The 56608-nt window shown below is 65.4% G+C and carries 53 protein-coding genes (2 of these 53 only partly in view); 25 read left to right on the top strand and 28 right to left on the bottom strand.

Translation table 11 applies throughout. From position 1 onward, the window contains the following. From BFD71_RS24290 to BFD71_RS24255, 8 genes are all read left to right on the top strand, one after another. Positions 1-59: the 3' portion of a DNA-binding protein gene (locus BFD71_RS24290; protein WP_069266857.1), read on the top strand. The gene continues 1375 nt to the left of window position 1, outside the view; the window shows 59 of its 1434 coding nt (coding positions 1376-1434); its start codon lies off the left edge, out of view; the stop codon is at positions 57-59. A gap of 311 nt (positions 60-370) precedes the next feature. Next, positions 371-1600, top strand: a complete 1230-nt coding sequence (locus BFD71_RS24285; protein ID WP_083245439.1) for an ABC transporter substrate-binding protein — start codon at positions 371-373, stop codon at positions 1598-1600. Positions 1601-1685: 85 nt separating this feature from the next. Further along, entirely contained in the window at positions 1686-2897 is a 1212-nt protein-coding gene (locus BFD71_RS24280) for an ABC transporter substrate-binding protein (RefSeq protein WP_083245438.1), read from the top strand. 28 nt (positions 2898-2925) lie between these two features. Continuing rightward, positions 2926-3798, top strand: a complete 873-nt coding sequence (locus BFD71_RS24275) for a branched-chain amino acid ABC transporter permease (RefSeq protein WP_069266856.1) — start codon at positions 2926-2928, stop codon at positions 3796-3798. Between the two features lie 5 nt (positions 3799-3803). Next, positions 3804-4793 carry a branched-chain amino acid ABC transporter permease gene (locus tag BFD71_RS24270; protein ID WP_069266855.1) on the top strand — a complete coding sequence of 330 codons (990 nt, stop codon included), beginning with the start codon at positions 3804-3806 and terminating at the stop codon, positions 4791-4793. Further along, positions 4780-5520, top strand: a complete 741-nt coding sequence (locus BFD71_RS24265; protein WP_069266854.1) for an ABC transporter ATP-binding protein — start codon at positions 4780-4782, stop codon at positions 5518-5520. Before BFD71_RS24270 ends, BFD71_RS24265 begins: the two co-directional genes overlap by 14 nt. Beyond that, on the top strand, positions 5513-6214 hold the full coding sequence (locus tag BFD71_RS24260) for an ABC transporter ATP-binding protein (protein WP_069266853.1): 702 nt from the start codon (positions 5513-5515) through the stop codon (positions 6212-6214). Before BFD71_RS24265 ends, BFD71_RS24260 begins: the two co-directional genes overlap by 8 nt. Positions 6215-6335: 121 nt before the next feature. Then, positions 6336-7343, top strand: a complete 1008-nt coding sequence (locus tag BFD71_RS24255) for an aldo/keto reductase (RefSeq protein WP_069266852.1) — start codon at positions 6336-6338, stop codon at positions 7341-7343. 26 nt (positions 7344-7369) lie between these two features. On the opposite strand, the gene BFD71_RS24250 is transcribed toward BFD71_RS24255, so the two are convergent. The 7 genes from BFD71_RS24250 to BFD71_RS24215 all read right to left on the bottom strand — a co-directional run bounded on the left by BFD71_RS24250 (position 7370) and on the right by BFD71_RS24215 (position 15702). Beyond that, positions 7370-8263 (bottom strand): LysR family transcriptional regulator, encoded by an 894-nt coding sequence (locus BFD71_RS24250; RefSeq protein WP_069266851.1) that lies wholly within the window; start codon positions 8261-8263, stop codon positions 7370-7372. A 252-nt stretch (positions 8264-8515) separates the two neighbouring features. Further along, positions 8516-9001: an energy transducer TonB gene (locus BFD71_RS41545; protein ID WP_176732952.1), complete on the bottom strand. Its 486-nt coding sequence runs from the start codon at positions 8999-9001 to the stop codon at positions 8516-8518. Between the two features lie 244 nt (positions 9002-9245). Next, the gene (locus BFD71_RS24235; protein WP_069266848.1) at positions 9246-9644 is read right to left on the bottom strand and encodes an ExbD/TolR family protein; all 399 of its coding nucleotides are present in this window, start codon (positions 9642-9644) and stop codon (positions 9246-9248) included. Further along, positions 9641-10234, bottom strand: coding sequence for a MotA/TolQ/ExbB proton channel family protein (locus BFD71_RS24230; protein WP_069266847.1), 594 nt, complete (start codon positions 10232-10234; stop codon positions 9641-9643). The genes BFD71_RS24235 and BFD71_RS24230 overlap by 4 nt, the downstream gene beginning before the upstream one ends. A 27-nt stretch (positions 10235-10261) precedes the next feature. Continuing rightward, entirely contained in the window at positions 10262-12613 is a 2352-nt protein-coding gene (locus tag BFD71_RS24225) for a TonB-dependent receptor (RefSeq protein ID WP_069266846.1), read from the bottom strand. 343 nt (positions 12614-12956) lie between these two features. Further along, the gene (locus BFD71_RS24220; protein ID WP_141710783.1) at positions 12957-14045 is read right to left on the bottom strand and encodes a hypothetical protein; all 1089 of its coding nucleotides are present in this window, start codon (positions 14043-14045) and stop codon (positions 12957-12959) included. A gap of 682 nt (positions 14046-14727) precedes the next feature. Beyond that, positions 14728-15702, bottom strand: a complete 975-nt coding sequence (locus BFD71_RS24215; RefSeq protein WP_141710782.1) for a hypothetical protein — start codon at positions 15700-15702, stop codon at positions 14728-14730. A 367-nt stretch (positions 15703-16069) separates the two neighbouring features. On the opposite strand from BFD71_RS24215, the gene BFD71_RS24210 reads away from it, so the two are divergent. After that, positions 16070-16981, top strand: a complete 912-nt coding sequence (locus BFD71_RS24210) for a YihY/virulence factor BrkB family protein (protein ID WP_069266844.1) — start codon at positions 16070-16072, stop codon at positions 16979-16981. A gap of 183 nt (positions 16982-17164) precedes the next feature. Continuing rightward, positions 17165-18418, top strand: coding sequence for an arsenic transporter (locus tag BFD71_RS24205; RefSeq protein ID WP_069266898.1), 1254 nt, complete (start codon positions 17165-17167; stop codon positions 18416-18418). A gap of 241 nt (positions 18419-18659) precedes the next feature. On the opposite strand, the gene BFD71_RS24195 is transcribed toward BFD71_RS24205, so the two are convergent. The 3 genes from BFD71_RS24195 to BFD71_RS24185 all read right to left on the bottom strand — a co-directional run bounded on the left by BFD71_RS24195 (position 18660) and on the right by BFD71_RS24185 (position 22036). Then, the gene (locus BFD71_RS24195; protein ID WP_069266842.1) at positions 18660-20267 is read right to left on the bottom strand and encodes a rhodanese-related sulfurtransferase; all 1608 of its coding nucleotides are present in this window, start codon (positions 20265-20267) and stop codon (positions 18660-18662) included. Next, complete coding sequence (locus tag BFD71_RS24190; RefSeq protein ID WP_069266841.1) at positions 20264-20860, bottom strand: cysteine dioxygenase; 597 nt, start codon at positions 20858-20860, stop codon at positions 20264-20266. The genes BFD71_RS24195 and BFD71_RS24190 overlap by 4 nt, the downstream gene beginning before the upstream one ends. A gap of 99 nt (positions 20861-20959) precedes the next feature. Beyond that, positions 20960-22036 (bottom strand): LLM class flavin-dependent oxidoreductase, encoded by a 1077-nt coding sequence (locus BFD71_RS24185; RefSeq protein WP_069266840.1) that lies wholly within the window; start codon positions 22034-22036, stop codon positions 20960-20962. 226 nt (positions 22037-22262) lie between these two features. On the opposite strand from BFD71_RS24185, the gene BFD71_RS24180 reads away from it, so the two are divergent. Next, on the top strand, positions 22263-23720 hold the full coding sequence (locus BFD71_RS24180) for an NAD(P)-binding domain-containing protein (protein WP_069266839.1): 1458 nt from the start codon (positions 22263-22265) through the stop codon (positions 23718-23720). A gap of 9 nt (positions 23721-23729) precedes the next feature. Here BFD71_RS24180 and BFD71_RS24175 read toward each other — a convergent pair whose 3' ends face one another. Further along, a complete protein-coding gene (locus tag BFD71_RS24175; protein WP_069266838.1) occupies positions 23730-24716 on the bottom strand; it encodes an aliphatic sulfonate ABC transporter substrate-binding protein in 987 nt (328 codons plus the stop codon). A 246-nt stretch (positions 24717-24962) separates the two neighbouring features. Here BFD71_RS24175 and BFD71_RS24170 point away from each other — a divergent pair, with 246 nt between their 5' ends. Then, the gene (locus tag BFD71_RS24170) at positions 24963-26024 is read left to right on the top strand and encodes an LLM class flavin-dependent oxidoreductase (RefSeq protein ID WP_069266837.1); all 1062 of its coding nucleotides are present in this window, start codon (positions 24963-24965) and stop codon (positions 26022-26024) included. 21 nt (positions 26025-26045) lie between these two features. Here BFD71_RS24170 and BFD71_RS24165 read toward each other — a convergent pair whose 3' ends face one another. Genes BFD71_RS24165 through BFD71_RS24145 form a run of 5 tightly spaced genes read right to left on the bottom strand, consistent with a single transcriptional unit; the run spans position 26046 to position 30908 of the window. Next, entirely contained in the window at positions 26046-27287 is a 1242-nt protein-coding gene (locus BFD71_RS24165; protein WP_069266897.1) for an acyl-CoA dehydrogenase family protein, read from the bottom strand. A 22-nt stretch (positions 27288-27309) separates the two neighbouring features. Continuing rightward, a complete protein-coding gene (locus BFD71_RS24160; protein ID WP_069266836.1) occupies positions 27310-28317 on the bottom strand; it encodes an NrtA/SsuA/CpmA family ABC transporter substrate-binding protein in 1008 nt (335 codons plus the stop codon). Between the two features lie 34 nt (positions 28318-28351). Then, a complete protein-coding gene (locus BFD71_RS24155; protein WP_069266835.1) occupies positions 28352-29095 on the bottom strand; it encodes an ABC transporter ATP-binding protein in 744 nt (247 codons plus the stop codon). Next, entirely contained in the window at positions 29095-29934 is an 840-nt protein-coding gene (locus tag BFD71_RS24150; RefSeq protein WP_069266834.1) for an ABC transporter permease subunit, read from the bottom strand. The genes BFD71_RS24155 and BFD71_RS24150 overlap by 1 nt, the downstream gene beginning before the upstream one ends. Before the next feature lie 44 nt (positions 29935-29978). Then, a complete protein-coding gene (locus tag BFD71_RS24145; RefSeq protein WP_069266833.1) occupies positions 29979-30908 on the bottom strand; it encodes an ABC transporter substrate-binding protein in 930 nt (309 codons plus the stop codon). A gap of 168 nt (positions 30909-31076) precedes the next feature. Here BFD71_RS24145 and BFD71_RS24140 point away from each other — a divergent pair, with 168 nt between their 5' ends. Beyond that, a complete protein-coding gene (locus BFD71_RS24140; RefSeq protein WP_069266832.1) occupies positions 31077-31988 on the top strand; it encodes a LysR family transcriptional regulator in 912 nt (303 codons plus the stop codon). 60 nt (positions 31989-32048) lie between these two features. On the opposite strand, the gene BFD71_RS24135 is transcribed toward BFD71_RS24140, so the two are convergent. The 6 genes from BFD71_RS24135 to BFD71_RS24110 all read right to left on the bottom strand — a co-directional run bounded on the left by BFD71_RS24135 (position 32049) and on the right by BFD71_RS24110 (position 38486). After that, positions 32049-32699 carry a peroxidase-related enzyme gene (locus BFD71_RS24135; RefSeq protein WP_083245434.1) on the bottom strand — a complete coding sequence of 217 codons (651 nt, stop codon included), beginning with the start codon at positions 32697-32699 and terminating at the stop codon, positions 32049-32051. A gap of 64 nt (positions 32700-32763) precedes the next feature. Next, entirely contained in the window at positions 32764-33975 is a 1212-nt protein-coding gene (locus BFD71_RS24130) for an acyl-CoA dehydrogenase family protein (RefSeq protein ID WP_069266831.1), read from the bottom strand. Between the two features lie 309 nt (positions 33976-34284). Continuing rightward, positions 34285-35496, bottom strand: coding sequence for a c-type cytochrome (locus tag BFD71_RS24125; protein WP_069266830.1), 1212 nt, complete (start codon positions 35494-35496; stop codon positions 34285-34287). 41 nt (positions 35497-35537) lie between these two features. Next, positions 35538-36350: an ABC transporter ATP-binding protein gene (locus tag BFD71_RS24120; RefSeq protein ID WP_069266829.1), complete on the bottom strand. Its 813-nt coding sequence runs from the start codon at positions 36348-36350 to the stop codon at positions 35538-35540. Next, positions 36344-37444: an ABC transporter permease gene (locus BFD71_RS24115; protein WP_083245433.1), complete on the bottom strand. Its 1101-nt coding sequence runs from the start codon at positions 37442-37444 to the stop codon at positions 36344-36346. Before BFD71_RS24115 ends, BFD71_RS24120 begins: the two co-directional genes overlap by 7 nt. A 4-nt stretch (positions 37445-37448) precedes the next feature. Further along, complete coding sequence (locus BFD71_RS24110) at positions 37449-38486, bottom strand: ABC transporter substrate-binding protein (RefSeq protein ID WP_069266828.1); 1038 nt, start codon at positions 38484-38486, stop codon at positions 37449-37451. Between the two features lie 381 nt (positions 38487-38867). On the opposite strand from BFD71_RS24110, the gene BFD71_RS24105 reads away from it, so the two are divergent. From BFD71_RS24105 to groL, 8 genes are all read left to right on the top strand, one after another. Continuing rightward, on the top strand, positions 38868-39086 hold the full coding sequence (locus tag BFD71_RS24105) for a hypothetical protein (protein WP_069266827.1): 219 nt from the start codon (positions 38868-38870) through the stop codon (positions 39084-39086). Positions 39087-39259: 173 nt separating this feature from the next. Further along, on the top strand, positions 39260-39727 hold the full coding sequence (locus tag BFD71_RS24100) for a rhodanese-like domain-containing protein (protein ID WP_069266826.1): 468 nt from the start codon (positions 39260-39262) through the stop codon (positions 39725-39727). 47 nt (positions 39728-39774) lie between these two features. After that, positions 39775-40737: a serine O-acetyltransferase EpsC gene (gene epsC / locus BFD71_RS24095; protein WP_069266825.1), complete on the top strand. Its 963-nt coding sequence runs from the start codon at positions 39775-39777 to the stop codon at positions 40735-40737. Beyond that, positions 40737-41000, top strand: coding sequence for a helix-turn-helix domain-containing protein (locus BFD71_RS24090; RefSeq protein WP_069266894.1), 264 nt, complete (start codon positions 40737-40739; stop codon positions 40998-41000). Before epsC ends, BFD71_RS24090 begins: the two co-directional genes overlap by 1 nt. 114 nt (positions 41001-41114) lie before the next feature. Further along, complete coding sequence (locus BFD71_RS24085) at positions 41115-42047, top strand: family 2A encapsulin nanocompartment shell protein (protein WP_069266824.1); 933 nt, start codon at positions 41115-41117, stop codon at positions 42045-42047. Further along, the gene (locus BFD71_RS24080; protein ID WP_069266823.1) at positions 42022-44016 is read left to right on the top strand and encodes a family 2A encapsulin nanocompartment cargo protein cysteine desulfurase; all 1995 of its coding nucleotides are present in this window, start codon (positions 42022-42024) and stop codon (positions 44014-44016) included. The genes BFD71_RS24085 and BFD71_RS24080 overlap by 26 nt, the downstream gene beginning before the upstream one ends. A 234-nt stretch (positions 44017-44250) precedes the next feature. Next, positions 44251-44541 (top strand): co-chaperone GroES, encoded by a 291-nt coding sequence (locus BFD71_RS24075; RefSeq protein WP_069266822.1) that lies wholly within the window; start codon positions 44251-44253, stop codon positions 44539-44541. A 26-nt stretch (positions 44542-44567) separates the two neighbouring features. Then, positions 44568-46202 carry a chaperonin GroEL gene (gene groL, locus BFD71_RS24070; protein ID WP_069266821.1) on the top strand — a complete coding sequence of 545 codons (1635 nt, stop codon included), beginning with the start codon at positions 44568-44570 and terminating at the stop codon, positions 46200-46202. A gap of 87 nt (positions 46203-46289) precedes the next feature. Here the strand turns inward: groL and BFD71_RS24065 are convergent, their stop codons facing one another. Beyond that, entirely contained in the window at positions 46290-47324 is a 1035-nt protein-coding gene (locus BFD71_RS24065) for a sulfonate ABC transporter substrate-binding protein (RefSeq protein ID WP_069266820.1), read from the bottom strand. Positions 47325-47512: 188 nt separating this feature from the next. On the opposite strand from BFD71_RS24065, the gene BFD71_RS24060 reads away from it, so the two are divergent. Next, positions 47513-48856: an LLM class flavin-dependent oxidoreductase gene (locus BFD71_RS24060; RefSeq protein ID WP_069266819.1), complete on the top strand. Its 1344-nt coding sequence runs from the start codon at positions 47513-47515 to the stop codon at positions 48854-48856. A 104-nt stretch (positions 48857-48960) separates the two neighbouring features. Beyond that, complete coding sequence (locus BFD71_RS24055) at positions 48961-49305, top strand: DUF3088 domain-containing protein (RefSeq protein ID WP_069266818.1); 345 nt, start codon at positions 48961-48963, stop codon at positions 49303-49305. Between the two features lie 44 nt (positions 49306-49349). Here the strand turns inward: BFD71_RS24055 and BFD71_RS24050 are convergent, their stop codons facing one another. The 5 genes from BFD71_RS24050 to BFD71_RS24030 all read right to left on the bottom strand — a co-directional run bounded on the left by BFD71_RS24050 (position 49350) and on the right by BFD71_RS24030 (position 54425). Beyond that, positions 49350-50108 (bottom strand): amino acid ABC transporter ATP-binding protein, encoded by a 759-nt coding sequence (locus BFD71_RS24050; protein ID WP_069266817.1) that lies wholly within the window; start codon positions 50106-50108, stop codon positions 49350-49352. Next, positions 50108-50785 carry an amino acid ABC transporter permease gene (locus BFD71_RS24045; protein WP_069266816.1) on the bottom strand — a complete coding sequence of 226 codons (678 nt, stop codon included), beginning with the start codon at positions 50783-50785 and terminating at the stop codon, positions 50108-50110. Before BFD71_RS24045 ends, BFD71_RS24050 begins: the two co-directional genes overlap by 1 nt. A 13-nt stretch (positions 50786-50798) precedes the next feature. Then, a complete protein-coding gene (locus tag BFD71_RS24040; protein ID WP_069266815.1) occupies positions 50799-51578 on the bottom strand; it encodes an amino acid ABC transporter substrate-binding protein in 780 nt (259 codons plus the stop codon). A gap of 178 nt (positions 51579-51756) precedes the next feature. Beyond that, positions 51757-53175, bottom strand: coding sequence for an LLM class flavin-dependent oxidoreductase (locus tag BFD71_RS24035; protein ID WP_069266893.1), 1419 nt, complete (start codon positions 53173-53175; stop codon positions 51757-51759). A 5-nt stretch (positions 53176-53180) separates the two neighbouring features. After that, positions 53181-54425: an acyl-CoA dehydrogenase family protein gene (locus BFD71_RS24030; RefSeq protein WP_069266814.1), complete on the bottom strand. Its 1245-nt coding sequence runs from the start codon at positions 54423-54425 to the stop codon at positions 53181-53183. Positions 54426-54748: 323 nt separating this feature from the next. Between BFD71_RS24030 and BFD71_RS24025 the strand changes: the two genes are divergently transcribed. Beyond that, positions 54749-56236, top strand: a complete 1488-nt coding sequence (locus BFD71_RS24025; protein WP_069266813.1) for a sugar ABC transporter ATP-binding protein — start codon at positions 54749-54751, stop codon at positions 56234-56236. After that, positions 56233-56608, top strand: the 5' portion of a protein-coding gene (locus BFD71_RS24020; RefSeq protein ID WP_069266812.1) for an ABC transporter permease. Its footprint extends 683 nt past the window's final position; the window shows 376 of its 1059 coding nt (coding positions 1-376); the start codon lies at positions 56233-56235; its stop codon lies beyond the right edge, outside the window. The genes BFD71_RS24025 and BFD71_RS24020 overlap by 4 nt, the downstream gene beginning before the upstream one ends.

Here is a 56608-nt window from a genome sequence, read left to right as displayed (position 1 = left end):
CCTACGACGCCAAGACCGGCATGGTGTCGAAGCTGAGCACCGAAAACGCGCCGGCCTGAGCGCACCGTAGACCGTACGTTTGACGGCGCATCGCGAGTGCGTGCGCCGACCTGGTTCCCAATGACCGCTGCCTGAGTGCAGCGGTTTTTTTTGCCCCGCCTCGATGGATCCGCTGACTGCACGCACGCAGGCATCGGGACAAATGCCGACTTCCAGCCAGCCGAACGCCCGCTTTCCCGAAAACGAATTGTTGGCTTTGCGCGCCTGAACCACACTGGCACCTGTCCAGTGGCGCGCATATGCGAATCAGGCGGCCGCCGCGCAGCAGACTCCAAAGCAGACAAAAGCCCCCAAAGGCAAAGGAGGAGACATGACGCGACCCAAGACGCAGCACGGGAGCATCGGCAAACCGGGACGCGAACGGCCCGCACAGACGAACCTGCGCGGCGCGCTGGCGGCGGCGCTCGCCATCGCACTCGCGCCGTCGTTCGCGCACGCCACGGAATGGCGCGTGGGCGTCGAACTGCCGCTCACCGGCGCGCTCGCGCAGGCGGGCACCGAAATGTACCGCGGCATTCAGGTGGCGGCCGACATCTACAACCGGCGCCATCCGCAGGACAAGATCACGCTGGTGGCCGTCGACGACGAATCGAACCCGGCCAAGGCCGTCGCTGCTGTCGAGCAACTCGCCTCGCAGCACGTGGTCGCGATTGCGGGCGCAGCCAATTCGAACTGCGCCGGCCCGGCGTCGGAAGCTGCGAACAAGGCCGGGCTCGTCTACGTGACGTCGGGCGGCACGAGCGATGACATGGTCACGCGCGGCCTGAAGAACTTCTTTCGCGTGAGCAACACGCCTGGCTACACGAAGGGCATGGTGGGCCTCTTCAACACGCTGGGCGTGAAGTCGGTGGCGATCGTCTACTCGACGAAGGACGCGACGAGCGACCTCGCGAAGCAGCTCGACACGGCGCTCAAGGCGCAAGGCATGAAGACCTTCCTGCATGCCTACGATCCCTCGATCGGCGACTTCAAGCCACTCGTCAACAAGGTCAAGCTGCAGGACAAGCCCGACGCCATGGCGATGCTCGGCTACGAGAACGACTACGTGGGCATTCTGCGCGCCTCGCGCGTGCTCAAGCCCGACCTGAAGGCGATCGCGGCGCCATGGGCGTTCGCGAGCCCGAAGATGGCGCAGTCGTTCCCAGACCTCGTGCCGAACGTGTATGGCGCGACCGTGCTCTCTTCGCCGGCCGACTACCGCTCGGCGGACCAGCGCGACTTCTCCGACACGTACCAGCGGCTCTTCAAGACCACCTCGAACTATCAGTCGCAGACGTCGTTCGTCTACGCGCAGCTGTTGTTCGACGCGATCGCGAACGCGCAGAAAGCGGGCACGCTCGACAAGGGCGGTCTCGCCGACACGCTGCGCGCGACCCAGCGCGACGACACGTTCCTCGGCAAGGTGGCGTTCGACGCACGCGGCGACAACACGAACTACGTGGCGCATATGGGCCAGTTCGCGCACGACGGCAAGCTCTCGCTCGTCTGGCCCGCGACCTACGCGACGGCGAAGCCGGTGTATCCCGGCGTGCCGTGGTAACGAAAACATAGAAAAACGAAACAGGGCGAGCACTGCAATTGAACGGTGCCGCTTCCTATTACCGAGACTCAGGTTTGGAGGTTCGATGGACCGCTTCGCGACTCGCAGCAAGCCGCGCGCCCTCGTGCGCGCACTCTTTCGCATCGGCGCGGGCGCCGCAAGCGCCTGCGCGCTGCTCGCCCACACGCCCGCCGCATTTGCCGACACACTGCCCGTGGGGGTGGAGTTGCCGCTTACCGGTTCGATGGCGCGTGCAGGCAACGCGCAGCTCGAGGGCATCCGGCTCGCCGCCGATCTCTTCAACAACGGTAGCGGTAAACACAAGGTCGCACTCACCGTGATCGACGACGAGGCGCAGCCCGCCAAGGCCGTATCGGCGGTGGAGAAGCTCGCGTCGCAAGGCGTGCTCGCCATTACCGGCGGCTATGGCTCCAATTCGGTGAGCCCGGCTTCCGAAGCGGCCGACAAGGCGGGCATCGTCTATATCACCTCGGGGGCCGTGGACAGCGCGATGACCTCGCGCGGCCTCAAGCACTTTTTCCGCATCGGCCCCGCATCGGGCTATTCGAAGGCCGTGGTGGGGCAGTTGAACGCCATGGGCGTGAAGTCGGTTTCGATTCTCGCCTCGACGAAGCAGGCCACCACCGACCTCAGCAACGAAGTCTCGACGCAACTGCGCGCGCAGGGCGTGGCGGTGACGGTGCATGCGTTCGACCCGGCGATGACGGACTTCAAGCCGCTCGTGAACAAGGTGCGCTTGCAGGACAAACCCGAAGTTCTGCTGATGATCGCTTACGAGAACGACTATATCGGCATTCTGCGCGCGGCCAAGGTGCTGCGCCCGCAACTAAAGGCCGTGATGGGCGCGTGGTCCATCGTGACGCCGAAAATGACCACCGACTATCCCGATCTCGTGAACAACGTGATCGGCTGCGCGATGCTGCCATATCCCGCGGACTTCGGCACGGCCGACGGCAAGGCCTTCGTGCAGGCATATCAGGCTGCATATCACAAGGAGCCCGACTATCTGGCCGAATTCGCCTACGTGCAGTCGCGGCTGCTGTTCGACGCCATGGCGCGCGCTGCCGACGCGGGCACGCTCAAGCAGGACGGCATTGCCGCCGAACTGCGCGCGAAGCCGCACGACACGCTGATCGGCAAGGTGAGCTTCGCGCCGAACGGCGACAACCCCGTGTTCCTGAACAACATGGCGCAGATCCAGGGCAATCGCATCGTGCTCGTGTGGCCGAAGGAGCGCGCCACGGGCAAGCTGAACTACCCCGCGCTGCCGTGGTAATTGCGCGCGCAACGAAGGAGGAGCCGCGATGACGGACCTGTTGCTGCAATCGCTGTATTCGGGCGTGCTGGTGGGCGGCGCCTACGCGCTCGTCGCGCTGGGGCTCGCGCTGGTGTTCGGCTCGATGCGCATCATCAATCTCGCCCACGGCGAACTGGTGCTGCTTGCCGCCTATATCGCCTACACGTTCGAGACGAAGCTGGGCCTGAACCCCGTGTTCGCAATTCCGGTGGCGATTCCGGTGGTTTGCGCCGCGGCGGCCGCCGCGTGGTATCTGGTTAGCCGCATCAAGCGCGACCGCGAGCTGAACTCGCTGATTCTGACCTACGGAATCGGCATCGTGTTGACCAATGCCGTGCTGCTGGGCTGGGGCGCCGACGTGCGCTCGACCGGCAGCGCATGGCTGCAGGACAGCGTGATGCTCGGCAACCTGCTTTCCATGCGCAGCGAAGTGCTCTCGTTCGGTATCAGCGTCGTGCTGATGCTCGCGCTCTGGTGGTGGCTCTCGCGTTCGTGGTATGGGCGCGCCGTGCGCGCGATTTCCAGCAACCGCGATGCGGCGCGCCTGATGGGCATCGACCCGCGCAAGACCGAACTGATCTCGTTCGTCGTAGCGGGGCTGCTCGCTTCGTGCGCGGGCGTGTCGATCTACGCGTCGAGCGCGATCCAGCCATCCATCGGCGAAGCGCTCACCGTCAAGGCGTTCATCATCACGGTGCTCGCGGGCGTGGGCTCGATTCCGGGCGTGCTGGCGGGCGCGATGCTGCTCGGCATTACCGAGGCGCTCACCGTCACGCTCGCCAGTTCGGCGTTGCAGGAACTCGCGGGCATGCTGCTGTTTCTGCTCGTGCTCTACGTGCTGCCGAACGGCTTGTTCGGTGTGGCGAAACGAAGGGGATGAGATCGATGTCGACTTTGAAAATCACATCGGCCTGGTCCGGCCCGCGCCTGGCCGGGCTCGCGGTGGCGCTGGCCGTGCTGTATGCGGGCGTGCCGCTCGTGTTCGGGCAGAACCTGTATCTGATGAGCCTGGCGGTGGCCTCGCTCACGATCGCGGGCGTGGCGCTCGCGTGGGCGCTGCTCGGCAACCTCGGCGGCATGGTGAGCTTTGGCCACGCGGCATTTTTCGGCGTGGGCTCGTATATTTCCGCGCTCCTCACGCTCAAGGCCGGCTGGCCCGTGTTTCCCGCGATGCTCGCGGGCGGCGTGGGGGCGGCAGTTGCCTCGCTTGCGATGGCGCCCGCGCTGCGTCTGAAGGGGCCGTACTTCGCGCTTGCCATCCTCGCCTATGCGCAGATCTTCCGCATCATCGCGACCGAATGGTCCGATCTCACGGGCGGCGCGAGCGGCCTTTCGAGCATCCCGGGGCTGCCGAAGGTCGCGGGCTTCGACTTCGGCAGCAAGAGCGGCGGCTACCTCGTCGTGCTCACGCTCGTACTGGTGTTCGCCGCGATCTATGCGCGGCTGCGCGGCAGCCATGTGGGACTCGCGCTGCGGGCGATGCACGAGTCGGAGGACGCCACGCGCGTGGTGGGCGTGAACAGCGTGATGCTCAAGCTCGCCATGCTGATGCTTTCCGCGCTGATGACAGGGCTCGTCGGCGCATTCAACGCGCACTACATCAACTTTCTCGAACCCGACTACGCGTTCAACGCGAGCTGGGCCGTCGTGCCGATCATCGCGGCGATCTGCGGCGGCTATCGCACCATCCTCGGACCGCTCGTGGGCGCGGTGACGGTCTATCTGGTCGACCAGCTCGTGCTCAAAAGCCTGCTGCCGACGGGGCACCAGATCGTGCTGGGCATGCTGCTCGTGGCGATGATCATCGTGAGCCCCGCGGGTCTGACCGCGCTGCGCTTCAAACGTACCCGGCGAGGTGTCTATGCAGCAAGCTGAACAGGCGGCGGAACTGCGCCTGCAGGATGTGTCGATCCGCTTTGGCGGCATCACGGCGGTCAACGGTGTAAAGCTCTCGCTCGGCACGCGCGATGTGGTGGGGCTGGTCGGCCCGAACGGCGCGGGCAAGACGACGCTTTTCAACGCGATTTCGGGGCTCGTGCGGCCCACGAGCGGCTCGATCCGTTTCGGCGATGTGGATTTGTTGAAAGCGCCGCTCTATCGGCGCGCGCGCCTTGGCATCGGACGCACGTTCCAGGTGCCGCAGCCCATGCACGAGCTCACGGTGCGCGAGAACCTGATCGTCGCGCAACGCTTCGGCACTGGGCGAGTGGACGAGGCGCGCATCGACGAGATCCTCGCGTTCCTGGGACTCGACGGCAAGGCGCAGCGCGACGCGGCGACCGAACTTGCGCTCACCGAACTGAAGGCGCTGGAGGTCGCGAAGGCGCTCGCGACGGGGCCGAAGCTGCTGTTGCTCGACGAAGTGCTGGGCGGTCTCGAGACGGCCACCAAGCGCCGCTTCATGCAAACGCTGCTGGCGGCGCATGAGCGATACAACGTAGGCATCCTCATCATCGAGCACGATATCGAAACCGTGATGAACCTGTGCCGGCGCGTGTGCGTGCTCAATTTCGGCAAGCTGATCGCCGATGGGCCGCCCGCCGAAGTGTTCCGCGATCCCGAGGTCGTGCGCAGCTATACGGGGGAGGCCGCCCATGCTTGAGGTCAGCAGCGCCCGCGCCGGCTATGGCGCGATCAATGTGTTGTGGGACGTTACGCTCAATATCGCGAGCGGCGAGGTCACGACGATCGTGGGCCCGAACGGGGCGGGCAAGACCACGCTGCTACGGGCGATCATGGGGCTCGTGCCGCTGGAGCGCGGTCAGATCACCTTCGACGGCGCGCCGCTCGCGGGCGTGCCTACATGGGACATGGCGCAGCGCGGTGTCGCGATGGTGCCCGAGGGGCGCATGATTTTCCGCGACATGTCGATCGAGGAGAATCTGATGCTGGGCGCGTTTGCGAAAACGCGGCGCGCGGGGGCGAAAACGCAGCTCGAGGAAGTCTATGCGCTGTTTCCGCTGCTCAAGGAGCGGCGCGCGCTGCCTGCGGGCACGCTATCAGGCGGGCAGGCGCAGATGCTGGCGCTGGGGCGCGGGCTCATGTCTTCGCCGCAACTGATGCTGATCGATGAGCCTTCGCTTGGGCTTGCGCCTGTGATGGTGCAGGAAGTTTTTGCGATCCTGGAGCGGCTTAAGGGGGCGGGGCGTACTATCGTGCTGGTGGAGCAGAATACCAATATGGCGCTGCGGCTTGCGGATCAGGTTTATCTCATGCAGGGCGGGAAGGTTACGTTTGCTGCGCGTGCCAGGGAGGTGAACGTGGAGGTGCTTCACGATATGTATTTTGCGCGGTAGCTTTTTTGTCAATAGCGTTTCATGAATCGTATTCATGAAAGCATGCGCGATCCAGGCCTTTATCGAAAAGCCACTCCGTATTTAAATCTCCACTTTGGCAACGAGCTCGAAGTGAGAGGATATGGACTATCGCAATCTGGGCCGCAGTGCACTCAAAGTTTCGCCGCTGTGCCTCGGCGCGATGATGTTTGGCGGCGAGACCGACGAAGCCGCGTCGAAACGCATCATCGACAAGGCCTTCGAACAGGGAATCAACTTCATCGATACGGCGGACGTCTATCGCGGAGGCCGCTCGGAAGAAATCGTGGGCCGCGCCATCGCGGCGCAGCGCGACAACTGGGTCGTTGCGACAAAATTCGGTTTCCCGTTCGCACAGGGGCCGAATGAGCAGGGGCAGTCGCGCAAGTGGATCTACCAGTCGGTGGAGGCGAGCCTGAAGCGCCTCGGAACCGACTATATCGACATCCTCTACTTTCACCGCGCGCTGCCCAACGTGCCACTCGACGAAGCCGTGCGCGCCGTCGGCGATCTGATCCGCCAGGGCAAGGTGCGCTATTTCGGCGTGTCGAATTTCCGTGGCTGGCGCATCGCCGAGATCGTGCGCCTCGCGGACCAGATGGGCATGGACCGGCCCGTGGCGAGCGAGCCGCTCTATAACATCGTCGATCGTACGGCCGAGGTCGAGCAGTTGCCCGCGGCCGCGCATTACGGGCTAGGCGTAGTGCCCTACAGTCCGCTCGCGCGTGGCGTGCTGACCGGCAAATACGCCGTCGATGCGCCACCGCCCGGCGACAGCCGAGCGGGCCGCGGCGACCGGCGCATCCACCAGACGGAGTGGCGCGCCGAGTCGTTGCGGATTGCGACCGAGATCGCGAATTACGCCGTAGAGCGCGGCACGACGCCTGTTGCGTTCGCGCTCGCATGGGTGCTCAAGAATCGTCACGTCAGTTCGACGATCGCGGGCCCGCGCACCGAAGCGCATTGGGACAGCTATATCGACGCGCTGAACCTTCAGCTCGGCCCCGACGACGAAACGTTCGTCGACAGCCTCGTGGCGCCGGGGCATGCCTCTACGCCGGGATATACGGACCCGGGCTATCCGGTCGAAGGGCGCAAGACGCGTACGTAATCCGCACCGGCAGGCGCTGCGCTACGCTAAGCGCGATAGCGCAGCGCGTCGATCACTAGCGCGAGCGCGCGCGACGACTGTCGCCGGCTCGGATAAAACGCGTGATAGCCCGGAAATACCGGGCACCAGTCCTTGAGCACGCTTTTCAGGCGGCCTGCGCGGATGAACGACAACGCGGCGTTCTCGGGAACGAACGCGAGGCCGCGACCGTCCAGCGCCGCGTTGAGCATTTGCGGCATGGCGTTGAACGTGAGCTGGCCGTCCACGCGCACTTGCAGCGCATGCTCGTCCTTCTTGAGTTCCCACGCGTACAGGCCGCCCGACGACGTGAGCCGCAGCGTAATGCAATTGTGCTTGAGCAGATCCTGCGGCGCGCGCGGCGCCTTGTGCGCCGCGAAATAATCGGGAGAACCGACGATTGCCATCTTGACGTCCGGCCCGATGCGCACCGCGATCATGTCCTTCTCGACCTGATCGCCCAGGCGCACGCCGATGTCGTAACGATCGGCGACGATGTCGCGCAGGCCGTAGTCCACAGTGATCTCGACCTTGATGTCGGGGTAGTCTGCGAGGAGCGGGCGCAGCTTCGGCCAGATCACGGTGTCGATGGGATGATCGATCGCGGTGATGCGGATGGTGCCCGCGGGCTTGTCGCGCAGTTCGGTGAGCGCGGCAAGCTCGGCGTCGATCTGCTCGAAGCGCGGCGAGAGCGCCTGAAAGAGCCGCTCGCCGGCTTCCGTGGTGGCGACGCTACGCGTGGTGCGCGTGAGCAGACGCAGGCCGAGACGCGTTTCGAGGCTGCGGATGGTGTGGCTCAGCGCCGACTGCGAGACGCCGAGCTGCGCGGCCGCACGCGTAAAGCTGCGCTCGCGCGCGACGGCGAGAAACGCAATGAGATCGCTGAAGTTTTCGCGCGCCATGATGGGGTTCGCTGTGGGGGCGGGTGAAGCGAATCGTATCAAACACGCGAACGGCAGGCGTGCGTCTCGCCTCCTGCCGTTCGACCTCACGACGCTCAGGATCGTCCTGCCCTACGCCGCTTTGATGACGATGGTCGGGCTGCCCGAGACGCTCCTCACGCTCAAACCTCACCGACGACGTGACGGCCACGCGCGGCCGCCCCAACGATAAGGAGCGGCCGCGCGTGCACGCCTGGCTCATCGTTCAGTGTGTCAATTGACATTGAAGTGGACGCGAACGTCCTGATGGCTCTCGACGGGCCGACCGTTCTCAATTGCCGGGAAGAAGCGCCACTGCCGCAGCGTGACAAGCAGAATCTGGTTCAGCCGCGGACTTTGCGTGGGCTTCACCAGTTCGATATCGAACGTACCGTCCGCATGGACGGCGAAGCGTACAACGGCGACGGCCTGAAATGCCTGCTCTCGAAGATCGTCGGGGACTTCCGGCAGGGGTTGCGAGAGCAGCCGGGCCTGCTGGCTGACGGGCCCGGTCGAACCGTCGGCGTTCGATGGGGCGCCGGACTGCAGCGTGTCGGCGCCCGGGGCAGACGCAGTTTTTGACGCGGGCGTTGCGGATGCGTCTTGCTGTGTGGCTGTCGCGCCTCGAGGAGCGTCGGGTGCGGGGCGGGGCGGCGTAAGCTCGCGAGGGGCATGGTGCGCCGCGCTGCTGCGCGCCACCTGCAGCTGCTGCCGTTGCATGCGGGGCGCGCTGTGAGGCGCGGTTGGCGCAGCGAGCCGGACGTTGTCGTGTGGCGTTTCGCTTGCACGTTGCGCGCGCGGTAGTTCCACGACCTGCAGCTCTATCGCCTGCGGGGGCGCCGCGGGTCGCCCGGAGCCCATGAGCCAGCGCAGATGCGCAAGGAAGAACCACCACGCTATCGCTGCCACCGACGCGGCAACGATAAAGCGACGCACATTGTGGTTGCGGCGTGATAGCGATTCGCTATTCACGATGCACGGCAACGAGAAAATGTTCGGCGCCCGCCTTGCGCGCTTCGAGTATTGCTTCCACGACCACGCCATGCGAAGCGCCGTCGTCTGCGGCTACGACAATACGCCCGTCCTTTCGGAGCAGGTTCGCCACCACCGCGCGCACTTCATCGAGGCGAACGGGCTGCTGGTTCACGAAGATGTGGTTGGCGCGATTCACGGAGATGGTGAGCGGCCGGTCCATCTGCATCGGCTGTGCCTCTCCTCGGGGCAGATCGATATGGACCGCGTCGAGCCGCTGCATCGCCAGTGTCGTCAGCATGAACGTGGCGAGCAGAAAGAACATCACATCAATCATCGGGATGATCTCGATGCGGCCACGTCTCGACGTGCGTGCACGTCTGAGCTTCATGACGCCGCACCGGAGCGTTCGCGCGCGAGGCGCAGGTCGCCGATGCGGCCGTTCGCGAAGGTCTCGACGTCATCCATGAGCCGGTCGACGCGACGCGAAAAATAGTTGAACGCAAAGAGTGCGATCAGTGCGATCACGAGACCGATGGCGGTGGCAACCAGGGCCTGGGCCACACCCCCCGACACGCCCGAAGGGCTGACGAGGCCATCGCCGCCGATCAGTCGGAACGAATGCATCATGCCGACGATCGTGCCAAGCAATCCCAGCAGCGGCGCAGCGGTCACGATCGTTTCGAGCAGCCACAGACCGCGGCCCATCTCGCGCTCGATCTGCGAAGCGGCCGTTTCGACCTGCCCCTCGATACGCCAGATGGGCATGCTGCTGTCATCGAACAGCATGTCCACGCGTCGCAGCACATGTTCGTCCGGCAGTGCGCGTACGGCGCCATCACGCGGCATTCGGGCGTAGCGCCACCAGACGTACATCCGGTCGAACGTGATGGCGAGTGCGAAGATCGCCAGCAGGCTCAACGGGTAAATGACCCAGCCGCCGAGCCGCAACGCTTCGGCAATACCGTTCCATTCGTTCATGATTGGACTCCTTTACGCGTGAAATGATCAGAAGTGCTTGGTAATGCCGGCGTAGATCGCTCGCTGCGGGCCATACTGTGGCGCACCCACGCCGATGCCGGATCCGTCACGCAGTTGGTAGACGCGGCCGAAGGCATTGACCAGCACGAGCCGCGCATCGAAGCGGCCGATCAACGGTTCGCTGAAATGCTGGATCACACCGACGTTGACCTGCGCATACCAGGGCAGACGCCCGGTATTCGCAAAGCCGCTGCGCAGGCCGCTACCTACGATCGCATCTGTGGTGAGAGTCGTCTGGCCCAGGGAGTAGGTGCCGCCGAACGACGCGGTAATGCGCTGATCGTGATCGAGGTAGACCCAATGGTTTGCAATGTAGGCCAGTTCGTCGGCGCCGAAATTGAACTGCGCCGATTCGATGTTCTTGCCCTGCGCGCGGCTGAATGCGACATTCAGATAGGCCGTCACATTGTCCTGGTGGTAGCTCGACGTGAACTCCACGCCGTAGACTCGCCCATACTGGTAATTGAATGGCGTGAAGATGAGCGCGGTGCCGAATTGCCCCTCGTCGAGCAGATTGCTGGCGCGCTTGTAGTACGCGTCGAGTCCAACGGTCAGGCTGGAGGTGAGGCGCTGCGTAATGCCGATGTCGAAGTAATCGGCGCGTTCGGGCTTCACGGGATCGTTCTGCGCGTTCGGGCTCTGGTTGGTCGTGCCGTTGAACTTGCTGACCGTGGAGTCGGAAACGAGTTCGAAAGCCGGCGGCGTGAAGTAGCGCGCGTAGCCGGCGTGCAGCGTCGTCGCGTTGGTCGGCTGCCAGACGAGTCCGACGCGCGGGCTCAGTTGTCCGGCCTGCACATACTCGTCCATGCGGTCGTAACGCAGACCATAGTTGAGTGTCAGCTTCGGCGTGATCTTCCACTCATCCTGCAGGTAGAGGCTGTACAGATAGCCTGTTTTGCTGTTGGCATCCTGAATCGTGAGTGGCTGGTCGGAGGTCTGATTGCCGTTCGCGTCGACGGGAAACACGGCCACGCTGTTGTCGAACACGGCATGCTCCTGCTGGAACATGAGACCCGCGCGCAGCGTGTGTTGATCATTGAGCCGGTAAGTGAAATCGGCCTGAACGCCATTCGCCTGGTTGCTGTGGAAGTCCTCCGATGCGACGCCATTGAAAATGAGGTCGCCGACCGGGTCCGGATTGAACTTGGTGCGCGTGTAGCGCGTGAAGAGCGCCACCTGGTAGTCGAGTGCGCCACCGTTGGTGCCCTGCAATGCCACCACCGCGAAGTTGTTCAGCTCCGACTGGGTCTCGTTGAGGTTCGCCGAGTCGAACGTGGACTGGCCGTTCAGCGTGTAGACGGGGGCGAGCCCCGGCGTATTCGGAATCTGGAACTGGTTGCTTGCGGTGCCGAACATCACACTCACGCGCGTGAGCGGGTTGAGCAGGTACGACATGTAGCCGAAACCGTTGCCCTGGCGCGTGTGGTCGTGCAGGGGGCTGCCGTCCGAGGTGGGCGCCTCGATGCCGAGATTGTTCTGGCCGAGCGAACCGGCGAAGTAATAGCTGAACGGGCCGCTGGAGCCGAACACATCGGCGCTCGTCTGGATTGTCTGGTGACTGCCGCCGTAAACGTCAATCGTGCCGCCGTTGCCGGTGTCGCCGGACTTGGTGCGGATGTCGACGATGCCCGCCGTGCGATAGCCGTACTGAGCCGGCAGCGCACCCGTCACGAGATTCACCTGGTCGATGATCCGCGTATCGAGCGATTGCCCGAAGCCGCTGATCGGCTCCGGAATGATGATGCCGTTGAGGCGGTACTGCAGGTTGGCATGGTCACCGCGCACGTGGAGCTGACCGTAGGAATCGTTGGCGACGCCGGGCGCCTGCAGCAGAACCTGGTTGAGCGGCGTGTTCGCGCCTTGCGGCGACGAGTCGATGTCGGCCTGCGTGATGCGGTAGACGCTCGCACCCACTTCGGGCTGGAGACCGTTGCGAGCGCGGTCAAGGCGCTGGGCGTTGACGGTGATGTCGAGCGTGGAGTCTTTCTGGAGCACGACGGCGACCGGCTCGGGCGCCTGTCCCTGTGTCACCGTCGCGACGCGTGTGACGGTGTTGTAGCCAGTCGCCTCCACGTTGACGGCGTAAGTGCCGGGCGCGATGTCCTCGAGCCGGAAGCGCCCGTTGGCGTCGGCCGTCGTCTGGGCGACTTTTTTGCCGCCGGCGTCCTGGAGCGAGATCTGGACATGGGCGGGCGCGTGGCCCTGCGCGTCCGCTACCGTGCCGGCAAGCGTGGCTTCGCCACTGGCAGCGATCGAGCGGGTGCAAAACGTACAGGCGAGCAGCACCATACCGGCCTGCGATTTCAGCGAGCGGTTCATTGTTTTGTTGTGATTTCGGGGTGGACGCGCCTTTTGTCAGGCAACGACGCGCCATCGATCAATCGAGCGTTGGCGCGCAGGATTGGTAATGTTATAACGTAACATAAAGAATTGGCAATCCCCCGTATCGCGCCGATCCAGGGCGTCAGGAACGGGCATGCTCACGCTTGATTGATTTCCCGTGGCGCTCGCTTTCGAAAATCGCTCGACCGGGTCTTGGAAGGAGAGGGGAAGGCTTCAGGGGCGCGGCGTCTTCGAGCCGAGGGGGCGCACTTGCCGGATGACGCAATCGCCGCGAACCGGCTTGCTGCGATCACGTCATCCGGCAATCGATACGCGGCCGTTATTGCTGGGCGCCTGTCGATACAAAGGCCATGCCATGCGGACTGGCCAAATTGGTTACCAGCGGCAGAAGTGCTCCGCTGCGCAAGTCAAGTTGGCCAACGTAAGCCGGCACTGCCGGCGTGCTACCGGAAGCGGCCACACCCGTCGAGGCGGAGAAAGCCGCGTCACGCTGCCAGACATTGGCGCTGATCTTGTACACCGTGTTGGCTTTCGTATCGGATACCAGCAAGTACCCCTGTCGCGCCGCGGCGAATACCGTGTCATCAACCTGCACGTTGCCGAGAAGTGGCAGATATTGCACGCGCGGCTCATCGCCCGACGAGCGCAACAGGACAAGCTGACCGTCTCCCTGATCATCGAGCAGTACATCCCCCGACGGCGTGAGCGTCATTGAATCCGGATCGGTCAGGTTGAGGGTTGCCACGGTGCCAAACGGAATGTTGCTGGCGTCGAGCGAGCCGCTCATGACAGGCGTAACGTCGATCCTGTAGCTGTTTGCATCAAGGTGCACGACGCGGACGATCGCGGGCCCCGTATTCTTGCCGCTAGCGCTAAGGGTGGGATTGGACGCACTGAAGTAGGCCTGGCCGTCCTTGAACACGATGTCGTCATAGCCGCCACCGTGCAGCGTTTTGGCGAAGGAATACGGCCTGGAGGCCTGGCCGGTCGCGGGATTGATGATGACGAGGTTCGGATTCGCATCCTCGTTCTGCATCGCCCAGATCTCGCGCGTGTACGGATTGACCTTCAGGCCATCGTTGTGTCCCGCGACTTGATACGACTTCACGATGCTGCCGTCCAACGTGTATTCGACAATCACGCTCATCGCGCCATTCGTGCCATCCGGTGCGCCGGTGTTTGCATAGCCGACCCAAACGTGATCATCAAGCACGGCAAGTGAGTCCGGTGCGCTCATCAGCCCGCCTGAACCCGTCGCGAAGACGGACAGGCTGAATCCCGGAGTGACTATCGGTTTTGCCGCGGTCTGGGCGTCGGCGGCACCGGCCGCGAAGCAGAGTACGGTGAACGCGAGCGCGGTGCGGCTAAAAATGCGGCTTGCTGCGTGAAGAGTTTGAATGCTTCGCATGTTCATCTCCTGAAGCAGGTACGCGGGCAGAAAAGTCGGGGCGCCATCGTTTTTGAGGCGACCGGTAGGAAACCGAAATAGATGGAAACACGCGGAAGTGACTTGATCGTGACGGTGCATGAGACGCCGCACTTGTTGAGGTGCGGCGAGCGGCGTCTCGCCATACCTCAACTGACCGGTAGCGCAAAATTGCCGCTATACGATGGGGAATCTCCCGCCAGGCGAGAGCTTTGGTACGGTCGGCCACCTGGTCATCGCGCTGCCTGCTGCAAACTGGCCGCGCGATGACTAGTCACCGCTTACGAGCAGCGTCGGTTCAGCCGTTCCTCTGCAAATTTTTTACGTCTCGTCGATTCGCCATGCTTGACCGCCACCGTCAGAAGATCGGGGCCTGGCTCGGGATGCTTGCCATCCTGCTGGCAAAGCCGCGGCCAGCCACGCGGCGGACGCGTGCGACTTCCCGGCGCGCGAAGCCATTCGTCTCGTGCATCTGAGCGCGACCGCGCTATGGGCCGGGAGGCACCGGCAGCCGCCATGTCCGGGTGCAGGCGTGATTGTTCGGGTCAATGCCAAAGGAGCGCGATAAGAATGATGATCGGAATCGGAACGCCAAGCAGAAAAAGAAGAATTGAGCGCATGTTTGCCTCCTCTCAGATCGAAAGTAGTGGGATTTGCCGAGCCGTCACCATTCACGCATCCTGCCGCCGATCGTCGCCATGAGACTGGCGGAGAAGGCCCCTATGAGCAGCGAAATGAAGAGCCACAACGTGACGCGGACGGTGGCCCTGCGGACCGCTTCTGCGGCTGCGCGCGCGGCGCGTTCCTCGGCATCGACCTTTTCCTGCAAGCGCGACCAGGTGGTCGTGACGCGCGCGCGGGCATCTGCCGGTGCGAGCCCGGTTCTCTCGGCTACGATGCGCGCTACGTACGCGGTGTCCTCGGCCGAAAGCGCCCCGCCCGCGGGCAGACTGTTGAGGAAAATTCGCGCGATCTCCTGCTTCTGCTGCGCGGTCTCGAAGACCTGTTCGGCATGCAAGGTACTCGGTGAACTCGAAGCAACCGAGGTAGACAACGCACCGGATGCGGCGGCGCCCGCAACCGGACGCAGCATGCCGTCGATCAGATAGCCCATGGGCCAGGTGCTGTATGCGGCCTGGGCGTTGCCGCGATTGAGGGCGGCAACGCCGCTTGCGACGTGCGCTGCGCTCCGTGCGCCTGCGCTCACGCCCTCTCGGGCCAGCCCGGACATGGCCGCGGTGAACAGGACGGCGGAAAGGAGCGTGGCGAGCGCCCAGGCGAGAAAGCCATGTGCGGTGTCGCGGAAGTGGGTCTCGTCTGTACCGATACCGGGCCAGTGCCGACGCAACCGCCCCGCGAGATAGCCGCCGAGACCGGCAGACATCACCTGCGTCACGCAGATCCAGATGACGGCCGCCACGCCGAAAGTCTCTGCGTGCGCGCCGCTTCCGGACCAGGGCGAAAGCGACGAAAGCCCGAGGCCCGTGCCGAGCATGAGAAGAATGAGGGCGAAGGCCGCCATGCCCACGGCTCCCGCCACGACAGCGCTCCAGGAAACGGCGGAGCGTGGGCGTCCATTGCGGGACTCCGCGACCCGCGCTGCTGCGACGTCATTCCCGAGTCGATCGATCTCATCCATGGCTAACTCTCTTTCCGGTCGTGAGCCTGCATGCGAAGCCACGCATCGGCAGGCGGGTCAAGAGCGCAACAGCACGAAACGTGCCGCGCGCGCGAACGCAGCGGACCGCGGAAGAGGGTGGGAACATGGGCGACGTGCCAGGTATTGCGCAAGCAGGTCCGCTGCTTGCTGCCAGGAAGGCGTCAGACTGCGCACCGCCAGGTAGCGATTTCCCCGCGCCAATGTTCGCTGACCGGTGACGTCGCACTTCGCTGTGCTTCAGGACGTCACCTGCACAATGAGCCCAGGCGGTGCGGCCTTGGGCGCAACGCCTCGCGCCGGGTGCAGGCGAACGCTGCCCGGAGCGGACGAAACAGGACAGCTTCACGTGAGCAACGCCGATCATCCACACGGACAGGCTCTGCGCTTCGTTACCCGGCATCCCCTCCGGTTCGTCTTCCAGGTGTGCACGGCGTTCCGCAGGAACCAGGGGTTGCTGCTCGCAGGTGCGATCGCTTACTACGCATTGCTGTCTATCGTGCCGCTCCTGATACTCGTCGCGATCGCGTTTAGTCATTTCGTTGGGGAGCAGCTTCTGCTCGATACGCTCGCGCATTTGCTCGAATGGCTCGTACCGGGGCAGTCGAAAGCGATTGTGGCGGAGCTTGCCAGCTTTCTCGCCCATCGCTCCGTGATTGGCTGGTTTCTCGTTGTCACGATGATCTTTTTCAGCTCGCTTGCCTTCACCGTGCTCGAGAACGCGCTTTCAATCATTTTCGTGCACCGGGTCGCGATCCGGCGCAGACACTTCCTGCTGTCGGCAATCGTGCCGTATCTGTTCAGCCTGTCTTTGGGTATCGGCGTGCTGGTGGTGACGCTCGTCTCCAGCGGCCTGCATGCCGTAGCGAGCGACAGCATTGTGCTGTTCGGTCATGCGGTGCCGCTAACAGGCGCGACCCGGGTCGTGCTGTATCTGTGCGGTTTCGCGGGTGAGATTCTGGTGTTGACGGCGATTTATCTGGTGATACCGGCGGGGCGCACGACGCTGCGCCATGCGTTCGTCGGCGCGGTCACCGCCGGCGTGTTGTGGGAGATCACGCGACGCGTGCTGGTGTGGTATTTCGCGACGCTCTCCGAGGTGAGCGTCGTCTACGGGACGCTGACGACGGCGATCGTCGTGCTATTCAGCCTCGAAACCCTTGCGACCCTGATGCTGTTCGGTGCGCAACTCATTGCCGAGTACGAGCGCCTCGATACAGGCAATGGCGAGCCGGCATCGCGGCCGGTAGTGACTGGTTGACCACAGGAGGCAGCCGAAAGCCTGCTCGCCACGTCGGATTCGAGCGCCGGACGGTCTTCGGCCCCGGGATTGTTGATCAAATTGCCGTCGGCTGCGCGAGCGCCGACCGGTCAGGGCAGGTACGACGGGTGCTCGAGGGGCTGCTGTCCCGATCTGTCAGGCTTGGTACAGTTGCAAGCACCCTTGAATCCAGCGGTCTTTTCCTGGACCATCGCAGCGGTCGCGACTGCGGGTGTCATCCTGCGGCCGCTTGGATGGCCGGAAGCCATCTGGGCGGTCGGAGGGGCGCTGTTGCTAACGCTGTCCGGATTGCTGCCGTTGAGCGCGGCATTGCAGGCTATCGGCAAGGGGACGGACGTCTATCTCTTTCTCGGCGGCATGATGCTGCTTTCGGAAGTCGCCAGACAGGAAGGACTATTCGACTGGATCGCCGCGCTCGCCGTGCAACATGCGCGTGGTTCTCCACTGCGGCTGCTGGTGCTCGTCTACGTGGCAGGAGTCGTCACGACCACTTTTCTCTCGAACGATGCGACCGCGGTCGTCATGACGCCGGCCGTCTACGCCGCCGCCAAAGAGGCCAAGGCTGAGCCGTTGCCCCTCCTGCTCTCGTGTGCGTTCGTCGCCAATGCGGCCAGTTTCGTGCTGCCGATCTCGAACCCGGCCAACCTGGTTCTATATGGAAATCACACGCCGCCCCTCGGAGCCTGGCTCTCGAGATTCGCGCTGGCGTCGGTGTTGTCATTGTTCGCGACCTTTGCGCTCCTATGGTGGACGCAGCGTCGCGCGTTGCAAGGCACCTTGGCCAACGATGAGCCTGAGTCCGGTCTTGGCGCCGGTGGTCGCCTGACGCTTTGCGGCCTCGCGCTGACGTCAGTTGCGCTTCTGGCCGCGTCGTTGCGTGGCCTGCAGCTCGGTGCGCCGACCGCAGTGTTGGGTTCGCTCACTACCGGCGTCGTGCTATGGCGCGAGCGCGCGTCGCCGTGGCCGTTGCTCAAGCGCATCTCCTGGAGCGTGCTGCCACTTGTCGCCGGGCTGTTCGTGATGGTTGCGTCGCTCGATCATACCGGCGTGATCGACGCGCTGGCCGGTCTGCTGAAGCACGCGACTTCGGCGAACGAGACACTGACAGGATTGGGCGCGGGCGCGGCGGCGGCGTTCGTCAGCAACGTCGTCAACAACCTGCCTGCGGGACTGGTTGCTAGCGCAGCAACGATCAAGGCGCAGAGTCCCCAGCCAGTAATCGACGCGTTATTGATCGGCGTCGATCTCGGGCCTAACCTCTCGGTGACTGGATCGCTCGCGACGATCCTGTGGCTCGCCGCGCTTCGCCGCGAAGGTGAGTCCATTACCTTTGGCCGCTTTCTGAGCGTGGGCGCCGTCGTGATGCCGCCGGCCCTGATTTGCGCATTGGCCGCAAGGCTTCTGGCGGGAAGCTAGCCGAGTCGCTTTCACGTAATAACCCGGAGGCGGGGCTCTCAAGTGCTACGAACTGTTGCTCGAGAGGCTTGTCGAGTTCCTCGCGCTCACATCGATTTCGTCAGGCGATTCCGGCGTAGCCCAGTTAGGCTATCAGGCCGCGGCAATCGTCATCGCGCTGCATCACGTCACTTTCGACTGTCTGCAGATTGCCGGGCTGAACGCATCCTGTTTTACGCGACCCGCGCTCTCGGCGTCGCCTTCAGATCACGAAGAATCCATGTGTGCCGTCGCGCTCTAGCTGCGCCACGAGCCCGTACTCCCATTCGAGGTACGCGTTCATCGCCTCGCGGGCGTTGTCGGTACCTTCGTAAGGGCGCCGGTAGCGGTCGATACGCGGCGACGCCAGATGCGCATCGCCGCTTTGCACCGGCAGGCCGGCGCCTATCCATGCCGCCGTGCCGCCTTCCAGCACTTCGACGGGCTTGCCCGTGAGCGAGGCAATCTCGGACGCGGCGAACGGTGCGAGCGCGTTGGTCATGCACACGGCCACATAGCGGCGCGCATCGGGCAGCGCGCGCAGATCGTCGAAGCCTGGCGCGAGATGCGACCGCAGCGCCCACCACGCGCCGGGAATATGTGCCTTCACGTGATTGGCGCTCGATGTGAAATCGAGCACGACAGTGCCATGATCGCTCGCGGCAAGACGCGTGGCGAGCGCTTCGGGCGTGATCGTCGAGACGCTGGCGGCGGCGGGCTTCGGCGCGCGCCATGCGCCCGCTTCGGTGAGGTGCCCGCTGCGGGCTTCGTCGATCACATGCACGTCGACGTTCATCTGTGCGAGCCAGGAAGCGGTCATGTTGGCACGCACGCCGTCGTCGTCGAACAGGACCACGCGCGCGCCACGCACCGGCGCGAACATTTCGGTTTCCTGAACGAGCTGCCCGCCCGGCGCACCCTGAAACCCTCGAGCATGCGCGTGTTCATACTCGGCAGGCGTGCGCACGTCGAAGCGATACGTCGTACGCGACGTGTCGGCGGCCCACTGTTCGGCTTGCGCGAGCGTCGTGCGCTGCACGCCCGCGCGGCTGGCGAGCGCGGCGGCCGCTGCGCGCGATTGCGCGAGCGTGGCCGCGTCGCGTCCCGCCTGCGGTTCGAACTGGCGTGCGCTGCCATGCTCGAGCGTCTGCCCGGCCAGCGTCCAGCCGATCGTGCCGTTGCGCAGCGCCGCCACCGGGTTCGGCAGCCCCGCATTCACGAGCGATTGCGTGCCGATGATGCTGCGCGTGCGCCCCGCGCAGTTCACGATGACGCGCGTAGCGGGATTGGGCGCCAGCGCGCGGGCGCGCAGCGCGAGTTCCGCACCTGGCACGCTGATGCTGCCGGGAATGTTCATCGTCTGGTACTCGTCGAAGCGGCGCGCGTCGAGCACGACCACGTCTTCGCCGCCCGAGAGCAGCGCATTCACGGCCTCGGCCGTCAGCGAAGGCGTATGGCGCTCCGCTTCGACGAATTCACCGAATGCCTTGCTCGGCACGTTCACGTCGCGGAACACCTCGCCGCCCGCATCGATCCAGCCCGCGAGTCCGCCTTCCAGCAGCGCGATATCGGTGTAGCCGAGCGCGTCGAGCTTCGTGGCCGCGCGCTGTGCGAAGCCTTCGCCGTTATCGAGCAGCACGATTGGCACGCTGCGGCGCGGCAGCTTCGTCCAGGCGTCGAGTTCGAGCTTCGAGAGCGGCAGGTTGGCGGCAAAAAGCGGATGGCATTGCGCATGCGGATCTTCCTCGCGCACGTCGAGCAGCGCGATCTCGCGGCGGGCGAGCAGGGCGTCGCGCACGTCCTGATGCGTGCGTACGGGAAATGGCTTCATGAGGCGTTGGGTTCCTTGCTGAGATCCCAGAAGTTCGGGAGGACGTCGTTCGAGTAACCGGAGATGAAGGGCTTGGGCGAGGCGTCGGCCGGATAGGTAAACCGGCGCACCGCGCCGATGTTCGCCCCATACACGTGAATGCTGACCGAAACGCGATCGTCGTAGGCATTGCGCACGCGGTGGATGTCGCCGAGCGTCGGCGAGACGGCCTCCACCTCGCCGCGCTGAAGCAACACCTCGCGGCCCAGCGGATGCAACGCACCCGCCGCGTCGTGCGCGTAGGGCTGCGCATATTCGGCGCCGCGCAGCACGCCTATCAGGCCCCACACCGTGTGGTCGTGAACGGGCGTTTGCTGGCCCGGTCCCCAGACAAAGCTGACCACCGAAAAGCGCTGGCGCGCGTCGGCGTAGAGCAGGTATTGCTGATAGCGCTCAGGCGAGGGCGCGGCGTAGGCGTCGGGCAACCAGTCGTCGTCGCGCACGAGTTCGCGCAGCGCATCGAGGCCGCGATCGATCAATCTGGACTCGCGCGGCGCGTGGTCCACGAGTTCCGCAATCGTGCCGACGAAGCGGCGAAGCTTGTGAATGCCCATCAGAACTTGCGGATGGGCGCATGCCGGAGGACGGCGCGCGGTGCAGCGGTGCCGATATCTGCGGCGTCGGTATGGCTCATGGCGGTCTCTCCAGCCGTATCAGGCGGCGGCGCGTACGCGCGAGGCCAGTTCGCGCGTGGCCGGAATCAGCGCGCGGCCGTAATCGATGGCGTCCTCGAGCGGGTCGAAGCCGCGAATCAGGAACGTCGTCACGCCCAGTGCGTGATATTCGGCGAGCGTCTGCGCCACCTGGCCAGGCGTGCCCACGAGCGCCGTCGAGTTCGAGCGCCCGCCAATTTCCTTCGCGACGGCGGTCCACAGGCGGTCGTCGGCGCGCACGCCGTCGCCCGCTGCGCCGAGCAGGCGACGCGCGCCTTCGCTCTGAAGCGGGGCGCCCGTGTCGAGACCCTGTTCGGCGCGCAGGCGACGCGTCTCGTTGAGGATATGTTCGGCGCGCTCCCACGCCGCCTTCTCGGTGTCGGCGAGGATCGGCCGGAACGACACGGAGAAGCGCACCTGGCGTCCGTGTTTCGCGGCTTCGGCACGCACGCGAGCAATGAGGTCGGCCACGCCTTGCTTCGATTCGCCCCACAGCGCGTACACATCCGCGTGCTTGCCGGCCACCGCGAGCGCGGCTTCGGAAGCGCCGCCGAAGTAGATCGGCACGTGCGGCTGCTGACGCGGCTTGACCTCCGACCACGCCTGTTCGAAGCGATAGAAGCGGCCTTCGTGGTCGAACGGTTTGCTTTCGGTCCATACACGTTTGAGCACCTGCAGATACTCGTCGGTGCGCGCGTAGCGCTCGTCGTGGCTCAGGTAGTCGCCGTCGCGCCGCTGGTCGGCGTCGCTGCCGCCCGAGATGAAGTGCACGGCGAGCCGGCCGCCGGAAAAGTGATCGAGCGTTGCGAGCTGGCGTGCGGCGAGCGTCGGCGAGACAAAGCCGGGGCGGTGCGCCAGCATGAAATGCACGCGCGACGTCACGCTTGCCGCATAGGCGATCGTCAGCGTGGCGTCGGGGCTGACCGAGCTGTGCGGCACGAGAATGCGGTCGAAGCCTGCGTGCTCGTGCGCCTGCGCAAAGTCGCGAACGTAGTCGACGTCGATGGCCGGACCTTCGGCGAGATGCGTCTCCGACACCTTGCGCTGCTGGATCATGCCGATGAATTCGATGCTCATGCGGGCTCCCTGGGTGGACGAACGATCCAAAGAGGCTACCACCCGGGCATGCGAGGTTTAAATATTGAATGCTGATAAACATTCCATTCGCACATGACATGCAGCGGCATGCCGCGCGCCGAAAAAGGAAAGTCCGAATCGTTCTTTGCCGGCGCGCGAGCGCTCACCGATACTCGGATTTCCGGCGCGCGGTTGCGCCCCACGTGCCCCTTCGCAGGACATTCCCATGAGCGATCCCACACTGCACGACCGTCTAGCGCACAGCACACTGCGCCTCATCGGCCCCGATCCGGAAGATTGGGTCGTCAACCGTGACGGCATCGATCACAACGTGGTCGTCGTGGGCGGCGGCCAGAGCGGCACGGCCTTCGCGTTCGGCTTGCGGCGCGCGGGGATCGGCAAGGTCAGCGTGATCGACGGCGCGCCTGGCGCGCCGCACGCGGGTGTCTGGACCACACGCGCTCGCATGCAGCGCTTGCGCACGCCCAAGACACTGGCAGGGCCGGAAGCAGGGTTGCCCGCGCTGAGCTTCCAGGCGTGGTACGAAGCGCGTCACGGCGAGGCCGCGTACGCCGAATTCGAACGCATTGGCCGCGAGGATTGGGCCGAGTATCTTGCGTGGTATCGGGAATTCCTCGGCATCGCGGTTCGTTACGGCACGACGCTCACGCGCATCGAACCCGTTGGAACGCACTTCAGGCTACATCTGGACGTTCGTCACGGTGACGATGTCGTGCGGCGTGTGGAAACGGCGCGCAAGGTGATACTCGCAAACGGCGTGGCGGGCAATGGCAAGCCCAACCTCGCCGCGGCGCTGGCCGTGCTGCCGCGCACGCACCTCGCGCATACGTCCGATGCGATCGATTTCGCCGCATTGCGCGGCAAGTCCGTCGCGGTGGTGGGGGGCGCGGCCTCGGCGTTCGACGCGGCGGCGACGGCGCTCGAAGCGGGCGCTGCCGATGTGCACCTCTTCGTGCGTCGCGCGCTGTTGCCAAGCCTTCCTGTGACGCGCGCCCGTGCGTATCCTGGCGCGTACGACAACTATCCCGCGCTGCCCGACGCGCTGCGCTGGCGCCTGGCACTGCGCTTTCGCCGCGCGGGATCGACGCCGCCCGCCGACGCCGTCTCACGCGCCACGCGCTTCCCGAACTTCCATCTGCATCTGGACGCCGTGTGGCAGCGCGCGACGGTGGAGGGCACGCGCGTAGCGGCGCGGGTGAACGACGCGACGTTCGCATTCGATTTCGCGATTGCCGGAACCGGTTACGCCGTCGACCTGCACGCGCGGCCCGAACTTGCCGACCTGGCCGATCACGTGCTGCTCTGGCGCGATCATTACACGCCGGCGCCGCACGAGCAGGACGAGGCGCTCGGCGCGCATCCTTACCTCGGCGCGGCGCTCGAATACCTGGAGAAGACGCCGGGCACGGCACCGTTCCTGCGCAATGTTCACGTCTTCAATCCGGCCGCGTTCGTGAGCCGCGGGCTGCCCGTTGGCGACGTGCCGAGCATGAAGCGCGATATCCCCGCCGTGATCCGGCGCATCAGCGAGGATCTGTTTCTCGACGATATCGAGGCGCATGAGGCGCGGATGAGCGCCGTGGTGGCCGCCGATTTCGAGCCGTCGCTGTATGTGGACAGCGTGTACAGTGAAGAGCGCGTCGAGCCGGCGCCGTCGCGATAACGGAGCGGCTTACACGCCGATCGCAATCGCACGCTTTTGCGCGAAGTCCCAGCGCTCGGCGTGCGCCGTCTCCACCGGGGCCGGCAGCAGATGCGCGTTGAAGAACGTATCGGCGATTTTCTGCTGCTCGCCGAAAACCGGGGCGCTCACCTCGCGCACGAGATAGCTTCGGCGTGCGTTGGCGCGCTCGATGGTGGGCGCATCGAGCCCCCAGACCGGCGCGAGCAGCCGCGCGGCGTCCTGCGGCGCGCTGCGCACCCATTGGCCGGCGTCGCGCAACTGCGCATAGACCACGGCGATCACGTCGGGCCGCGCCTGCGCGAAACGCGTGGAGGCGAGATAGTAGCGCTGGTAGGTGGCGAGCCCCTTGCCGTCGGCGAGCACGCGCACGTCGGGCTGCTGGTCGACCGAGGCCACATAGGGGTCCCACGTCACCCACGCGTCGACGCTGCCGTTCTCGAAAGCGGCGCGCCCGTCTGCAGGCGTGAGGTAGTGGATGCGCACCGCTTCGGCGGGCACGTTCGCCTGCGCGAGTGCAGCCAGTAGCAGATAGTGGCTGCCGGCCGCCTTCGTCACGGCGATGTCCTTGTCGCGCAGGTCGGCGAGCGTGCGCAGCGCACCCGCGCGCTTGACGATGATGGCCTGCGCACCGGGCGAGGGCGCTTCCTGGGCGACGTAGACGAAGCGCGCATGTGCAGCCTGCGCGAAGATCGGCACGGTGTCGGCAACATCGGCGCTGAAATCCACGGCTTGCGCATTGAGCGCTTCGGTGAGCGGCAGCCCGCTCGCGAACTCGCTCCAGGTCACGCTCACGCCGAGCGGCGCGAGCGCGGATTCTAGCTTGCCTTGCGCCTTGAGCACGGTGATCAGCGTAGACGACTTCTGATAGCCGATTCGCAGCGTGGAAGCGGGAGCGCCAAAAGCGAGGCCCGTGGTCGCCGCGACGCCGAGAATCGATCCATGAATGAGCAGGCGTCGGCGGGAGGGAGAGAACATGGCGGACCCAGCGGATTCAGTTGACGAATCGAAAATGCTGGATGACCTTCGCGCACAAGGCAACGAAGCGATTCTGCTAAGGATTCGCGCGGGAGCGCTTTGGCCGGGTGAGCGCGCCATATCGGCGGCGTGATTCGCCTTAATGCGTTTTCACGGCTTTGATATCAGCAGATATTGGATTGGCCGTGACGCACGTGGCGTTAGTATGGATGCCCGACCATTGCCGTCCTTTGATGTTCTCACGCGATGTCCCCTTCTTTCCCACGTTTTGGCATCTGGGCGCTCGTGCACGGAAGCCGCGCGGCGCTGCAAGACCCCGCTGAACCCTACGATGCCTCGTGGGCCCGCAACAAGGCGCTCGTGCTCGAAGCCGAGCGGCTTGGCTACGACTCGGTGCTCGTGGCGCAGCATACGGTCAATCCGCACGATCCCGCACTCGACCAGCTTGAGGCGTGGACCGCTTCGGCGGCGCTCGCGGCGCTTACCTCGCGCATCGAGATCATCGCCGCGATCAAGCCGTTTCTCTACCATCCGGTCGTGCTCGCGAAAATGGCGCAGCAGATCGAGCACATCAGCGGCGGCCGCTTTGCGATCAACCTCGTGAACGCATGGAACCGGCCTGAACTCGAACGCGCCGGCATCCCGTTTCCGGAACACGACGATCGCTACCGCTATGGCCGCGAATGGATCTCGGTGGTTGACGCGCTGCTGCGCGGCGAGCGTGTGACCCATCACGGCGACCATTTCCACATCGACGATTACCGGCTGCTTCCGGCCGATCCGTTTCGTGCGCGTCCGCGCATCTATGTGGGCGGCGAGTCTGAACCGGCGCGCTCGCTTGTTGCGGCGCACGGGGATACGTGGTTCATCAACGGGCAGCCGCTCGACGACGTGGCGGGCCTGATCGCCGACGTGTCTTCACGCACGCGTCCGGCTGGCCACGAAGCGTTGCGTTTTGGCCTGTCCGCGTTTGTGATCGCGCGTGAAACGCAAGCGCAGGCCGAAGCCCATCTCGAGCATCTCTTCGCACTGGCCGAACTCGACAAGTCGTTACGCGAGCGCCAGAAAGCCAACATCGACCCGAACGCCGAAATGTTCAAGACCTTCGCCCGCTCGGCGCGCGTCGGTTCCAATGGCGGCACGGCCGCCGGACTCGTAGGCGATTACGATACGGTCGCGCGGCGCATCGCGGCCTTTCACCGGGCGGGCGTCGAGTTATTCATGCTCCAGTTCCAGCCGTTCGAAGACGATATGCGGCGCTTCGCGCAGGAGATCGTCCCGCGCGTGCGCCGCGAACTCGCAGCGTGAAGCGGGTAGCGGCGGGCGCGATCAGAAGAACGCGCCCGTTGGCGGAAGCTGGCCAGTCAGCAGGTTCTGGCCGAGCAGGCGCTCCTTGTAGAGGCGCGGATTGTGCGAGGCGATGACCTTGATGTTGCGCCAGTGCCTGTCCAGCGCGCCCACGCTCGACACCACAGAGCCGGAGCCGAGGTCGATGAGCCAGCTCGCGACTTGCGGCGCGAGATCGTCGATCACGACTTTCGCCTCCGAAGCCGCAAGCGTCGCGGCGAGCGTGGCGGCGTATTCCTCGTTCGTGCCTTCGCTATCCAACGCGCGTTGCAGCGCCTGCACGGCGCGGTCGGCGCTCGCCTCGATGCTCGCCGCGTAGGCGCGAATCCGGCCCAGCAGGGCCTGTAGCGCCGGTTCGTCGGCGGGATGCGCCGCCCCGCCGTGGTAGAAGTTGCGCTTGCGTCCTCGCAGCACCTCGACCGCATCGAGCACCACGCGCCGAACGATGCCGGCAATGCAATTGGTCAGGTAGATCTGGTGGAAGGTGAAGCCCCACGGCGCGGCTTCGGGCGCTTTCGGCGGGTCGGGCGCATAGACATGCTCGACCTTTACCACGACGTCGCGGAAGCGCGCGGTGCCGGAGCCGGTCAGGCGCTGCCCGAAACCCAGCCAGTCGTCCTCGTCGCTCACGCCTTCGGCGCGTTCGAGCACGTATTGCACAGTTGTGTTCGCACGGCTTTCCACAGCGACACCGATGAATGCATCGTTGTACAGATTACCTGTCGCGTAGACCTTGTCGCCCGAACCCAGATACACCTGTTTGCGCTCGTCCCATTCCAGGCGGCTCAATACGCGGCTCGGCCGCGCGCCGGCCGCCGTCGCGTCGCTTTCGACGAAACTAAGCCCGATCGTCTTGCGCTGGCGCACGAGGTCGAGCACGTGCGCATGGAACGGCAGGGCACGTTGCTTGAGCGCGGCTTCCACTTGCCAGAAGTGATTGCGCAAGGCGTGGGCGATGTTCGAATCGGCCGCGGCGACGTCACGCGCCACGGCGAAGAGTTCGCTCAATGACAGACCGCGGCCGCCGTCGTCGGCGGGCAGGCGCAACGCGCCGAAACCGAGCGCCTTCAGCGTGGCGATCTCTTCGTGCGGCAGGCGCTGCTCCCGCTCGCGCTGCGCCGCCGTCGCGGCGCTCCCGATTATCGCTTCGGAGAACCCGAGCGCGGCCGACAACGGCGAGACGAGCGCGATGCCGCCGGGCTGGAGGGCGGAGGTTTCAGTCATGCGCATTCCCATTCATGGCGCGTCACACCTTGACGCTGTAGTCGGCGACCTTGATGGGCGCGTTGATGATTCTGCGTTGCGCGAGCCAATCCGCCGCGCGCTGGAACTGCGCCATGAAGGCCGCGTCGTCCGGCTCGTGAAACTGGTTCACGCGCTTCAGGCTCGTCAAATAGTCGCGCACCTGGTCCGGATACTTCGCTTCCTTCTGCACGAGCTGTTCCGAATCGGCGGCATGCGCCGACTGCCAGGCGCCTTCCACGTAATACGCGTCGAGCACGGCGCGCACCAGCTCCGAATTTTCTTCGGTGAACTTGCGACGTGTCACGAGCGAGCTGTAGTCGATGAGGAAGTCGAGATCGCGCCCCTCGTTGAAAATGTCCTTCGCGTCATGCGAATAGCGCGCGATATCCACGGCGGGCGACCACATCGACCATGCATCGACTCTGCCTTGCGCAAATGCAGGCGCCGCATCGGGCGGATTCAGATAGACGAACTCGACCTTGTCGCGGTCGATATGATGCTTCTCCAGCGCCGCGATGAGCAGGAACTCGCCGAGCCCCGAGCGGTTCACCGCGACCTTGCGCCCGGCGAGGTCGGCAACCGAGTTGATGCCGCTCGACTTCTTCACGATGATGGCCGTGGACCGCGGCGAATACACGTCGAATCCGGTGAAGACGATGGGCGAGCCGGCCAGCATGGCGGCGAGCGCGGGTGTGGTGGAGCCCCAGAAGCCGAAGTCCGCGCTACCGCCGACCACGGCCTGGATCGAGGGCGCATGGTTCGGGAACGGACCGATCCATTCGACCTTGATGTTCTTCGCGGCGAGCGTCTTCTCGAACGCGCCGCGCTGCCTGGCGATGTCGGGCAGGGCGCCGTAACCCCAGCCAATGCGGACCGTGTCGGTGTTGCGCGTGAGCTTGCGGGGCGGCTCGGCCGCCTGCGCGGAAAGAAGAGGCGCGGCTGCGGCGCCGGCAAGCAAACCTCCCGCCGCGAGCAGAAGCTGGCGGCGAGTCAGTGAAACATCGTTCATTCGTGGTGGTTCCTTCTGTAGAGAGCGGAGCGCATCAGTGCGACCGAACGCCCAGTCCCTCGAGCAGCGTGAGCCGCAATGCCTGCGGCGTGTGGTCTTTGGTGTGAAACGAAGCCGCGATGCGCCCGGCGCGCATGACGAGTATCCGGTCCGCGAGCGCGAGCGCCTCGTCGACGTCGTGGGTCACGAGCAGCACGCCCGGCGCGTGGCGCGCGACCAGCTGCTTCACGAGTCCATGCATCTTGATGCGCGTGAGCGCGTCGAGCGCGGCGAACGGTTCATCGAGCAGCAGCAGCGCGGGGTCGCGCACGAGCGCCCGCGCGAGCGCCACGCGCTGCGCCTGACCGCCGGACAGATTGCGCGGCCAGTCGTCCTCGCGGCCTGACAAACCGACTTCGGCCAGTGCCCGGGTGGCACCGGTGCGCCCGACGCTCGACTCGTGGCCGAGCGCGACGTTCTCCCACAAGGTGGCCCAGGGCAGCAGACGATGCTCCTGAAACACCACGGAGGGCCGCTCCGGTGCACGAATCTGCCCGGCATCCGGTTTGTCGAGGCCCGCGAGCGCACGCAGCAGTGTGGTCTTGCCGCAGCCGCTTTCGCCGAGCAGCGCGACGAATTCGCCTGTGCGGATATCGAGGTCGAGTGCGTCGATGACGACGCGCTCGCCATAACGGCGTTGCAGGCCGTGCACCGATACAGCGGACGGTGCCGCGGCGGCTTCGTTTGCGGCGCGAGGCGCGCCATTCGGAGGAAGGGACAACGCGACGATGGAGCTCATTATTTCGCTCCCTTCGCATAGTTCGCGTGCCACGAGAGGAAGCGCGCTTCGAGCGAGCGAACCAGCGCGTCCGCGGCAACGCCGATGATCGCGTAAATAATCATGGTCAACAGGATGACGTTGGTTTGCAGGAATTCGCGGGCGTCCATGGCGAGAAAGCCGATGCCCTTGGTCGTCGCGAGCGTTTCGGCGATCACGAGGGCGAGCCACGCGTGCGCCAGCGCGTAGCGCACGCCGGTGAGGATCGAAGGCATGGCGCCAGGCAGGATGATCCGGCGCACCACGGCCGGCCAGTTCAACCCGATCACCTTGGCCAGTTCCATCAGCTTGGGATCGATCTGGCGAATGCCGAGCATCGTGTTGATGTAGACGGGAAACAGCACGGCGAGCGCGACCAGAAAAATCTTCGCGACTTCGCCCACGCCGAACCACACGATGACGAGCGGCAGCATCGCGAGAAAGGGAACCGCGCGGACCATCTGGATCGACCGGTCGATGAGCGCCTGCGCGAGCCGGGAAAAACCCACCAGTACGCCAAGCACGAGGCCGATCGTGCCGCCGATCAGAAGTCCTGTTACGGCACGCAGCAGCGAGACGCCGAGGTGCACGAACAGGTCGCCGTTGCGGGCAAGATCCCACGCCGTCGCGGCGACGCCGCTCGGCGCCGGCAGCACTTGCGGCGCGATCCAGCCCACGCGCGCCGCGAGTTCCCAGACCACGACGATCAGCGCGGGGATCGCCCACGAGAGCCAGAAATAAAAGCGGCCCGTCGAAAGCCGCGAGCCGCCGGCGCGCGAAGGCGGTCCGTAGCGGTTTGAAGAGGAGGTGACGTCTGCCATGGCGGTTCCGTAATTGCGGTGAAGTCCGGGCGATGGACGTCCGTTCAGGGAGCGGTCGACGAGAACTGTTTGTCGAAGCTCGGCGCAACGTCGAGGCGTGTTTTGATGACGTCCGCACGCAGGTAGAGATCGGCGGTGCGCTGCTGCTCGGCGATCACGCCGTTGTCGATCGGCACGGGATGCAGTTGCGCGCGCTGATAGACGGTTTTGAGCACGTCGGCGGGCAGACCCGTCACGCGCGACTGGATCGCCGCGACTTCGTCAGGATGCGAGAGCGCCCAACGCTGGCCGGCCGCCACGCGACGCAGGAAGTCGGCGAGTTCGGCGTGCTTGTCGCGGATCGCCGTATCGGTGGCGGCCTCGAAGCTCAAGCCCGATGAAACGCCAACGCCGTTCGCGATGCTGCGCGTATGCTGGCGCGCTTCGGTGAGTGCCACGTAAGGGTCCCATGTGGACCAGGCGTCCACGCTGCCGGTGGCGAGTGCGGCCTGGGCGTCGACGGGCTGCATGTACGACAAGGTCACGTCGGTGAGCTTGAGGTTCGCATGTTCGAGCGTGGCCACGGCGAGATAGTGGCCGATCGAGCCGCGCGTGGTGGCGATGCGCTTGCCCTTGAGGTCGGCAGCGTTGCGGATCGGCGAAGCGTCGGGCACGACGATCGCGAGATCGACAGGCGTCGAGCGCGTGGCCGAAACGGCGCGGATTTTCGCACCTGCCGAGTACGCGAAGATGAGCGGGGCGTCGCCCAGGCCGCCCACGTCGATCGCGCCCGCGTTGAGCGCTTCGCCCAGCGGCTGCGCGGCGGGAAAATTGAACCATTCGATCTGGTAGGGCACGTCCTTTAGTTGGCCCGACGCTTCGAGTATGCCGCGCGTCTGGAGCTGCTGGTCGCCGACCTTGAGCGTGGCGGCGGATACAGCCAGCGGCAATGTTGCAGCAATCGCGACAAGAAAGCGGACATAAGCGCGGCGCATGAAGATTCCCTGGGTAATGCGGATAGCGAAGAGAGCACGATACGGAGCGCTCCCGTATAAGGCAAACGCATTGTTCTTCTAAGGAAATATGCAGATCGCAAATGCGCCGGCGCTTGAACGAAGCGTTGCAACGACGTTAAGCTACGCGATCAATACACCGGGACCATCATGACACTCGACGAGATCGAAGCCTTCGTCGCCGTGGTGCGCAGCGAGTCGCTGAGCCACGCGGCCGAACGGCTCGAACTGACGCAGCCCGCCGTGACTCGCCGCATCCAGAATTTCGAGGAAGCATTGGGCGTGGCGCTGCTCGATCGCAACACCAAGCCCATGCGCACGACGCCGATGGGCCGCGCCGTGTACGACCAGTGCCGCGCCATCGTGCGAGAGATCGACGCGCTGCGGCAACTCGTGAACGACGGGGCGCCGCTTGCGGGCGTGCTGCGTGTGGGAGTAGCGCAAACCGTTGCCGACATCGCGATGCTCGACGCGCTGCAATCGCTGCGTCACGCGCATCCCGGGTTGCAGGCGCGCGTATCCACGGGGTGGGGCGCACCGCTGCTGCAAAAAGTGGAGGACGGCGAACTCGACGCGGCCGTCGTGCTGTTGCCCGCGAACCGCGCGTTGTCCGAAACGCTGGTGGCGGAATCGCTCAGCTCGCTCAAGCTCGCCGTGGTCGCGCAAAAGGGGCTGCTGAAGCGCCGCGCCTGGACGCTCGCCGAATGCCAGTCGCACGGCTGGGTGCTCAATCCGGACGGCTGCGGTTTTCGCGCCGGCCTGCAGCATGCGCTCGCTGCGCAAGGCCACGCACTCAAACTGAATTTCGAAACGCTCGGCACCGAGTTGCAACTCGGGCTCGTCGCGGACGGCGTGGGCCTCGGTGTCGTGCCGTATCCGCTCGTCGTGGCGAGCGCGCACGCCGATTTGCTGGACATCGTGCAGGTGAGCGACTTCAAGCCCGAAATCGCGGTGCGGATCGTCCGCTCACGCGCCATTGGCAAGATGGAATCCGCTATCGCGGTGCTGGCGCAAAGCGTTGCGCAAAGCTTCAAGTCGGCGAAGCTTGCACGTGCGGCGTGAGCGGCGGTAGCGCCTGCGGCGGGCGGCAGCGGCTATACGGTCCCGTCGACGGCGCGAATCTTATGAGGTCTCGCGGTCTCTTCCCGAGAAAAACTGATCGTCGGGCACGACATTGAGCGCGATCGTCAGACGGTTCGCGTAATTGAAGAAAGCGGATATTTCGAGGATCTCGACGACCGCCTCACGCGTGAAGCCGAGGTCGTGGAGCCGCTGCAAAGCGCTGTCGTCGACAAGGCCGGGTTCGCGCGTGAGCTGCTCCGCAATCCCGGCGAGCGCCGCCTCCTTCGGATCCAGCCGCACGTGATGCCATCCCTGCGCGATGCGCTGTGCGCGCACGGTGTCGCCGAGCGCAGTCGCGAGCGACTGGGTGTGGTTGAACACGCAATAGCTGCAGGTGTTCGCCGCGGAAGTGACGACTGCGATCAGTTCTCGCTCGGCGGCCGTCAGGCGGCTGCGATGCGGGTCGAACAGATGTTCGTAGAACGCCACGAGCCGCGACGCCGTGTCGGGGTTGACGGCCAGTGCGGCCAGCCAGTTTGGCACGAAGCCGTATTGGCGCCGAAATCGCTCGAAGAGCTCGGCAGCATGCGGCGGCAGCCCCGATTCTTCGGGCAGGCCAAGCCGGGAGACGGGCTCGTGTGCGATGTCGTGACCGGCAACGAAATCCGCCCGACGCGACGCGATATCGATAGTGGATGCGGCAGAAGACATAAAAGGACTCCTTCTGTTTTGCGTGCGAACCGGAAATCTTCGAAGAATCGTTGAGATGCGTGCGCTATACGGTTTGGCCGAGGACGCCCAGCCATAGCTGGCCGATCAACTCGTGCGTTGCATCGGCGTTGGGCGGATGGAACGCGCCGGCGCGCACGTCGCGAAAAAGCCTTTCGAGTTCCTGCCGGCGCGAGAGCGAACCCGCGCCGCTCACCTGCAAGGCGAGATTGACCACACGCAGCGCGCCATCGACGGCGTGCTGTTTGGCCGCAAGGAGTTGCGCGAGCCACAGTTCGCCAGGTGCGTAGCCGTCCCACCAGCGCTGTGCGGTGCGCTCGAGCAGCGCCTCGATGCTCTCCAGTTCGATCGCGGCGTGCGCGACGTGGGCCTGCGTGAGCGGCTTGAACGCATACGTCTGGCCGCCCAGCGCGAGAGAGCGCCGCGATCGCGCCGCATCCAGCGCCAGGTCGAAAGCGCGCTTCGCGATGCCGTAATACACCGCGCCCAGCCCGGGCAGGACTGCGCCAAGAATGCCGTCGACGAATGGGTCATCGGGCGGCCCCGCGGGCAACACGCGGGTGACGTGCTCGGGCTGCGCAACGACGCCTTCGAGCCACGTGTCGTGACTGCTCGTCGCACGCAATCCGAGCGCGTCCCACGTGGGCTCGGTGCGATGGCCCGCCGCGTCCCGGCGAATGAAGGCGTGCACGATGCGCGGATTGGCCGGATCGCTGTCGTCGCGCCCATGCACGCCGAGCCAGTCCCATGCGGGGGCGAGCGACGTGAAGATCTTGTGGCCCTCGAAGCGCCAGGCGCCGCCGGGTAGCGGCGTCGCGCGGACTGTCGAGTCCGCGAGGCCCGCATCGTTGCCAGGCTCGCCATGGCCTGCGGCGAACACCTTTCCCGCGCCGATCTCGCGCAGAATCCAGTCGGCCGAAGGATCGCCGCGCCGCCACAGATGCAAGGCGGCGCCTGCCCAGTAGAGATGCATATTGAGTGCGAGCGCCGTGGCGGGCGCCCGGGAGGCGAGCCTGATCTGCTCGCGCAATAGCGCCGGCAGCGTGAAACCAAGGCCGCCGAACTGGCGCGGCACGCTTGCACGCAGGAAGCCTGATGCGTGGAGGTCAGCCAGATCCTCTGCGAAGAACGCGTTCTCGCGGTCGTACTGCGCTGCGCGGCCACCGATGCGCTCCAGCAGTGAGTCGGTGAGCAGTGGCGACCCCGCTTGCGGGGTAAGTGATGATTGCGGCGCTCGATGTTCCAGTACGGTACTCAAGACGTTACCTCCTGCATGGGCGCGAGCGCGGGTCACGTCACCGTGTGGCGGAAGTGGCCGCGGCCGCAGCGATCCAGATACGGTTGAGAGGTCGCGCTTCAAGACTGCGGGAGCGCGCGGGCGGTGCAATCCGCTCGTTGCCCATTATGGTTTGGGATGCAAACCGTGGCCAATATCAAATCGAGATTTACAAATCGAAGGCAGATAATAGGGATGCCGAATCATATGCGTTATCTTTCCGATTCGTTCGATGCGGCGGAAGGTGCGCGATGAAGGTGTGCGATGAAGGTGCGTTTTTCCGTGCCGCGATCAATGCACGTAGCCACCCTTCACGTAACGCACTGGCTCCGCATCAATGCGCAGCAGTAGCGAAGTGAGCGGATCGGACCGCCCGCGGCTCACGCGCCCGCCGCGCCCGCCGCGTTCGCCGCCCGCGCCGGCGGCTGTGCAGAGCAGCGCCGCGTTGGCCCATGCGGGGTCGCCCGGTTTCGCCTCGGCGCGCAGCCAGCCGTCGCGGTCAGCGATCAGTTGCGAGCCCGCGAAGGCTTGCGCATTCACGCCCGCTATGCCCGCGAACGCAGTCCACGCTCCGGGCGAGACGGCCACGCACGAGGCGTCGCCATTCGCTGCCCAACGCGCGGCTTCGGACGGCGCGGGCAACGCGCCGTCGCGGAACAGCAGCAGCGTTTGCCAGCGCGGATCTTCGAGCGGCGGCGCGCGCCCGTCGACGGCCACGGCCCGCACTCGCTGCCCTGCGCGCCAACTGGCCAGCGGCACGGCCGGCGCGTCGCCGCAGCGCACGTCTAGTGCAGGCAGCGCCACAGGCACCGGCCAGCCTTCGCCGTCCTGCGCGCCGCCGCCCGCGGCCAGCACCTTCAGGTAATCGAGAATGGCCCACGTCTGCGCATCGGACAGGCGTCCTTCGAATCCGGGCATCGTTTGCGCGCCGTCGCGTGCGTGCATGCCATGCAGCACGCGCCAGAACAATTCCCCGTCCAGACGATGACCGAGCAGCGGGCCCACGACGGTCGGCGGCCAGTGCACGAGCGTGCCGGCGCGCGGGCCGTCGCCGCGGCCCGTGTCGCCGTGGCAGGCCGCGCACTCGCGCGCATAGTGTGCCGCGCCGAGCGCGATCGTCTCGACCGAGAAGGGCGTGGTCTGGAAGCTCGTGGGCACGGCGTCGGTCAGCCACAGCGAAGTGTCGGGCCACGGCGCGAACCAGGCGGCGAGTGCGGCCGCGGCGAACAGCGCGATGCGCCGCCCGCGCCAGACCAGACCCGCGACCGCGAGCAGCAGTGCGCCGCCGGTGGCGGCGAGCGCCAGTGCGAGCTGGCGCGCGACGCCCGCATCGATCAGCAGAACCTCTACGGCGAGGCGTTTCGGCCACGGCCACGCGGGCTGGCCGTGGCTGTCGCCGGCGATGCCGAGCGCGTGCGCCACACTGCCGAGTTCGACCTGCGCCGCCTGCAGCGCGCCGAGAAACGGGTTGAGCCAGGCGTTGCCGGAAAGCAGCGCGCTCATCGCCGCGCGTGGGATGAAGCGTGCCGCATCATTCGTATTCCTTACCAGCTCGCGTCGAGGCCGAGATGCTGCAAGGCTTCGCGGCGCAGCGCGGCAAACGCCGGGTCGCCGCGATGGCGCGGATAGGGCAGGTCGACATGCAGTTCGGCCGCGACGCGCGCGGGCCGCGGGCTGAACACGATCACGCGCTGGGCAAGAAAGAGCGCTTCTTCCACATCATGGGTGACGAGCAGCGCAGAGAAACGGTCGCGCTGCCAGAGATCCACGAGTTCGCTCTGCATTGCCAGACGCGTGAGCGAGTCGAGCTTGCCGAGCGGCTCGTCGAGCACGAGCAGGCGCGGATCGTTGACGAGCGCGCGGGCCAGCGCCACGCGCTGCGACATACCGCCCGAAAGCTGGTGCGGAAAGGCATCCGCGAATTCGGTGAGGCCAACGCGTTCGAGCTCGACATCCACACGCTTGCGCTCCTGCTTGATCACGCCGCGCGCCTGCAGCCCGAGCGCGACGTTCGCGCGCACGCGCCGCCATGGGTAGAGCGTCGGGTCCTGAAACACCACGACGCGCGAGGGATCGGGCCGCTCGATCGGCGCGCCGTCTTGCAGGACCCTGCCCTGCGTCGCCGGTTCGAGCCCCGCGACGAGACGCAGCAGCGTGGACTTTCCACAGCCGCTTGGGCCCAGCAGCGCGACGAATTCGCCCGGCGCGACCGAGAGCGTCACGTCGTCGAGCACCGCGAGCGGGCCCTTGGGCGTGTCGAAGCGGTGGCTCACCTGCTCGACAGAGATATGTGCGCCCCGGATCGCTGGCTCGGGCGAGATCGAGGGCGTGGCGTGCGCCACGGCGGCATTTACCATTTGACGGTTCCTTTCTGCCAGACGAGCGTGCGATCGCGCACGAGGAAGAGCAGGGTGATGAGGCCCGAGAACAGGACAGCCATCACGAGCAGCGCGGCGTACATGTTCGAGTACGACGCCCACCCCTGCGCCCATGTGAGGTACCAGCCAAGGCCGGATTTCACGCCCATCATCTCGGCTGTCACGAGCACCGTGAACGAGGCGCTCAGGCCCATGAAGAGGCCGACGAACACCTGGGGCAGCGCAGCCGGAATGGCGACGCGCAGCACGAGGAACCGCTGGCTTGCCCCGAGCGTGCGGGCCACGTCGTAGTACGCCTTGTTCACGCTCGCGACTCCCGACCACGTGAGCACGGTCACGGGGAACGCGGTGGCGAGCGCGATCAGGAAGATCGCGGCGGAACGGCTCGACGGGAAGATATAGAACGCGAGCGGCAGCAGCGCCGTGGCGGGCACGGGGCCGAGCACGCGCATGACGGGGTGCACCCAGTAGCCCACGGCGCGCGACCAGCCGATCGACACGCCGATGAGGAATCCGGCCACGCCGCCGTAGAGAAAGCCTACGGCGAGCAGGCCGATCGAATGGACCACGCAATCGGCGAGCCGCGCCCAGTCGTCGCGATAGACCTCGACGAGCGCCTGCGGCGGCGCGAAGAACGGCGTAGGCAGGAGCGCGGTCTTCGCCGTGAGGATCTCCCAGAGCGCGAACGCAACGGGCAACGCGATCAGCCATGGTCCCGCTTTTCTCAAGCCGCGCAGCGCGGGCCGCAACCGCTCGCTGCTGCGTTCGAGAGCGGGCAGTACGAGCGCGAACAGCGCGAGCCATGCCGCGATCGCCCAGGCGGCCGCGCCCAGTTCGGCGGTATAGGCCCAGTCGGAAAAACCGGTGATGCGGTTCGGCCACAGGCGCGTGACGCCGCCAAACACGGCCCATGCCGCCGCGACCGCGAGCCCGGTGTACCACGCGATTGGCTGCCCGGAAGAACGCCGGCCCCGCAGGTCGACATTCGCGAAAGGCTGGCCTGCGCCTTCGCTGGCCTCCAGTGCGTCGCTGGCGCCGGCGCGCGCCAGCGCAGGCTGTTCGAGCGTCGTCATCGCGTCACCCCAGTACGTTGGTGTAGACGGCCGCGGCGAAGCGCTGCGGGTCGGTGGTGGGCTTGAGCACGCCGGCGCGCTTGAAGTCCTCGGCGAAGTACGCGATCTCCTGCTGGAGATCGACGTTGGTCGGATGGTGATCGTAGGTGAGCGACGAATAGAGCTTTACAAGGTCATCCTCGGCGAACTTCGGCGTGTACTTCGCGAACGATTTCGCCGCTTCCCGCGGGTTCTCGCGCGAGAAGTCGGTGGCCTGAATCAGCGCACGCGCAAGCGCCGCAGCGGTCGGGCGATCGCTGCGCAGCAGCGAGCCCCGTGCGGCGATCACGCAGCAGACCTTGTGCGCGTATTCGTCGGAAAGATTGCTGGCGAGATGCGTGTATGCACCCGGACGTTGCCGTTCCAGCAGATAGAGATTCGGGTCGCCGTCGGCGATGGCCTGGATCTCGCCCTTTTGCACGGCGACATCGAGCAGGTCCGCGGGATACTGGCGCCAGCTCACGTCGCGGTCCGGGTCGATGCCGTGCTTGAGCAGCAGGATGGCGAAGAAGTTCTTGCCCGGAGAGGCGAGGTCGCTCACCCCCACGGTCTTGCCTTTGAGCGCGGCGAGCGACGTCACGCCGGCCGCGCTCGAGCCGATCAGGCGCACGCATCCGCCGTGCACGCTGCTAATGATCTTCACATCGAACCCTGCCTCCAACGGTTTGAGCCAGCGGTGGATCATGCCGACCGCAGCGTCGGCCTTGCCGGTGGAAAGCGTTTGCAGCAACTGGTCGTTCGAGCCGGCGTAGCTCACTAGATTGACCTTCAGTCCGTTCTTTTCGAAGAACCCCTGCTCCTGCGCGACGGCGACGGGCGTGAGGCAAAAGCCGTTCGGCGCCCACGCGAAGGTGAACGGCTTGAGCGCCGGCGCCGACCATGCCTTGCGGCCGAGTGTCAGAACCGGCGCGCTAAGCGCGGTCGCGCCGGCGGCGCGCAGCCATTTGCGGCGTTGCCCGTTCGGGGCGGGCGGGGTGAGGCTGGAACCGTGCAATGCGGCCATGAATCGGTCTCCGTGCGGATCGAAGTGAAGAGGCGCTTGAGGTGAGTGCGGTCTGCATACGTGCGCGCGCGTCGCCATGAATCGAATCGTATGTAAACCTAATTAAATGGCGTAAGTATTGCAAAGCGACGTCGAATGTCAGCGTAATGCCGAATCTGGTTTGCCGCGAAATAATGAATTGCGCAAACCATATGCTGTCGTTTGTCATCGGACGTTCCAGCGTGAATATTCCCGCCCATGCAGGCAAAGTGCATCGTGATGACGAAGTGATGCCCGTGCTGATTTGCTAACGCCAAAGCCTTCTTTGCCGTCGTGCGCTTCTTGCACCAGGATGAAGTGCCGCGGGCGCTTGTGTCCGCGTTTGTCATTACGGGAGCCTTCATGCGATATAAGGGCTACGAAGTCGAAGCGTCCGCACACGCATTGCCGAGCGGACTCTACGCGGCGAACCTGACCATCGAAAACTGGTCGTCGCCGCCCGGTTCGTCGTTCACTTTCGACGCACTCGATTACTTCTTCGAGGCCGATCACGCCATTGCGTACGCCTCGCGCTGGGCGCGACTGTGGATCGACCAGCGCGGCAGGCCGGCGTCATGTTGACGAGGGCGCACGCGATCGAATTTGCACGATTGCATCTCCCACCTGTGCCCATTTGCATATCAGTTTTTATTGGTTGGAACGCCGGCGGCGCACTTGCATAGTGGAATCCTGATGGCTATAGGCGGCAGCGCTCCGAGGGTCGGGGCGCTGCCGTCCACATTAAGGAGACACTGATGACAGTGGAACTGCATGAAACGCCGCTGCACGCGGATCTGGAAGCGGCGCGCGGCGCCGCGCAGGCGGCCGGCCTGCCCTACGCGGGCAGCGTGACGCCGCGGCAAGCCTGGGCGCTCCATCAGGCGGGCGAAGCGGTGCTCGTGGACGTGCGCACGGCCGAAGAGCGCAAGTTCGTTGGCCACGTGCCCGACACGTTGCATGTGGCGTGGGCCACAGGCACGAGCTTCACACGCAATCCGCGCTTCGTGCGCGAACTCGAGGCAAAGACGGGCAAGAGCGCGGCGATTGTCCTGCTGTGCCGCAGCGGCAACCGGGCGGCACAGGCCGCCGAAGCGGCGGCCAAGGCGGGTTTTACCCATGTGTTCAACGTCACCGAAGGCTTTGAAGGCGACCTGGACGAAGCCGGCCGGCGCGGGCGCCGTAATGGCTGGCGTTTTCATGACTTACCGTGGGTGCAGGATTAGCGCCTGTTCCCGACGCCCCCAACGAATAACGAAGAGAGAGAACTGGCGTGACCGTATTTCATGTGTCGGAAATCGTCGATGCGCTGCAGGGCGTGCGTCAGCAATGGCGGGAATTGCAGCGCCGCGCCCTGGAGCCGGGCGGGCGCGACCTGCCCGCGCGCGAAGCGCTGGCCGAGGTCGTCGAAACGCTCAAGGGCGTGCTGTTCCCGATGCGGCTCGGGCCGCCCGACCTGCGCCAGGAAAGCGAGAACTTCTACGTCGGCCATGCGCTCGACGCCGCGCTGCACGCACTGCTGGCGCAGGCGAGGCTCGAACTGCGCTACAAGGCGCGCCACGCCGAAGCCGATCACGGCGAAATCGATGCACGCGCATTGGCCGCCGTGCGTGCGTTCTCGCAGCGCCTGCCAGTCATCCGTGGATTGCTCGACAGCGATGTGCTCGCGGCGTTCAACGGCGATCCGGCCGCGGGCAGCGTCGACGAGGTGCTGCTCTGCTATCCGGGCGTGCTGGCGATGATTCACCACCGGCTCGCGCACGAACTCTACCGGCTCGGTTTGCCGCTGCTCGCGCGCATCATTTCAGAACTGGCGCATGCGGCCACCGGCATCGACATTCATCCGGGCGCGCAGATCGGCAGTGCGTTCTTCATCGATCACGGCACGGGCGTCGTGATCGGCGAAACCGCGATCATTGGCGAGCGTGTGCGTGTGTACCAGGCCGTGACGCTCGGCGCAAAACGCTTTCCCCGCGACGCGGCCGGCAATCTCGAGAAAGGGCTGCCACGTCATCCCATTGTCGAGGACGAGGTCGTCATTTATGCGGGCGCGACGATTCTCGGGCGTGTCACGCTCGGGCGCGGCGCGGTGATTGGCGGCAATGTCTGGCTGACCGAAAGCGTGCCGGCGGGGGCGCATATCACCCAGGCGATTTCCCGGCACGAAGTGCGCGCGCCGGCGCATGAACGCCCCGGCACCGCCGCGCCGGATGCCATCGCAACGGGCGCGGCATGATGAGCGCCATCGTCCATGACTTCGGCGCCACGGTGCGTCGCCTGCGCGAGGCGCAGGCCTGGTCGCAGGAGCGGCTCGCCGAACATGCGGGACTCAACCGCACCTACGTCGGCGAAATCGAGCGCGGCACGGCCATCGCTTCGATCGTCACCGTCGAAAAGCTTGCATTGGCTTTCGGCTTGGGTATCGCGGAGCTGCTCGCGGGTGGGGCCGCGGGCGCGCCGACCGCGATCTCGCTTCCTGGCAGCCCGTTGTCGCCCTGAGGCTTCCCGCACGCTGCCGTCTATAGCCGGTTGATCCGGCTCCATTGGCTCCTCATAATCAGCCGTCTTCATAAGCAAAGCAGTTTTCGTTATAAGTCACCGGAGCCCTCGTTCATGTCCTCGATTCAGAGCGGCCAGACCGCGCTTGGCGATAACGCCGCGCGGCAACTGGCGAATGCCACCAAAACCGTCCCGCAGCTTTCCACGATCACGCCGCGCTGGCTTACGCACCTGCTGCAATGGGTGCCGGTCGAAGCCGGTATTTATCGTCTGAACCGCGTTAAGGACCCCGAAGCAGTGCGTGCCGCCTGCACGGCGCGCGAGGACGAAGGCACGCTGCCCACGACATTTGTGCCTTACGAAGAGCAGCCGCGCGAGTACTTCCTCAACGCGGTGAGCACGGTGCTCGACGTACACACGCGGATTTCCGACCTCTACAGCAGCCCGCACGACCAGATCAAGGAGCAACTGCGCCTCACGATCGAAACGATCAAGGAGTTGCAGGAAAGCCAGCTCATCAACAATCCCGACTACGGCCTGCTGGCGAACGTCGAGGAAAACCAGCGCATTTTCCCGCTGACCGGCGCGCCCACGCCCGACGACCTCGACGAACTGCTCACGAAGGTCTGGAAAGAGCCCGCGTTCTTCCTTACCCATCCGCTCGCGATTGCCGCATTCGGCCGCGAATGCACGCGGCGCGGCGTGCCGCCGCCTACGGTCAGCCTGTTCGGTTCGCAGTTCCTCACGTGGCGCGGCGTTCCGCTGATTCCTTCGGACAAGGTGCCGGTTGCCGACGGCAAGACCAAGATCCTGTTGCTGCGCGTGGGCGACAAGCGCCAGGGCGTGGTGGGCCTGTATCAACCGGGCGTGGCGGGCGAGCAGGGGCCGGGGCTCTCGGTGCGCTTCATGGGCATCAACAACCAGGCGATCGCGTCGTATCTGATCTCGCTGTACTGCTCGCTGGCGGTGCATTCGCCGGATGCGCTGGCTGTGCTCGATGACGTGGAAATCGGCAAGTACCATGACTACCCTGACACCTACCGCTAAGCCAACGGAGATCGCGCATCCGCCGTTGCCGGGCGGACTGCCGGATCCCGCCACGCTCGCGCGGCTCGCCAACGAGTTCTTCAGCACGTTGCCGGGCGGCGCAGGCGCGCCCGGCGTCGCGGCAGGCAGCGGCGCGGTAGGCGGCGTGCCGTCCGCCTTGCCCGCGGCCGCGCCGATACTTGCCTCGGTCAGCAATCCGGCGCCGGCGGGCTCACCGCTCGCGGGTCCGGGCGGCACCGGCACGGGCGTGCCGGGCTTCGCGCCGCCGCAAGGCAAGGCGCCGGGCTTGAATCTCGCGCCTTCCGCGCCCACGCACGTGCTTTCGCTCGGCAATCGCGTACCCGCGCTCGCGCCGCACGCGGCGGCGGCGAACGGGCTGCCCGACAACGCGGTGACGGTCGCACCGGCGCTGGAGCCGCGCGCGGGCGGCTCGCTGCTTGGCGTGCCACAGGCTTACACGGTGGCCGAGCCGTCCGAGCCAGTGCGAGCCACGACGAGCGAGCGTTCGCCGTTCTACTTCACGGAAACGGCGGGCAACGGCTGGCGCGATACGGCGCGCGATATCGAGGTGCCGGTGCGCGGGCTCCCTACGCCGGAGGCGTTCGGCTTGCCGGGCGACGATGCACTGCGTGGCCTGCTGACCCTCGATCATCGGGACTACGATGCAAACGGCGGCCCCGCGCGATACTTTCTCGACGAACGGGCAGCGGCGCCAGGCGTGAGCCAGGGGGTGCCGTTGCGCGGCGCGCATCCGCCTTTCGATGTCAATGCGGTGCGCCGCGACTTCCCGATCCTCCAGGAGCGCGTGAACGGCAAGCTGTTGGTGTGGTTCGACAACGCCGCGACGACGCACAAGCCGCAGGCCGTGATCGATCGCCTCGCGTACTTCTACGCGCACGAGAACTCGAACATTCACCGCGCGGCGCACACGCTCGCGGCGAGAGCGACCGACGCGTACGAGCATGCGCGCAAGACGGTGCAGCGCTTCATCAATGCATCGTCGCCCGAAGAGATCGTTTTCGTGCGCGGCACGACCGAGGCGATCAACCTGATCGCGAAGACCTGGGGCGTGCAGAACGTGGGCGAGGGCGACGAGATCATCGTCTCGCATCTCGAGCACCACGCGAACATCGTCCCGTGGCAGCAGCTCGCCGCGCTCAAGGGCGCCAGGCTGCGCGTCATTCCGGTCGACGATTCGGGCCAGGTGCTGCTGGACGAGTACCGCAAACTGCTCAACGACCGCACGAAGATCGTCTCGGTCACGCAGGTGTCGAACGCGCTGGGCACGGTCGTGCCGGTGGACGAGATTGTGGAGCTTGCGCATCGTGCGGGCGCGAAGGCGCTGGTCGACGGCGCGCAGTCGATTTCGCACATGCGGGTGGACGTGCAGGCACTCGATGCGGACTTCTTCGTGTTCTCGGGCCACAAGATCTATGGGCCGACCGGCATCGGCGTGGTGTACGGCAAGCGCGAGGTGCTGGAAAACATGCCGCCATGGCAGGGCGGCGGCAACATGATTCAGGACGTGACGTTCGAGCGGACGGTGTTCCAGCCGCCGCCGTCGCGCTTCGAAGCGGGCACCGGCAATATCGCCGATGCGGTGGGGCTGGGCGCCGCGCTGGACTATGTGAGCCGCGTCGGCATCGAAAACATCGCGCGTTACGAGCACGATCTGCTTGCCTACGCAACGAGCGTGCTCGCGCCGGTGCCGGGCGTGCGCCTCGTGGGCACGGCTCGCGACAAGGCCAGCGTGCTGTCGTTCGTGCTGAAGGGCTACAGCACCGAAGAGGTGGGGCAGGCGCTGAGCCGCGAAGGCATTGCAGTGCGCGCGGGGCATCATTGCGCCCAGCCCATTCTGCGCCGTTTCGGTCTGGAAGCCACCGTGCGGCCCTCGCTCGCGTTCTACAACACGTGCGAAGAGGTCGATGCGCTCGTGTCGGTCGTTCGCGGTCTGGCGCCGCGGCAGTAACACGACTCCGGAGCGGCGTTGCCTGACGCCGCTCCGCTTCCTCTTTTCCTCTCTCCTTTCCGTTTTCCACTTCCGCGCGATATCGATAAGCCCGTTCGTGAGATATCGATCTGCCAATCCGTTATTGGAGCGGCGCGCGCCGGCTTTCTATACTCGGTTTTCCATCAGCACTCGCACGAGGCGAGTGCCATTTTCACCGCGAATAACCGAGAGATAACCGCAAGGAAGCCACCCATGAGCCTGCGCCCACTGCACGATCGCGTGATCGTCAAACGACTCGACCAGGAAACCCGCACCGCGTCGGGCATCGTCATTCCCGATAGCGCCGCCGAAAAGCCGGACCAGGGCGAAGTGCTGGCCGTGGGACCGGGCCGCCGCGACAACGACGGCCGCCGCATTGCGCCGGACCTGAACGCGGGAGACCGCGTGCTGTTCGGCAAATACGCGGGCCAGACCGTGAAGGTCGACGGCAACGAACTCCTCGTGCTGCGCGAAGAAGACATCGTCGCAGTCGTCAATCAATAAGCGAGAACCTGAGAGAGCACGTCATCATGGCAGCCAAAGACATCGTATTCGGCGACATCGCCCGCACCAAACTCATCGAAGGCGTGAACCTGCTCGCCGACGCCGTCAAGGTCACGCTCGGCCCGAAGGGCCGCAACGTCGTGCTCGAACGCAGCTTCGGCGCGCCCGTCGTGACCAAGGACGGCGTTTCGGTCGCCAAGGAAATCGAACTGGCCGACAAGCTCCAGAACATCGGCGCGCAGGTCGTCAAGGAAGTCGCCTCGAAAACGAGCGACGCAGCGGGCGACGGCACCACGACCGCCACCGTGCTTGCGCAGGCGATCGTGCGCGAAGGGCAGAAGTACGTGGCGGCGGGGCTCAACCCGCTCGACCTGAAGCGCGGCATCGACAAGGCGGTGGTGGCCGCCGTTGAAGAACTCAGGAAGATCAGCAAGCCCACCACGACGAGCAAGGAGATTGCGCAGGTCGCGACGATTTCGGCCAACGGCGAGGAGTCGATTGGCCAGCGCATTGCCGAGGCGATCGATCGCGTGGGCAAGGAAGGCGTGATCACGGTGGAAGACGGCAAGTCGCTCGCCGACGAACTCGACGTCGTGGAGGGCTTGCAGTTCGATCGCGGCTATCTCTCGCCGTACTTCATCAACAACCCGGACAAGCAGGTCGCCGAACTCGACAATCCGTTCATCCTCCTGCACGACAAGAAGATCTCGAACATTCGCGACCTGCTGCCGCTGCTCGAACAGGTGGCGAAGGCCGGGCGCCCGCTGCTGCTGATCGCCGAGGATATCGAGGGCGAGGCGCTCGCCACGCTCGTCGTCAACAACATTCGCGGCGTGCTGAAGACGGTGGCCGTGAAGGCGCCGGGTTTCGGCGACCGCCGCAAGGCGCTGCTCGAAGACATCGCGATCCTCACGGGCGGCCAGGTGGTCGCCGAGGAAACGGGCCTCACGCTGGAGAAGGCCACGCTCCAGGAGCTGGGCCAGGCCAAGCGCATCGAGGTGGGCAAGGAAAACACCACGGTGATCGACGGCGCGGGCGAAGCCGGCGCCATCGAGGCGCGTGTGAAGCAGATTCGCGTGCAGATCGAGGAAGCGACCTCCGACTACGACCGCGAGAAGCTGCAGGAACGTGTGGCGAAGCTGGCGGGCGGCGTGGCTGTCATCAAGGTGGGCGGCGCCACCGAGATCGAAGTGAAGGAAAAGAAGGACCGCGTGGACGATGCGTTGCATGCCACGCGTGCGGCCGTGGAAGAGGGCATCGTGCCGGGTGGCGGCGTGGCGCTGATCCGCGTGCGTCAGGCGATCCTCGACCTGAAGGGCAAGAACGCCGACCAGACGGCGGGCGTGAAGATCGTGCTGCGTGCACTGGAAGAACCGCTGCGTCAGATCGTGAGCAATGCGGGCGAAGAAGCGAGCGTGGTGGCGGCGAAGGTCGCGGAAGGCACGGGCAACTTCGGTTACGACGCGGCCACGGGCGAATACGGCGATCTGGTTGAAAAGGGCGTGCTCGATCCGACCAAGGTCACGCGCACGGCGCTGCAAAACGCGGCTTCGGTGGCGGGACTATTGCTCACGACCGATGCCACGGTGCATGAGGCTCCCAAAGCCCAGGCGGCGCAAGCGCCGGTGGGTGGCCCTGGCGGCGCCGATCTCGGCTTCTAGGCCGGTTTTGCCGGGCAAGGGGGGAAGGCCGCCCTGGCGCGATGCCAGGCGCGGCTGCCATGTCTCGACAACCGGGCGTCAGCGCGCTCAGGCGGATTGCCAGCGCGCATCGGCGACGACGAGCTTCTTCGGGATCAGCTTGAGTTCGGAGAACGTATCGGCAATTTTCTGCTGGTAGGCGAGCGTGGCCGCGTCGACGGGCTGCACGCCGTAGCTCGCGCGCCTGAGGGCGAGTTCGAGCGTCGACGCGTCGAGGCCGACAAGCGGTGACAGTTGAGCCGCAACGGCCGGAACGTTGTCGCGTGCCCAGGCGTCCACGGCGCCGATTTCCTCCACGACCGCATGCAGGACAGACGCATACGCGTTCGCGAAGTTACGGCTTGCTATGTAGTACTGTGTATTGCGAACGAGGTTTTCGCCGTTCGCGATCGAACGCACTTTCGCCTGGCGTTCGATTGCCGCGAGGTAGGGATCCCAGATCACCCAGGCGTCCACGCTGCCGCTCGTGAATGCGGCGCGCGCATCGGCGGGAGCGAGATAGACGGGCTGGATATCTTCATACTTGAGGTTGGCTCTCTGCAGCGCCTTGACGAGCAGATAGTGCACGTTCGAGCCTTTGTTGAACGCAACGCGCCTGCCGCGCAGGTCGGCGGGCGTGCGGATCGGCGAATCTTCGTGCACGACAATGGCCTCACCCTGCGGCGCGGGCGGTTCGCTGGCAACGTAGACGAAATCCACGCCGCCGGCCTGCGCAAAGATGGGCGGCGTTTCGCCCACGGTGCCGACATCCACCGCGCCGGCGGCAAGCCCTTCCAGCAACTGCGGGCCACCGGGAAACTCGAGCCATTGCACGGTGAAGCCGAGCGGCGCGAGCCGCTTCTCCAGCGTGTGCTGAGCCTTTAGCACCACAAAGTTGCCGTACTTCTGGAAACCGATGCGCAGGACCCGGCCTTCGTCCGCGCGTGCCGCGCCGCTTTGAAGCGTCAACGCGGCAGCGCTCGTGAGCCCCGTTGCGCCACGCAGCGCGGCGGCCGTCGCGGCCCCCGCTGCGAGCTTCAATAGCTTGCGGCGCGCGCCGTTTGCCGTGTGGTCGTCGTGATGGTCGTAGTTGTCGTTCGACATCGTGCCGTTGCCTGTTTAAAGATGCATGTTGAAACTGCCGCGCGTGCGCGGCGATCCGTCTCTCACCTTAATCTGTTTCAACATCGGCACAACCAAGATATTGTCAGATGCTTATCTGCGCTGGCGCCCTCAGCGGATTTTGCCGATCCGGAGTATGTTGTGACTTTCGTTTTCCGGCGGCCGAAGCGATGAACCGTAACCGACAGTTGCATCTCGGCGCATTCATGCGCCCCGTCAGCTTGCACACGGGGGCGTGGCGTTATCCCGGTGCATACCCTGACGCGAATTTCAATTTCGCGCATCTGAAGCGCTTTGCGCAGACGCTCGAGCGTGCGCGTTTCGACGCGTTCTTCATGGCCGACCACCTCGCCGTCTTGAACATGCCGGTCAACGCGCTCAAGCGAAGCCACACCGCCACCTCGTTCGAACCGTTCACCTTGCTCTCGGCGCTTGCCGCCGTGACGGAGAAGATCGGGCTCGTCGCAACGGCTTCGACGACGTTCGACACGCCATATCATGTCGCGCGCCGCTTCGCCTCGCTGGATCATCTGAGCGGCGGCCGCGCCGGGTGGAACCTCGTGACGACTTCCAATCCAGACGCAGCGCTCAATTTCGGCCTCGAGGAACACGTGGAGCACGACGAACGCTATCGCCGCGCCCGCGAATTCTTCGACGTCGTGACTGGCCTCTGGGACAGTTGGGCCGACGATGCATTCCTGCGCGACGTGGAGAGCGGCGAGTATTTCGATCCGGAGAAGCTCCATGTGCTCGCGCACAAGGGTGACTACTATTGCGTGCGCGGGCCGCTCAATATTGCGCGGCCGCCGCAGGGCTGGCCGGTGGTGGTGCAGGCCGGATCGTCGGAGGCCGGGCGGCAACTCGCTGCCGAAACGGCCGAGGCGGTCTTCACCGCGCAGCCGAATCTCGAAGCCGGCAAGCGTTTCTATGCCGACGTGAAGGGGCGCATGGAAAAGCTGGGCCGCGATCCCGATCATCTGAAGATCCTGCCTGGCGCGTTCGTCGTGGTGGGCGACTCGCAGGAAGAGGCGCGCGAGAAGCGCGAACGTCTCGACAGCTTCGTGCACTATGACAGCGGCATTGCCTCGCTTTCGATCGCGCTCGGTCACGACGTCTCCGGTTTCGAGCCGGACGGCCCGCTGCCCGAGATTCCGGAGAGCAATGCGAGCCGTACCGCGCGGCAACGCGTGGTGGACTGGGCGCGCGACGAGGGCTTGACGATTCGCCAGCTCGCGCAGCGCGTGGGCGGTTACTCGGGCCTGCAAATGGTCGGCACACCGGATTCGATCGCGGACGAGATGGAGCAATGGCTGGTGGAGGCGGGCAGCGATGGCTTCAACGTGATGTTCCCGTATCTGCCCGCGGGCCTCGACGACTTCGTGGAGAAAGTCGTGCCCGAGTTGCAGCGGCGCGGCATTTTCCGTCGCGAGTACGAGGGCAATACGCTACGCGAGCATCTCGGCCTGCCGAGACCGGAGAACCGGTTTTTTGCGGTCAGCCAAAATGCCGGTTAGCAGCGGCGCGAATATTGTTGGATCGATTCGTTCGTGGCGGCAGTGGCCGCCGCGCACGACAATCCCCGTGTGCCCTCAATTCAATCACGGAGCGTCGATCTACCATGACTCGAGACCTGCTGCTGTTGCTGGAACCTGGCTTCACTGACCCCGCGCGTCCCGGCGAGCGTTTCATCTGTGCGGACGGCGCGCCGATAGAAGGACTGCTCGCGTCCGAGCCCGAGCGCGTCGCGCGGCTCGATGTGAAACGCCTGCCGTTTGCACGCCCGCGGGCGGCCGTGATCGACGTGCTCGACGAGGCGCATCAGGGGTTGCCCGTGCTCGTGCTGGGCGACGAGCATCCGGTACCCGAGGGCGTACAGACGCTGAACGGCCGTCACTTCGTAACCGACACGAAACGCATTCTCGCGCTGCTTGCCGATCGTCACGGTTTTCCCAGGGTGCATTGAGCGGATACGATCAGGCGGCGTCGGGCGACGCCGCCTGCGTGGGCTCAGAGCGGCGGAAGGGCCTGGGTAAGCGTAGAGACGAAGCGAGCCGTGCGCGCATCGCGCGGCCGCGCGAAGAGTTCATGCGACGGGCCGGCTTCGACGATCGCACCCTCCTTGAGAAAGACTGCGTCGTGCGCGACGGAAGCCGCGAGCCGCAAATCATGCGTCGCCATCAGCATGGTCGTGCCCTCCTGCGCGAGCTGCCTCAGCACGTCGACCACTTCCGCGGAGAGTTCGGGGTCGAGCGCCGAAGTCGGCTCGTCGCAGAGCAGCACCTGGGGCGAGGGCGCGAGTGCGCGCGCGATCGCCACGCGTTGCTGCTGGCCGCCCGAAAGCGTGGAGGGCCATGCGTCCGCCTTCTGGGCAATCCCCACTTTCGCAAGCAGCGCGGCAGCGCGCTCGCGGGCTCGCTCCTTCTCCCATTTGAGGACCGTGACGAGACCTTCCATCACATTCTCGATCACGCTCAGGTGCGGGTACAACTGGAAGTTCTGGAACACCATGCCGGTTTGCCGACGCACCGAGGCGATTTCCGCGTGGGAGAGCCGCCGGCCGCGGCTGAATTCGAGGCGGGCATCGCCCACGCTCAACGTGCCGAAGTCTGGGATTTCGAGCAGATTGATGCAGCGTAGCAGCGTGCTCTTGCCGCTGCCGGACGGCCCGATCAGCGCCGTGACGCTGCCGGCCTTGAGCGTGAGGTCGATGGCTGCGAGCACCTCGTGGTCGCCGAACGACTTGTGGAGTGTCTCGATGTGGATCATCAGCGCCCTGCCTGGAACAGGGCATGGCGGCCATAGCGCGCTTCGAGACGCCCTTGCGCCTGCGAGAGCACGGAGCTGAACAGGAGATAGATCAGTGCGGCCTCGGTATAAAGAATGAGGGGTTCGTAAGTCACGGCGGCGATGCGTTGTGCAGCCTGGAAGATTTCCGGCACGGTCAGCACGGCCGCGAGGGACGTGTCCTTCACGAGCGAGATGAACGAGTTCGAGAGCGCGGGCAACGCTACGCGAATCGCTTGCGGCAGGATGGCGCGGCGTAGCGCCTGCGCGCGCGTCATGTTCATCGAGTAGGCGGCTTCCCACTGGCCGCGCGGAATCGATTCGATCACGCCACGAATGACTTCCGCGTTATAAGCGCCCACATTGAGTGAAAAGCCGATGATGGCCGCCGTCAACGGATCGAGCACGATGCCCACGTTGGGCAGCCCGTAGAAGATGACGAACAGCTGCACGAGCAGTGGCGAGCCGCGAAAGAGCCAGATATAGAAACGCACGGCCGCGACCGCCCAGCGTTGCCCGAAGAGGCGGATGAGCGCCGCGCAGAACGCGAGCGCCATACCGATCGCGAACGAAGCCAGCGTGAGCGGGACGGTAAAGACCAGTCCCGCGTAGAGCAGTGGCCACAACGATTGCGCCATCAAATGCAGCCATGCCGGCATTGTTCAGTCCGCCTTATTGCGAAACGTCTTTGCCGAAATACTTCTGCGAGATCTTCGCGTAGGTCCCGTCGGCCTTGATATCGGCGAGCGCCTTGTCGACGGCCGCGACCAGGTCCGGGTTGCCCTTGCGCAGCAGCACGCCCGACTGGTCGTCAGCGGAAGACGCGTCGATGGCGGCGATCTTGAGTTTCGCGTCCGGCTTGTGCTTCTGGAAGTCGAGGAACGAAAGCGCGTCGTTGACGGTGGCGTCCACGCGGCCCGATGTCAGCAGATCGATCGATTCGTTGAAACCTTGAACCGGCACGACGTCGGCACCATGCGACGCGGCGAGCTTGCCGAAGTTGCTGGTCAGCGTATTGGCCGACTTCTTGCCCTTCAGGTCGTCGAAGGAATGGATGGTCGTGTTCTCCGAGCGCACGATCAGCACGGCGTGCGTCGAGATATACGGCTTCGAAAAATCGTACTTGGCCTTGCGTGCGTCGGTGATCGAAACCTCGTTGATCACGGCGTCGTAGCGATTGACGTCCAGGCCCGCGATCAGGCCATCCCATTTGCCTTCGACGAACTGCGCCTTCACGCCAAGCCGTTGTGCGATGGCCGTGGCGATATCGACGTCGAAGCCGGTCAGCTTGCCGGTTTCGTCATGGTAGGTGAACGGCGCGTAAGTGCCTTCGGTGCCGACACGGAACACACCGGACGACTTGACCTGCGCGAGTTCGTCTGCAGCGAGGGCCGGCGCCGCGGCGACGACCGACAGCAGAGCGGCGAAAAGAGCGGAGCGGATGGCTTTCATGATTGAAATGTTCGTAATGAGAGTTTCGTTGACGGCATCAGTGAGTCGACGGATTCTACTGTCGGCGTGTCTGCCTGCAAACCAGACACATTCGCTATGCATATGCGCTGGTGGAATATAACGACGGATGTGCTGCATCCACGGACGCGCCTTCCTGTTTTGGGTTGCTTATGTTGAGTTACGCAGCCGGGGCGGGAACCACTTCGCCCGTCTCAACGGCCGATTCGCGCTTCACTCGCTCGATGTCGCGATAGCGCGCCGCCGGATGCTCGTCGGGCAATCGCGCACCGCCGCCGAAGAGCTTTTCGCGCAAGGTGCCCGGCGCGTAGTCGCGCGGGTACACGCCGCGGCGCTGCAGCTCGGGCACGAGGTACTCGACGACATGCTCGAAGGTCTCATGCGCGAGCGCGTACGCCAGATTGAATCCGTCCACGCCGGTCTCTTCGACCCACTCCTGGAGGATGTCGGCAATCGTCGTGGGGGAGCCGACGAATACCGGTCCCATTCCTCCTACGCCGCCCCACTTCGCCAGCGCTTCGATGGTCCAGGTCGTGTCGCCGCCCGAGAGATGTTCGACAGCCGAATGGATCGCATTCGTTTGCACACGCTTGACTGTGTCGGTGGGCAGGTACTGCCCGAAGTCGATGCCGGTCCAGCCCGACATGAACACGAGCGAGCCGTCGTAGGAGACGTGGCGCTGATACTCCTCGAAGCGCGCCTGTGCTTTGGCATCGGTCTCGTCGACGATCACGGTGACGAGGTTGTAGATCAGCAGCTTGTTGCCATCGCGCCCGGCGAGCGCCGCCTGGCGGCGCACGTCCGCCACATAGTCGCGCAGCAGGTTTTTCGTGAGTGCCGCGACGAACACACATTCGGCATGCTGCGCCGCGAACGTCTTGCCGGGGCCCGATGCGCCGGCCTGAAACAGCACCGGTGTGCGCTGCGGAGAGGGCTCGCAAAGATGATAGCCTGGTACTTCGAAGTATTTTCCCTTGTGGCCGATTTCGTGCACTTTCTCCGGGTGCGTGAACACGCGCCGGTCCCGGTCGCGCACCACGGCGCCGTCTTCCCAACTGCCCTCGAACAGCTTGTAGAGCACCTCGACGTATTCCGTCGCGACCTCGTAGCGGTTGTTGTGGTCGCGCAGACCGCCTTGCCCGATATTCTTCGCGCCGCTCTCGAGATACGACGTCACGATGTTCCACGCGAGGCGCCCCTTCGTATGATGGTCGGCTGTGGACAGACGCCGCGCGAACGTGTAGGGGTGCTCGAAGCTCGTGGAGGCCGTGATGCCAATACCTAGATGCGACGTCACCATCGCGATGGGCGCGGCGAGTTGCAGTGGGTCGTTGACCGGAATCTGCGCGGCCTGATGAAGCGCGTGATAGTTACTTCCTTTGTAGACGTCGTAGTAGCCGATTACATCTGCGATGAAGATCGCGTCGAAGACGCCACGCTCGAGTATCTTCGCGAGGTCGGTCCAGTAATCGAGATCCTTGTACTGCCACGAGCGATCGCGCGGGTGGGTCCAGAGGCCTGGCGACTGGTGGCCCACGCAGTTCATCTCGAACGCGTTCAGGTGGATAGTTTTGCTCATGATGTTCAATTGCTCCCGCGTTCCTGTCCGTTGCCGATTTGCCAGAGAAAGGGCGGCTCGGTGCCGTTGATGGTCCAGTCACCCACGATCTTCGCCTTGTAGACGAGCGGATTGTGCGACGACACCGCGCGTGCATTGCGCCAATGGCGGTCGAGCGCGTGGCCGGCGCGGATGGCAGACGCGCCGAGCGCATCGAATAGATGCGTCGCCGCGCGCAGCGCGAATTCGGAGGCGACGATCTGGGCCTGTGCCGAAGCGATTTCGGCTTCCACGTTTGCCGCGCGCTCGGCCTCGTCGTCACCTTCGAAGCGCGCCTCGTAAGCGCGCTGTGCGGCTCCTCCAGTCTGCAGCGCGACGGCCTTTGCACCATAGGCCCATGAGGCGATCTCGCCGATCACCTGCTGGATCTGCGCGTCGTCACTCACGCGCGGCGCGTTGCCGTGACTGTAGATACGCTTGCGGCTGCGCACGAGGGTGGCGGCATCGCGCCTCGCTGCCTCGGCAATTCCTGCGAGCGTGGCGACGTGAAAGAGCTGATAGAACGCGGTCTGATATTTGAAGCGGCGGCTGAAGTCGATGATGTTGCGGCCCTCGACCGCGGCGTCGCGAAAGAGCGTGGTGCCGCTGCCCGTGGTCGTCTGGCCGAAGCCGTCCCAGTCGTCTTCGCGAAGCACGCCGGGCTGGTCCGTCGCCACGGCCACGATCACGTCGCTGCCGTCTTCTTCGCGCTGCGCGAACACGTCGATCCAGTCCGCGTAGAGGCTGCCGGTGCTGTAGTACTTCGAACCGTTGAGCACGAAGCCGCCGTCGCGGCGCGCGACCTTCGTGTTGATCTGGCCGAGCGCGACGTCGCCAGCCTCGGTCCATGCATTGCCGACGAGCTGGCCGCTCACGAAGCGATCGAACCATGCGCGCTGGTCCGCGCCGGCAGGCACGTTCAGCCAGTCCTCGACGAAGGCGAAGTGCCCGCGCAGCGCCTGCGGCAGGTTCGAGTCCGCGGCGGCAAGCTCGATGAGCAGTTGCGCCAACTGCGCGATCGAAGCACCCGCGCCACCGTCACGCACCGGAATGCGCACGGCGCCGAAGCCCGCTTGCTTGAGCGCGGCAATCGCGTCATGCGGCAGCGTGCGCGAGCGCTCGCGTTCGGCGGCTTCGCGGCCGATCTCCGTGAAGATCGGGCGGAAGCGGGCGGCGAGGGTTTCGTAGTCGGCGCCTTGCGAGAGCGCGTCATGGGATCGGGAGACATTCATGCGTTCTTTCTCGGTTGGGGGTGGAGAGACTGCGCACCACGCAGCGAAGAAGAAAAGTATAGAAACCCGCGCGCTGCGGCTCCAATAACTGATTGATGAATCGATATCGGCTTGCCCGATTTGCTTCTGCGCGTTCTTTGCAATGTCGTCGAATTGGCTGTTGCGACAGCGGATACGCCCTGTTGCTGTCAAGCCGCTTTCTGTAGGGTGCCTTATCAAACGCAGACGCATGAATATGAGCATCGCTTCGTTGGGCTCCCTCCCATGCCTCGCTACGATGGGCAGCACTGTCCGCTAGCGATCTCCATCCGGCTAACCCAGCGATGTCCGCTCCGATTCTGACTGCCCACTCGATCACGAAGCGTTTTGGCGCGACGCTCGCGCTGTCGCGGCTGAACTTTTCCATCCACGCCGGCGAGGTCGTTGCGCTGATGGGCGCGAACGGCGCCGGGAAATCGACGTTCGTCAGGATCCTGAGCGGCGTGAATTCGCAGGACGAAGGCGGGCTCACGCTCGGCGAACACGCCTATGCGCCGGGTTCGCCCCAGGCGGCGAAGCGTCTGGGCGTGGCGACCGTGCATCAGAGCATTGCCGACGCCGTGGTGCCCGCGCTGTCCATTGCCGACAATCTTCTGCTCGACGAACTTTGCGGCGGCGGAGCGCGCTGGTGGACGCCGCGCGCCTCCCGCTACACCCGTGCAGCCGCGCTGGCCGCGCGCGTGGGGCTCGAAGCCGATCTCACCGCACCGCTCGGTTCGCTTTCTCTCGCCGGCCAGCAGCGCGTGGTGATCGCGCGGGCGCTGGCTTCGCGCCCGCGGCTGCTGATTCTCGACGAGCCTACGGCCAGCCTTTCCACGAGCGAGGCCGCACGGCTCCATGCGCTAGTGGATGACTTGCGCGCGGAGGGCGTGGCGGTGCTGCTCGTCTCGCATCGGCTTGGCGACCTGCGAAGACTGGCTTCGCGGGTGGCCGTGCTCCGTGACGGCCGCATCGTGGCCGAACAGAGCGCGCCCATCGATTTCGACGCGGCGCTGGAGGCGATGATCGGCCGCGCACTGCCGCAGGCGCGAGTCTTGCCACGCACGGGCGAGGCGGGCGCGGAACCCGCATTGCGGCTGCGCGGCTTGCGCCTCACGGCGCATGGCGACGCGTTCGATCTCGACGTGCAGCAAGGCGAGATCGTCGCGGTTGTCGGCCCGGTCGGCGCGGGGAAGTCGAGGCTTGCCCAGGTGATATTCGGCGCGTTGCGCGCGACCGCGGGCGAGATGCGCCTTTACGGCAGCGCCTGGGCCCCGCGCTCGCCAACCGACGCGATCCGCGCGGGCGTATTCCTCGCCGGCGAAGACCGGTGGCGCACGTCACTCTTTCCCGACACCGTTGCGTTCGCATCGATCGCCGGCACGATCAGTTTTCCGTTTCTGTCCCGCTGGCAGCGCGGCGTGGGCCTGCCTCGCGATCGCGAAGCCGCGCAGGCGCAAGACGCCATCGAGACATTCGGCATTCGCTGCTCGGGTCCGGACGACCGCGTCGCGCGGCTTTCGGGCGGCAATCAGCAGAAGGTGCTGCTCGCGCGCTGGCACGCCGAGCCGGCCCGGCTGCTGCTGCTCGACGAGCCGTTCCAGGGCGTCGATGCGGGCGCACGGGCCGATATCGCCGCCGCGTTGCGCGAGCGCGCCGCTACGCGCGCGACGCTCGTTTTCGTCAGCGACCTCGAAGAGGCGCATGAAGTCGCCGACCGCATCGTCCTGTTCGACCGCGGCACAGTCGAACGCGTAGCCGTAGCGGAATCCCTCTTATCAGCCCACTCATGAGATCCATCACACCCACGGCAGCATCGGACGAGTCTTCCGCGCGCGACACGACCCGGCAGCGCCGGCACAGCCTCTTCGTCGCGCTCGAGCGCGGCGGGCTGCTGCTCGTGCTCGTCGCTCTTGGCGTCATCTTCACGGTTCGCGAACCCGCGTTTCTGAACGTCGCGAACCTGTTCAGCATCTTGCAGGCCGTCTCGATCGTGGCGTTGCTCGGCATCGGTGTAACGGTCACGCTCGCCGCGGGCGGCTTCGATCTTTCCGTGGGCAGTGTCGCCGCCTCGGCGCAGATGGCCGCTAGCTATGTGCTCGTGGTGTGGCACGGCAACGGCTGGGAAGCCGTGCTCGCGTGTCTCGCGCTGGGTGTGGCGGCGG

This window comes from Paraburkholderia nodosa (assembly GCF_001718195.1).
Taxonomy (GTDB): Bacteria; Pseudomonadota; Gammaproteobacteria; order Burkholderiales; family Burkholderiaceae; genus Paraburkholderia; species Paraburkholderia nodosa_A.
The sequence above is the reverse complement of the archived record's forward strand: the minus strand, read 5'-3'. Positions and strand labels throughout refer to the sequence as shown.

Bases quoted from the DNA above. Each gene is read 5' to 3' on its own strand.
- BFD71_RS24140 (WP_069266832.1), top strand. From the start codon at position 31,077: ATGACACTCGACGAGATCGAAGCCTTCGTCGCCGTGGTGCGCAGCGAG.
- BFD71_RS24250 (WP_069266851.1), bottom strand. From the start codon at position 8,263: ATGGCGCGCGAAAACTTCAGCGATCTCATTGCGTTTCTCGCCGTCGCG.
- BFD71_RS24160 (WP_069266836.1), bottom strand. From the start codon at position 28,317: ATGAACGATGTTTCACTGACTCGCCGCCAGCTTCTGCTCGCGGCGGGA.
- BFD71_RS24180 (WP_069266839.1), top strand. From the start codon at position 22,263: ATGAGCGATCCCACACTGCACGACCGTCTAGCGCACAGCACACTGCGC.
- BFD71_RS24175 (WP_069266838.1), bottom strand. From the start codon at position 24,716: ATGTTCTCTCCCTCCCGCCGACGCCTGCTCATTCATGGATCGATTCTC.
- BFD71_RS24105 (WP_069266827.1), top strand. From the start codon at position 38,868: ATGCGATATAAGGGCTACGAAGTCGAAGCGTCCGCACACGCATTGCCG.
- BFD71_RS24150 (WP_069266834.1), bottom strand. From the start codon at position 29,934: ATGGCAGACGTCACCTCCTCTTCAAACCGCTACGGACCGCCTTCGCGC.
- BFD71_RS24090 (WP_069266894.1), top strand. From the start codon at position 40,737: ATGAGCGCCATCGTCCATGACTTCGGCGCCACGGTGCGTCGCCTGCGC.
- BFD71_RS24215 (WP_141710782.1), bottom strand. From the start codon at position 15,702: ATGGATGAGATCGATCGACTCGGGAATGACGTCGCAGCAGCGCGGGTC.
- BFD71_RS24275 (WP_069266856.1), top strand. From the start codon at position 2,926: ATGACGGACCTGTTGCTGCAATCGCTGTATTCGGGCGTGCTGGTGGGC.
- BFD71_RS24195 (WP_069266842.1), bottom strand. From the start codon at position 20,267: ATGAAGCCATTTCCCGTACGCACGCATCAGGACGTGCGCGACGCCCTG.
- BFD71_RS24155 (WP_069266835.1), bottom strand. From the start codon at position 29,095: ATGAGCTCCATCGTCGCGTTGTCCCTTCCTCCGAATGGCGCGCCTCGC.
- BFD71_RS24050 (WP_069266817.1), bottom strand. From the start codon at position 50,108: ATGATCCACATCGAGACACTCCACAAGTCGTTCGGCGACCACGAGGTG.
- BFD71_RS24115 (WP_083245433.1), bottom strand. From the start codon at position 37,444: ATGACGACGCTCGAACAGCCTGCGCTGGCGCGCGCCGGCGCCAGCGAC.
- BFD71_RS24055 (WP_069266818.1), top strand. From the start codon at position 48,961: ATGACTCGAGACCTGCTGCTGTTGCTGGAACCTGGCTTCACTGACCCC.
- BFD71_RS24270 (WP_069266855.1), top strand. From the start codon at position 3,804: ATGTCGACTTTGAAAATCACATCGGCCTGGTCCGGCCCGCGCCTGGCC.
- BFD71_RS24110 (WP_069266828.1), bottom strand. From the start codon at position 38,486: ATGGCCGCATTGCACGGTTCCAGCCTCACCCCGCCCGCCCCGAACGGG.
- BFD71_RS24045 (WP_069266816.1), bottom strand. From the start codon at position 50,785: ATGCCGGCATGGCTGCATTTGATGGCGCAATCGTTGTGGCCACTGCTC.
- BFD71_RS41545 (WP_176732952.1), bottom strand. From the start codon at position 9,001: ATGCAACGGCAGCAGCTGCAGGTGGCGCGCAGCAGCGCGGCGCACCAT.
- BFD71_RS24035 (WP_069266893.1), bottom strand. From the start codon at position 53,175: ATGAGCAAAACTATCCACCTGAACGCGTTCGAGATGAACTGCGTGGGC.
- BFD71_RS24025 (WP_069266813.1), top strand. From the start codon at position 54,749: ATGTCCGCTCCGATTCTGACTGCCCACTCGATCACGAAGCGTTTTGGC.
- BFD71_RS24165 (WP_069266897.1), bottom strand. From the start codon at position 27,287: ATGACTGAAACCTCCGCCCTCCAGCCCGGCGGCATCGCGCTCGTCTCG.
- BFD71_RS24170 (WP_069266837.1), top strand. From the start codon at position 24,963: ATGTCCCCTTCTTTCCCACGTTTTGGCATCTGGGCGCTCGTGCACGGA.
- BFD71_RS24255 (WP_069266852.1), top strand. From the start codon at position 6,336: ATGGACTATCGCAATCTGGGCCGCAGTGCACTCAAAGTTTCGCCGCTG.
- BFD71_RS24080 (WP_069266823.1), top strand. From the start codon at position 42,022: ATGACTACCCTGACACCTACCGCTAAGCCAACGGAGATCGCGCATCCG.
- BFD71_RS24190 (WP_069266841.1), bottom strand. From the start codon at position 20,860: ATGGGCATTCACAAGCTTCGCCGCTTCGTCGGCACGATTGCGGAACTC.
- BFD71_RS24135 (WP_083245434.1), bottom strand. From the start codon at position 32,699: ATGTCTTCTGCCGCATCCACTATCGATATCGCGTCGCGTCGGGCGGAT.
- BFD71_RS24075 (WP_069266822.1), top strand. From the start codon at position 44,251: ATGAGCCTGCGCCCACTGCACGATCGCGTGATCGTCAAACGACTCGAC.
- BFD71_RS24185 (WP_069266840.1), bottom strand. From the start codon at position 22,036: ATGAGCATCGAATTCATCGGCATGATCCAGCAGCGCAAGGTGTCGGAG.
- BFD71_RS24060 (WP_069266819.1), top strand. From the start codon at position 47,513: ATGAACCGTAACCGACAGTTGCATCTCGGCGCATTCATGCGCCCCGTC.
- BFD71_RS24030 (WP_069266814.1), bottom strand. From the start codon at position 54,425: ATGAATGTCTCCCGATCCCATGACGCGCTCTCGCAAGGCGCCGACTAC.
- BFD71_RS24220 (WP_141710783.1), bottom strand. From the start codon at position 14,045: ATGCGAAGCATTCAAACTCTTCACGCAGCAAGCCGCATTTTTAGCCGC.
- BFD71_RS24125 (WP_069266830.1), bottom strand. From the start codon at position 35,496: ATGAGCGCGCTGCTTTCCGGCAACGCCTGGCTCAACCCGTTTCTCGGC.
- BFD71_RS24065 (WP_069266820.1), bottom strand. From the start codon at position 47,324: ATGTCGAACGACAACTACGACCATCACGACGACCACACGGCAAACGGC.
- groL (WP_069266821.1), top strand. From the start codon at position 44,568: ATGGCAGCCAAAGACATCGTATTCGGCGACATCGCCCGCACCAAACTC.
- BFD71_RS24260 (WP_069266853.1), top strand. From the start codon at position 5,513: ATGCTTGAGGTCAGCAGCGCCCGCGCCGGCTATGGCGCGATCAATGTG.
- BFD71_RS24040 (WP_069266815.1), bottom strand. From the start codon at position 51,578: ATGAAAGCCATCCGCTCCGCTCTTTTCGCCGCTCTGCTGTCGGTCGTC.
- BFD71_RS24230 (WP_069266847.1), bottom strand. From the start codon at position 10,234: ATGAACGAATGGAACGGTATTGCCGAAGCGTTGCGGCTCGGCGGCTGG.
- BFD71_RS24265 (WP_069266854.1), top strand. From the start codon at position 4,780: ATGCAGCAAGCTGAACAGGCGGCGGAACTGCGCCTGCAGGATGTGTCG.
- BFD71_RS24100 (WP_069266826.1), top strand. From the start codon at position 39,260: ATGACAGTGGAACTGCATGAAACGCCGCTGCACGCGGATCTGGAAGCG.
- BFD71_RS24285 (WP_083245439.1), top strand. From the start codon at position 371: ATGACGCGACCCAAGACGCAGCACGGGAGCATCGGCAAACCGGGACGC.
- BFD71_RS24280 (WP_083245438.1), top strand. From the start codon at position 1,686: ATGGACCGCTTCGCGACTCGCAGCAAGCCGCGCGCCCTCGTGCGCGCA.
- BFD71_RS24120 (WP_069266829.1), bottom strand. From the start codon at position 36,350: ATGGTAAATGCCGCCGTGGCGCACGCCACGCCCTCGATCTCGCCCGAG.
- BFD71_RS24085 (WP_069266824.1), top strand. From the start codon at position 41,115: ATGTCCTCGATTCAGAGCGGCCAGACCGCGCTTGGCGATAACGCCGCG.
- BFD71_RS24145 (WP_069266833.1), bottom strand. From the start codon at position 30,908: ATGCGCCGCGCTTATGTCCGCTTTCTTGTCGCGATTGCTGCAACATTG.
- BFD71_RS24235 (WP_069266848.1), bottom strand. From the start codon at position 9,644: ATGAAGCTCAGACGTGCACGCACGTCGAGACGTGGCCGCATCGAGATC.
- BFD71_RS24225 (WP_069266846.1), bottom strand. From the start codon at position 12,613: ATGAACCGCTCGCTGAAATCGCAGGCCGGTATGGTGCTGCTCGCCTGT.